Source organism: Streptomyces sp. NPDC007907 (assembly GCF_042959365.1).
In the GTDB taxonomy this organism is placed as follows: Bacteria; Actinomycetota; Actinomycetes; order Streptomycetales; family Streptomycetaceae; genus Streptomyces; species Streptomyces indiaensis.
Map to the genome: position 1 here is coordinate 395166 of NZ_JBIBKR010000007.1, position 56855 is coordinate 452020.

At 71.5% G+C, this 56855-nt stretch carries 51 protein-coding genes and 1 riboswitch (2 of these 52 cut by a window edge); of the genes, 18 read left to right on the forward strand and 33 right to left on the reverse strand.

Features of this window, described 5'->3' with window-relative positions; translation table 11 throughout:
- The 3 genes from ACFZDI_RS29065 to ACFZDI_RS29075 form a co-directional block, all read right to left on the reverse strand.
- Positions 1–964: the 5' portion of an ArsA family ATPase gene (locus ACFZDI_RS29065; RefSeq protein ID WP_234750449.1), read on the reverse strand. The gene continues 206 nt to the left of window position 1, outside the view; only the first 964 of its 1170 coding nucleotides appear in the window; the start codon lies at positions 962–964; its stop codon lies off the left edge, out of view.
- A gap of 129 nt (positions 965–1093) precedes the next feature.
- Positions 1094–1531 (reverse strand): SRPBCC family protein, encoded by a 438-nt coding sequence (locus ACFZDI_RS29070; RefSeq protein ID WP_234750448.1) that lies wholly within the window; start codon positions 1529–1531, stop codon positions 1094–1096.
- Between the two features lie 108 nt (positions 1532–1639).
- Positions 1640–2437: a metallophosphoesterase gene (locus tag ACFZDI_RS29075; RefSeq protein WP_391254338.1), complete on the reverse strand. Its 798-nt coding sequence runs from the start codon at positions 2435–2437 to the stop codon at positions 1640–1642.
- A 297-nt stretch (positions 2438–2734) separates the two neighbouring features.
- Between ACFZDI_RS29075 and ACFZDI_RS29080 the strand changes: the two genes are divergently transcribed.
- On the forward strand, positions 2735–4531 hold the full coding sequence (locus ACFZDI_RS29080; RefSeq protein WP_391254341.1) for an AMP-binding protein: 1797 nt from the start codon (positions 2735–2737) through the stop codon (positions 4529–4531).
- Positions 4532–4544: 13 nt separating this feature from the next.
- On the opposite strand, the gene ACFZDI_RS29085 is transcribed toward ACFZDI_RS29080, so the two are convergent.
- Both ACFZDI_RS29085 and ACFZDI_RS29090 read right to left on the reverse strand, forming a co-directional pair.
- Positions 4545–6131, reverse strand: coding sequence for a GMC oxidoreductase (locus tag ACFZDI_RS29085; protein WP_234750442.1), 1587 nt, complete (start codon positions 6129–6131; stop codon positions 4545–4547).
- Between the two features lie 173 nt (positions 6132–6304).
- Positions 6305–7447 (reverse strand): glycosyltransferase, encoded by a 1143-nt coding sequence (locus ACFZDI_RS29090; RefSeq protein WP_391254344.1) that lies wholly within the window; start codon positions 7445–7447, stop codon positions 6305–6307.
- A 118-nt stretch (positions 7448–7565) separates the two neighbouring features.
- On the opposite strand from ACFZDI_RS29090, the gene ACFZDI_RS29095 reads away from it, so the two are divergent.
- On the forward strand, positions 7566–8804 hold the full coding sequence (locus ACFZDI_RS29095) for a glycosyltransferase 87 family protein (protein WP_391254347.1): 1239 nt from the start codon (positions 7566–7568) through the stop codon (positions 8802–8804).
- Here ACFZDI_RS29095 and ACFZDI_RS29100 read toward each other — a convergent pair.
- A complete protein-coding gene (locus ACFZDI_RS29100) occupies positions 8765–10087 on the reverse strand; it encodes an MATE family efflux transporter (protein WP_234750438.1) in 1323 nt (440 codons plus the stop codon). The two genes, ACFZDI_RS29095 and ACFZDI_RS29100, sit on opposite strands and share 40 nt — an antisense overlap.
- A gap of 114 nt (positions 10088–10201) precedes the next feature.
- Between ACFZDI_RS29100 and ACFZDI_RS29105 the strand changes: the two genes are divergently transcribed.
- Positions 10202–10732 (forward strand): PadR family transcriptional regulator, encoded by a 531-nt coding sequence (locus ACFZDI_RS29105; RefSeq protein ID WP_234750436.1) that lies wholly within the window; start codon positions 10202–10204, stop codon positions 10730–10732.
- Positions 10733–10819: 87 nt separating this feature from the next.
- Here the strand turns inward: ACFZDI_RS29105 and ACFZDI_RS29110 are convergent, their stop codons facing one another.
- From ACFZDI_RS29110 to ACFZDI_RS29130, 5 genes are all read right to left on the reverse strand, one after another.
- On the reverse strand, positions 10820–11977 hold the full coding sequence (locus tag ACFZDI_RS29110) for a hypothetical protein (RefSeq protein ID WP_391254526.1): 1158 nt from the start codon (positions 11975–11977) through the stop codon (positions 10820–10822).
- 225 nt (positions 11978–12202) lie between these two features.
- Positions 12203–13216, reverse strand: a complete 1014-nt coding sequence (locus tag ACFZDI_RS29115) for an NlpC/P60 family protein (RefSeq protein ID WP_391254351.1) — start codon at positions 13214–13216, stop codon at positions 12203–12205.
- Positions 13217–13427: 211 nt separating this feature from the next.
- Positions 13428–14468 carry an NlpC/P60 family protein gene (locus ACFZDI_RS29120; RefSeq protein ID WP_391254354.1) on the reverse strand — a complete coding sequence of 347 codons (1041 nt, stop codon included), beginning with the start codon at positions 14466–14468 and terminating at the stop codon, positions 13428–13430.
- A 245-nt stretch (positions 14469–14713) separates the two neighbouring features.
- Positions 14714–16063, reverse strand: coding sequence for an NYN domain-containing protein (locus tag ACFZDI_RS29125; protein WP_391254357.1), 1350 nt, complete (start codon positions 16061–16063; stop codon positions 14714–14716).
- 36 nt (positions 16064–16099) lie between these two features.
- Entirely contained in the window at positions 16100–16339 is a 240-nt protein-coding gene (locus ACFZDI_RS29130; protein WP_033327390.1) for a hypothetical protein, read from the reverse strand.
- Positions 16340–16498: 159 nt separating this feature from the next.
- Here ACFZDI_RS29130 and ACFZDI_RS29135 point away from each other — a divergent pair, with 159 nt between their 5' ends.
- Together ACFZDI_RS29135 and ACFZDI_RS29140 are read left to right on the forward strand one after the other, a co-directional pair.
- Positions 16499–17251 carry a rhomboid family intramembrane serine protease gene (locus tag ACFZDI_RS29135; protein ID WP_234750428.1) on the forward strand — a complete coding sequence of 251 codons (753 nt, stop codon included), beginning with the start codon at positions 16499–16501 and terminating at the stop codon, positions 17249–17251.
- A complete protein-coding gene (locus tag ACFZDI_RS29140; protein WP_107458443.1) occupies positions 17248–17529 on the forward strand; it encodes an Lrp/AsnC family transcriptional regulator in 282 nt (93 codons plus the stop codon). The genes ACFZDI_RS29135 and ACFZDI_RS29140 overlap by 4 nt, the downstream gene beginning before the upstream one ends.
- A 25-nt stretch (positions 17530–17554) precedes the next feature.
- Here the strand turns inward: ACFZDI_RS29140 and ACFZDI_RS29145 are convergent, their stop codons facing one another.
- The 6 genes from ACFZDI_RS29145 to ACFZDI_RS29170 form a co-directional block, all read right to left on the reverse strand.
- Entirely contained in the window at positions 17555–18922 is a 1368-nt protein-coding gene (locus ACFZDI_RS29145) for an aminotransferase class V-fold PLP-dependent enzyme (protein WP_391254363.1), read from the reverse strand.
- Positions 18923–19056: 134 nt separating this feature from the next.
- A riboswitch (SAM riboswitch) is annotated at positions 19057–19173 on the reverse strand.
- An 85-nt stretch (positions 19174–19258) separates the two neighbouring features.
- Complete coding sequence (gene trpD / locus ACFZDI_RS29150; protein ID WP_361120207.1) at positions 19259–20323, reverse strand: anthranilate phosphoribosyltransferase; 1065 nt, start codon at positions 20321–20323, stop codon at positions 19259–19261.
- A gap of 136 nt (positions 20324–20459) precedes the next feature.
- A complete protein-coding gene (locus tag ACFZDI_RS29155; protein WP_234750425.1) occupies positions 20460–22082 on the reverse strand; it encodes a cytochrome bc complex cytochrome b subunit in 1623 nt (540 codons plus the stop codon).
- Positions 22079–23152, reverse strand: a complete 1074-nt coding sequence (locus tag ACFZDI_RS29160) for a Rieske 2Fe-2S domain-containing protein (protein WP_391254367.1) — start codon at positions 23150–23152, stop codon at positions 22079–22081. Before ACFZDI_RS29160 ends, ACFZDI_RS29155 begins: the two co-directional genes overlap by 4 nt.
- Positions 23149–23961 carry a c-type cytochrome gene (locus ACFZDI_RS29165; protein ID WP_234750423.1) on the reverse strand — a complete coding sequence of 271 codons (813 nt, stop codon included), beginning with the start codon at positions 23959–23961 and terminating at the stop codon, positions 23149–23151. The genes ACFZDI_RS29160 and ACFZDI_RS29165 overlap by 4 nt, the downstream gene beginning before the upstream one ends.
- Before the next feature lie 81 nt (positions 23962–24042).
- On the reverse strand, positions 24043–24663 hold the full coding sequence (locus ACFZDI_RS29170) for a heme-copper oxidase subunit III (RefSeq protein ID WP_003989683.1): 621 nt from the start codon (positions 24661–24663) through the stop codon (positions 24043–24045).
- 145 nt (positions 24664–24808) lie between these two features.
- On the opposite strand from ACFZDI_RS29170, the gene ACFZDI_RS29175 reads away from it, so the two are divergent.
- Positions 24809–25210, forward strand: a complete 402-nt coding sequence (locus ACFZDI_RS29175; RefSeq protein WP_234750422.1) for a hypothetical protein — start codon at positions 24809–24811, stop codon at positions 25208–25210.
- Positions 25211–25313: 103 nt separating this feature from the next.
- On the opposite strand, the gene ACFZDI_RS29180 is transcribed toward ACFZDI_RS29175, so the two are convergent.
- The 4 genes from ACFZDI_RS29180 to coxB form a co-directional block, all read right to left on the reverse strand.
- Positions 25314–26567, reverse strand: coding sequence for an Ig-like domain-containing protein (locus ACFZDI_RS29180; RefSeq protein WP_234750420.1), 1254 nt, complete (start codon positions 26565–26567; stop codon positions 25314–25316).
- A 132-nt stretch (positions 26568–26699) separates the two neighbouring features.
- The gene (locus tag ACFZDI_RS29185) at positions 26700–27098 is read right to left on the reverse strand and encodes a cytochrome c oxidase subunit 4 (protein WP_234750419.1); all 399 of its coding nucleotides are present in this window, start codon (positions 27096–27098) and stop codon (positions 26700–26702) included.
- Positions 27095–28831: a cytochrome c oxidase subunit I gene (ctaD, locus tag ACFZDI_RS29190; RefSeq protein ID WP_391254373.1), complete on the reverse strand. Its 1737-nt coding sequence runs from the start codon at positions 28829–28831 to the stop codon at positions 27095–27097. The genes ACFZDI_RS29185 and ctaD overlap by 4 nt, the downstream gene beginning before the upstream one ends.
- Entirely contained in the window at positions 28828–29793 is a 966-nt protein-coding gene (coxB, locus tag ACFZDI_RS29195) for a cytochrome c oxidase subunit II (protein WP_234849875.1), read from the reverse strand. The genes ctaD and coxB overlap by 4 nt, the downstream gene beginning before the upstream one ends.
- A 273-nt stretch (positions 29794–30066) precedes the next feature.
- Between coxB and ACFZDI_RS29200 the strand changes: the two genes are divergently transcribed.
- Complete coding sequence (locus ACFZDI_RS29200) at positions 30067–31446, forward strand: aminotransferase class V-fold PLP-dependent enzyme (RefSeq protein WP_391254377.1); 1380 nt, start codon at positions 30067–30069, stop codon at positions 31444–31446.
- Positions 31447–31530: 84 nt separating this feature from the next.
- Here the strand turns inward: ACFZDI_RS29200 and ACFZDI_RS29205 are convergent, their stop codons facing one another.
- Entirely contained in the window at positions 31531–32505 is a 975-nt protein-coding gene (locus ACFZDI_RS29205) for a carbohydrate kinase family protein (RefSeq protein ID WP_234849877.1), read from the reverse strand.
- A gap of 132 nt (positions 32506–32637) precedes the next feature.
- Here ACFZDI_RS29205 and ACFZDI_RS29210 point away from each other — a divergent pair, with 132 nt between their 5' ends.
- Complete coding sequence (locus ACFZDI_RS29210) at positions 32638–32844, forward strand: hypothetical protein (protein ID WP_234849878.1); 207 nt, start codon at positions 32638–32640, stop codon at positions 32842–32844.
- A gap of 146 nt (positions 32845–32990) precedes the next feature.
- A complete protein-coding gene (locus ACFZDI_RS29215) occupies positions 32991–35144 on the forward strand; it encodes a hypothetical protein (RefSeq protein ID WP_391254381.1) in 2154 nt (717 codons plus the stop codon).
- Positions 35145–35235: 91 nt separating this feature from the next.
- Here the strand turns inward: ACFZDI_RS29215 and ACFZDI_RS29220 are convergent, their stop codons facing one another.
- Entirely contained in the window at positions 35236–35592 is a 357-nt protein-coding gene (locus ACFZDI_RS29220) for an iron-sulfur cluster assembly accessory protein (protein WP_031109243.1), read from the reverse strand.
- Between the two features lie 282 nt (positions 35593–35874).
- Here ACFZDI_RS29220 and nadA point away from each other — a divergent pair, with 282 nt between their 5' ends.
- Positions 35875–37059, forward strand: coding sequence for a quinolinate synthase NadA (gene nadA / locus ACFZDI_RS29225; RefSeq protein WP_356042390.1), 1185 nt, complete (start codon positions 35875–35877; stop codon positions 37057–37059).
- A gap of 15 nt (positions 37060–37074) precedes the next feature.
- Here nadA and ACFZDI_RS29230 read toward each other — a convergent pair whose 3' ends face one another.
- The 6 genes from ACFZDI_RS29230 to ACFZDI_RS29255 all read right to left on the reverse strand — a co-directional run bounded on the left by ACFZDI_RS29230 (position 37075) and on the right by ACFZDI_RS29255 (position 45795).
- Positions 37075–39291 carry a protein kinase gene (locus ACFZDI_RS29230; RefSeq protein WP_391254385.1) on the reverse strand — a complete coding sequence of 739 codons (2217 nt, stop codon included), beginning with the start codon at positions 39289–39291 and terminating at the stop codon, positions 37075–37077.
- Between the two features lie 116 nt (positions 39292–39407).
- A complete protein-coding gene (locus tag ACFZDI_RS29235) occupies positions 39408–42527 on the reverse strand; it encodes an efflux RND transporter permease subunit (RefSeq protein WP_391254388.1) in 3120 nt (1039 codons plus the stop codon).
- Positions 42528–42687: 160 nt separating this feature from the next.
- Positions 42688–43371, reverse strand: coding sequence for a response regulator transcription factor (locus tag ACFZDI_RS29240; RefSeq protein WP_366718317.1), 684 nt, complete (start codon positions 43369–43371; stop codon positions 42688–42690).
- Positions 43368–44597, reverse strand: coding sequence for a sensor histidine kinase (locus ACFZDI_RS29245; protein ID WP_234849883.1), 1230 nt, complete (start codon positions 44595–44597; stop codon positions 43368–43370). Before ACFZDI_RS29245 ends, ACFZDI_RS29240 begins: the two co-directional genes overlap by 4 nt.
- A 110-nt stretch (positions 44598–44707) precedes the next feature.
- On the reverse strand, positions 44708–44986 hold the full coding sequence (locus ACFZDI_RS29250) for a hypothetical protein (RefSeq protein WP_234849884.1): 279 nt from the start codon (positions 44984–44986) through the stop codon (positions 44708–44710).
- Positions 44987–45009: 23 nt separating this feature from the next.
- The gene (locus tag ACFZDI_RS29255) at positions 45010–45795 is read right to left on the reverse strand and encodes a PspA/IM30 family protein (RefSeq protein ID WP_268839730.1); all 786 of its coding nucleotides are present in this window, start codon (positions 45793–45795) and stop codon (positions 45010–45012) included.
- Positions 45796–46113: 318 nt separating this feature from the next.
- Here ACFZDI_RS29255 and ACFZDI_RS29260 point away from each other — a divergent pair, with 318 nt between their 5' ends.
- Both ACFZDI_RS29260 and ACFZDI_RS29265 read left to right on the forward strand, forming a co-directional pair.
- On the forward strand, positions 46114–46713 hold the full coding sequence (locus tag ACFZDI_RS29260; RefSeq protein ID WP_234849885.1) for a DUF3043 domain-containing protein: 600 nt from the start codon (positions 46114–46116) through the stop codon (positions 46711–46713).
- 83 nt (positions 46714–46796) lie between these two features.
- Positions 46797–47498, forward strand: a complete 702-nt coding sequence (locus tag ACFZDI_RS29265; protein ID WP_234849886.1) for a bifunctional 2-polyprenyl-6-hydroxyphenol methylase/3-demethylubiquinol 3-O-methyltransferase UbiG — start codon at positions 46797–46799, stop codon at positions 47496–47498.
- A 46-nt stretch (positions 47499–47544) separates the two neighbouring features.
- On the opposite strand, the gene ACFZDI_RS29270 is transcribed toward ACFZDI_RS29265, so the two are convergent.
- Positions 47545–47757, reverse strand: coding sequence for a hypothetical protein (locus ACFZDI_RS29270; protein ID WP_234849887.1), 213 nt, complete (start codon positions 47755–47757; stop codon positions 47545–47547).
- Between the two features lie 248 nt (positions 47758–48005).
- Between ACFZDI_RS29270 and ACFZDI_RS29275 the strand changes: the two genes are divergently transcribed.
- Positions 48006–49205, forward strand: a complete 1200-nt coding sequence (locus ACFZDI_RS29275; RefSeq protein ID WP_234849888.1) for a bifunctional adenosylcobinamide kinase/adenosylcobinamide-phosphate guanylyltransferase — start codon at positions 48006–48008, stop codon at positions 49203–49205.
- Between the two features lie 240 nt (positions 49206–49445).
- Here the strand turns inward: ACFZDI_RS29275 and ACFZDI_RS29280 are convergent, their stop codons facing one another.
- Positions 49446–50519: a class I SAM-dependent methyltransferase gene (locus ACFZDI_RS29280; RefSeq protein ID WP_344368504.1), complete on the reverse strand. Its 1074-nt coding sequence runs from the start codon at positions 50517–50519 to the stop codon at positions 49446–49448.
- 194 nt (positions 50520–50713) lie between these two features.
- On the opposite strand from ACFZDI_RS29280, the gene cobT reads away from it, so the two are divergent.
- A complete protein-coding gene (gene cobT, locus ACFZDI_RS29285) occupies positions 50714–51850 on the forward strand; it encodes a nicotinate-nucleotide--dimethylbenzimidazole phosphoribosyltransferase (protein ID WP_391254397.1) in 1137 nt (378 codons plus the stop codon).
- Between the two features lie 133 nt (positions 51851–51983).
- On the forward strand, positions 51984–52682 hold the full coding sequence (locus tag ACFZDI_RS29290; RefSeq protein WP_391254400.1) for a hypothetical protein: 699 nt from the start codon (positions 51984–51986) through the stop codon (positions 52680–52682).
- Here the strand turns inward: ACFZDI_RS29290 and ACFZDI_RS29295 are convergent.
- Positions 52622–53383 (reverse strand): hypothetical protein, encoded by a 762-nt coding sequence (locus tag ACFZDI_RS29295; RefSeq protein ID WP_234850661.1) that lies wholly within the window; start codon positions 53381–53383, stop codon positions 52622–52624. The two genes, ACFZDI_RS29290 and ACFZDI_RS29295, sit on opposite strands and share 61 nt — an antisense overlap.
- 60 nt (positions 53384–53443) lie before the next feature.
- Here ACFZDI_RS29295 and ACFZDI_RS29300 point away from each other — a divergent pair, with 60 nt between their 5' ends.
- Positions 53444–54226: an adenosylcobinamide-GDP ribazoletransferase gene (locus tag ACFZDI_RS29300; protein ID WP_391254402.1), complete on the forward strand. Its 783-nt coding sequence runs from the start codon at positions 53444–53446 to the stop codon at positions 54224–54226.
- An 82-nt stretch (positions 54227–54308) separates the two neighbouring features.
- Positions 54309–54920 (forward strand): RDD family protein, encoded by a 612-nt coding sequence (locus tag ACFZDI_RS29305; protein WP_391254405.1) that lies wholly within the window; start codon positions 54309–54311, stop codon positions 54918–54920.
- On the opposite strand, the gene ACFZDI_RS29310 is transcribed toward ACFZDI_RS29305, so the two are convergent.
- Positions 54880–55659, reverse strand: coding sequence for an endo alpha-1,4 polygalactosaminidase (locus ACFZDI_RS29310; protein ID WP_391254408.1), 780 nt, complete (start codon positions 55657–55659; stop codon positions 54880–54882). The genes ACFZDI_RS29305 and ACFZDI_RS29310 overlap by 41 nt on opposite strands.
- A gap of 393 nt (positions 55660–56052) precedes the next feature.
- Here ACFZDI_RS29310 and ACFZDI_RS29315 point away from each other — a divergent pair, with 393 nt between their 5' ends.
- On the forward strand, positions 56053–56855 hold the 5' portion of the coding sequence (locus tag ACFZDI_RS29315; RefSeq protein ID WP_391254411.1) for a leucyl aminopeptidase. Its footprint extends 724 nt past the window's final position; the window shows 803 of its 1527 coding nt (coding positions 1–803); the start codon lies at positions 56053–56055; its stop codon lies off the right edge, out of view.

Below are 56855 nucleotides of genomic sequence, written 5' to 3' on the forward strand. Positions count from 1 at the left end.
CCCAGACGAGCACGCCGTCCGTGTCGAGCCGGTCGGTCACGGTCCAGTCGGCGGCGGGGGCGGGCTGCCCGGCGCCCGGCACGGCGAGGGCGGTGAGGTCGTCGGTGCCGCGCGGGTCGCGTCCGAGGTGGGCGACGGTGCGGACGTCGTGGGACTCGCGCCACTCCTCCAGGGTCTTGCGCTGCTGGGCGACCGGACCGGCGAGCCAGGTGTCGGGGGACGCCTCGGGCAGGACGCGGTTGGCGATCACCACGTCGGTGCGCAGCCCGCGCAGGGCGAGGCCGAGACGGGCGGTGCGCAGCGCGTCGCCTCCGGCCGGGCCGGGCTCGGCGACCAGGCGCACCACGGTGCCGCGGTCGGCGATGACCGCCTGGACGGCACCCAGTTCCACGTCCCAGCGGGCTGCCGTCTCGTACAGCCACTCGGCGGGCATGGGGACGCCGGCGAGGCGGCCGAGGACGGGGCGCAGGGCGCGGGCCGCCTGGCGTTCCGGCGGGAGCAGGCGGCGCAGGTAGCGGCCCAGTTCCTCGGGCAGGGCGAGGAGGGCGAGGGCCTCGGGGGCCGGGGGGAGGTCGACGACGAGGGTGTCGTACGTCTCCGACAGCGCGGCGTCGCGCAGGGCGCGCAGCAGGGCGAGTTCCCCGGCACCGGGCAGCGGTGTGAGCTCCTCGGGGTCGAGACGGGAGGCGCCGAGGAGGTCCAGAGCGGAGGAGGCACGGTCCTGGAGGGCGGCGAGGTCCCTGCGGAAGTCACCGGCGGGGTCGGGGCGCCAGGCGGTGAGACGGGGTGCTGCCTCGACCGGCTTCGGCCCGGTCGGCACCCCCAGGGCGGCACCGAGGGTGTCGGTGCGGTCGGCACCGAGGACGAGGGTGCGGCTGCCCTCGGCCGCCACGGCCAGGGCGGTCGCGGCCGCAAGGGTGGTACGGCCGCTGCCGCCGGGGCCGGTGATCAGGATGGTGCGCATGGGAAGGAACGGTAACGGAGACGCCCTCAGGGGCGCGGGGCTGTGGTGACCATGCGGCTCCGCCGCGTGGGCGCGACCAGCCACAACGCTCGTGCACCGGCTACTGCGCAGGAACCCCCACGGCCACCGTCAGGCCGATTCCACCCGCTTCTTCAGCCCCGCCAGCGCCCGGTCGATGATGACCTTCTCGGCCTTCCGCTTGATCATCCCGAGCATCGGGATCTTGACGTCCACGGTCAGCGCGTACGTGACCTCCGTACCCCCCGCCCCGGCGGGCTTGAGGATGTACGAGCCGTCGAGGGACCGCAGCATCTGGGACTTCACCAGCGTCCAGGACACCTCGTTCTCGCCGGTCCAGGTGTATCCGAGGATCTGGTCGTCCTTGATCGCGCCCGCGTCCATGACGAGGCGGACCTGCTCGGCGCGGCCCTGGGCGTCGGTCTTGAGGACCTCGGCCTCCTTCACCTCGCCCGTCCAGTCCGGGTAGCGCGCGAAGTCGGCGATGACCGCCATGACGTCGGCCGGGGCCGCCTCGATGGTGATGCTCGAGCTGGTGTGTTCCGCCATCGCCGTGGCTCCTCCAGATGCGGGCCGTTATGAGGTCGTGCGCACGAGTGTGCAGCGTGAAGGCTACCGCGCACGGGCCTGACGGATCTCACCCGACCTGGGACGTCCTCACCACTGGAGCGCCCAGGGCCGCCCGGTCCCCGCGAAGTGCCCCACGTTCACGCACTCGGTGGCCCCGATCCGCATCCTGGCCACCAGCGGCTGGTGGACGTGCCCGAAGAGGGAGTAGCGGGGCCGGGTGCGGCGGATGGCGTCCAGCAGGGCCCGGCTGCCGCGTTCGAAGCGGCGGGCGACGGTGTCGTAGACCAGTTCGGGGACCTCGGGCGGGATGTGCGTGCAGAGCACGTCGACCTCGCCCACGGCCTCGATCTTCGCCGCGTACTCCTCGTCGCTGATCTCGTACGGCGTCCGCATCGGGGTGCGCAGGCCGCCGCCGACGAAGCCGAAGACCCAACCGCCGATCTCGACGCGCTCGCCGTCGAGGACGGTTGTGCCGGGGCCCGCGTACTCGCGCCACAGGGCCGGCATGTCGACGTTGCCGTAGGTGGCGTACGTAGGGGTGGGGAACGCGGCGAACAACTCGGCGTACTGTTTGCGCACCGCTTTCTCGATCACCGTGGCGCGGTCCCCCTGGAGGCCGGCCCACAGCCCGGCCCCGAACACCCGGGCCTCCTCGAAGCGGCGGGCGGTGCGCAGCGCGACGATGCGGTCGGCGTTCTCGACACCGAACAGGTCGGGGAAGATGCCGCGCGAGTGGTCGGCGTAGTCGAGGAAGAGGACGAGGTCGCCCAGGCAGATCAGGGCGTCGGCGCCCTCCCCGGCCCTGGCCAGGTCACGCGCGTTGCCGTGGACGTCGCTGACCACGTGGACGCGCGTCCGGTGGTTTCCGGCTGGTGTGGGTGCCATGACGATCAAGCGTAGGTCGAGCGCTGCCCTTGTGAACAGTGGCGGCCCTACCTGCGGTTACTGGCAAGTCAGTTAGCGGGTGGACTACTGTGCGCAAAGGAACACCCAACTGTGTGACGCAGCGAACATCTCGACGGGACCCCCTGTCGTAGAAGCCATACCGGCGGGTAACGTCCGGCCAGTCCAGTCGTGCTGCGCATTTCAACAAGTGAATGCGCGAGCACTTCCCCGAGCCTTGGACCGCACCGTCGCAGCACACACCGTCGTGGCGCCGGCGCCCTATGAGGAGCAGCAGTCTTGCGCGAGTTCAGCCTTCCGGCTTTGTACGAGGTCCCTGCCGACGGAAATCTGACCGACATCGTCCGCAGAAACGCCGCGCAGCACCCGGACGTCGCCGTGATCGCCCGCAAGGTCGGCGGCAGCTGGCAGGACGTCACCGCCACCACGTTCCTCGCCGAGGTCCACACGGCGGCGAAGGGCCTGATCGCCGCCGGGGTGCAGCCGGGCGACCGGGTGGGTCTGATGTCCCGCACCCGGTACGAGTGGACGCTGATGGACTTCGCCATCTGGAGCGCGGGCGCGGTGACCGTGCCGGTGTACGAGACCAGTTCGGCGGAGCAGGTGCTGTGGATCCTCGGCGACTCGGGCGCGACGGCCTGTGTCGTGGAGTCGGACGCCCACACGGCCGCCGTCGAGTCGGTGCGCGACCGGCTGCCGGCGCTGAAGCACGTGTGGCAGATCGACGGCGGCGGCATCGACGAACTGGGCCGGCTCGGCCAGGACGTCACCGACGAGACGGTCGAGGAGCGCGGCTCGTTCGCCAAGGCCGACGACCCCGCCACCATCGTCTACACCTCCGGCACCACCGGCCGCCCCAAGGGCTGTGTGCTCACCCACCGCAGCTTCTTCGCGGAGTGCGGCAACATCGTGGAGCGGCTGCGTCCGCTGTTCCGCACCGGCGAGTGTTCGGTGCTGCTCTTCCTGCCGCTCGCGCACGTCTTCGGCCGGCTGGTGCAGATCGCGCCCATGATGGCGCCGATCAAGCTCGGCACGGTCCCGGACATCAAGGACCTCACCGACGAGCTGGCCGCGTTCCGTCCGACGCTGATCCTCGGTGTGCCGCGGGTCTTCGAGAAGGTCTACAACTCGGCCCGCGCCAAGGCCCAGGCCGACGGCAAGGGCAAGATCTTCGACAAGGCCGCCGACACCGCCATCGCATACAGCAAGGCGCTGGACACGCCCGCGGGCCCGTCGTTCGGCCTGCGGATCAAGCACAAGACGTTCGACAAGCTCGTCTTCAGCAAGCTCCGCGCCGTCCTGGGCGGCCGGGGCGAGTACGCCATCTCCGGCGGCGCGCCGCTGGGCGAGCGCCTCGGCCACTTCTTCCGCGGCATCGGCTTCACGGTCCTGGAGGGCTACGGCCTGACCGAGTCCTGCGCGGCGACGGCGTTCAACCCGTGGGACCGGCAGAAGATCGGCACGGTCGGCCAGCCGCTGCCCGGCTCGGTGGTGCGGATCGCCGACGACGGCGAGGTGCTGCTGCACGGCGAGCACCTGTTCAAGGAGTACTGGAACAACCCCGCCGCGACCGCCGAGGCGCTGGCCGACGGCTGGTTCCACACCGGTGACGTCGGCACCCTCGACGAGGACGGCTACCTGCGGATCACCGGGCGCAAGAAGGAGATCATCGTCACCGCGGGCGGCAAGAACGTCGCCCCGGCCGTGATCGAGGACCGCATCCGGGCGCACGCGCTGGTCGCGGAGTGCATGGTGGTGGGCGACGGGCGGCCGTTCGTGGGCGCGCTGGTCACCATCGACGAGGAGTTCCTTGGCCGTTGGTGCTCCGACCACGGCAAGCCGGCGGGTGCCACCGCGGCGTCGCTGAGCGAGGACCCGGACCTGCTGGCCGCGGTCCAGGCGGCGATCGACGACGGCAACGCCGCGGTGTCGAAGGCGGAATCGGTGCGGAAGTTCCGCATTCTGTCCTCCCAGTTCACGGAGGAGTCGGGCCACCTGACGCCGTCGCTGAAGCTGAAGCGGAACGTGGTGGCGAAGGACTACGCGCACGAGATCGAGGCGATCTACGCGAAGTGACCTCCCGGTCGCCCTAGGGCGCGGTGTCCTCGGCGAGGACCCGCGCCATCGTGCGTTCGGCGAGCGCGGTGATGGTCACGAAGGGGTTCACCCCGAGCGACCCGGGCACGAGCGAGCCGTCGGTGACGTACAGCCGGGGATATCCGCGGACCCGCCCGTAGTCGTCCGTCGCCCTGCCCAGCACGCAGCCGCCCAGCGGGTGGTACGTGAAGTCGTCGGCGAAGACCTTGCTCCTCGAACCGAACAGGTCGTAGCGGTAGATCGTCGCGTTGGCCGCGTTGATGCGGTCGAAGAGCCTCTTGGCCATGGCGACGGAGACCGCGGAGTGCGCGGCCGTCCAGCCGAGCCGCAGCCGGTCCGAGCCGGTGTCGTAGGAGAAGGACGCCCGCTCCGGGTTCCTGGTGATCGCCAGGTAGAGGCTCACCCAGTGTTCCAGGCCCGTCGGCAGCGGGGCGATCTCGGCGAACACCGGGTTGGCGGTGTTGGCCCAGTCGTCGATGCCCATGACCGGCATGGTCGACTGGTTGGCCCCGACCGTGTCCCACAGGTGGTTGGCCCGGCCGAGCATCACGTTGCCGTTGGTGCCCCAGCCGGCGCCGACCCGGGCGTCGAGGTCGGGCAGGGTGCCCGTCTCCCGGGCGCGCAGCAGCAGTTCGGTGGTGCCGATGCTGCCGCCGCCGAGGAAGAGGTACGTACAGCCGTACTCCTTGGTCGCGACGACCTTGCCGGTCTCGTCGATGCGTTCGGCGGTCAGGACGTAGGTGCCGTCCGGGGCGCGGCTGATCGCGCGCACCTTCTCCAGGGTGTGGAGGGTGACGTTGCCTGTGCCGAGCGCGGCGGCGAGGTACGTCTTGTCGAGGCTGCGCTTGCCCTGGTTGTTGCCGTAGATGACCTCGCCGCCGAGCGCCGACTTCGGGGCGGTGCCGGCCGCCTCGCGCTGCATGTGGCCGAAGTCGTAGACGCTCGGCACGAAGGTGGTCCGCAGGCCGGCCTTCTCGGCGTGCTTGCGGGAGACGCGGGTGAAGCGGTACCACTCCGTCGACTCGAACCAGGCCGGGTCGACGCTGTTGACGCCGAGGGCGGCGCGGGCGCGCGGGAAGTACGTGCCGTACATCTCGTCGGCGTCGACGGTGGGGAACTGCTCCGCGAAGTACGACCGGGACGGGGTGACCGCCATGCTCCCGTTGACCAGGGAGCCGCCGCCGACGCCCCGGCCGACGTAGACGGACATCTGGTCGAAGTGCACGCGGTCCAGGACGCCCGGGTAGCGGCCGATGTCCCGGTTGACGACGTCCAGCCAGAGGAACGTGCCGAGGGGCGCCTCGGTGCGGGTGCGGAACCACATGGAGCGGTGGTCGGGTGCGCTGGTGGTGCAGAAGACCTTGCCGTCGGGCCCCGCGGTGTTCCAGAGGCGGCCCATCTCCAGGACGAGGGTGCGGATGCCGGCCTGGGCGAGGCGGAGGGCGGCGACCGCTCCGCCGTAACCGGAGCCGACGACGATGGCGGGGGCGGAGTCGACTGCGTCGGGCTGGGCGGCTCGGGCGCTTTGGAGGCCGATGCGGGTGAAGCCGAGGGTGGCTGCGGTCTGCAGGGCTGCCATGCCGAGGATGTGACGTCTTGTCAGCTGACGCTGCATCAGTTTTACTGTCATGCGCGCAGCATCGGCGGATTTTTGCGTTCCGCCTAGTGGGGTGCGGCTTGATCCTTGTGGGCGGGTGCGGCCTGTCTGTGGCTTGTCGCGCAGTTCCCCGCGCCCCTTAGGGGGCGATTGCTCTAGAGCAAGTCTTTTAGGTGCTCCGCGAGCAGGTCCCAGCGCCACTTCTCCTCGACCCACTCCCTGCCCCGTTCCCCCATCCTGCGGCGCAGTTCCGCGTCGCCGAGGAGGGCCGTGATGCGGTCGGCTGCCTCCTCGGGGGAGCCGCCGCGCACCACCCAGCCCGTTTCGCCGTCGAGGACCGCGTCCGGGGCTCCGCCCGAGTCGCCGGCCACGACCGGGAGGCCCGTCGCGGAGGCCTCCAGGTAGACGATGCCGAGGCCCTCGACGTCGAGGCCGCCGCGGCGGGTGCGGCACGGCATCGCGAAGACGTCGCCGGCACCGTAGTGGGCGGGCAGCTCGGACCAGGGCACGGCCCCGGTGAAGCGGACCGCGGAGGCGACGCCGGTCTCGTGCGCGAGCCGTCGCAGGTCCTGCTCGTAGGGGCCGCCGCCGACGATCAGCAGGACGGTGTCGGGCTCGGCCGCCAGGATGCGGGGCATGGCCCGGATCAGCGTGTCCTGCCCCTTGCGCCGCACCAGCCGGGAGACGCACACCACCACCGGGCGGTCCGTCAGGCCGAGCCGGGCCCGGACCTCGTCACCGCCCGAGCCGGGGTGGAAGGTCTTCTCGTCCACGCCGGGCGGCAACTGCGCCATCCGGGCGGCCGCCTCGGGCGTCAGGGCGGAGGCGATGCGCGAACGGGTGTACTCGCCGAGGTAGGTGATCGTGTCCGTGGCGTCGCCGATCCGGCGCAGCAGCTGCCGGGCGGCGGGCAGCTGCGCCCAGCCGGCCTCGTGGCCGTGCGTGGTGGCGACCAGCCGCTCGGCGCCCGCCGTGCGCAGGGCCGGTGCCATCAGGCCGAGCGGGGCGGCGGCACCGAACCACACCGAGGTGCAGCCGTGCTCCCGCAGCAGCCCGACGGCCCGCCGGGTGGCGCCCGGCGTCGGCAGCAGCATGGTCGTACGGTCCCGTACGACGGTGAAGGGCTGCTCGGCGTCGAAGGCACGGGTGGCCTCGACGCCCTCCCTGCTCCGCTTCCAGGTCGAGGCGTAGACGACCAGCTGCTGCGGGTCCAGCCGCAGCGCCATGTTGTGCAGGAACGCCTGGATGCCCCCGGGGCGGGGCGGAAAGTCGTTCGTCACGATCAGGGTCTTGCGCACGCCGCCGACCCTATCCAACCGCCCTCGCCGCCGTCCCCGGCGGCAGGTGTGGCACGCTCACAGCTGACGGGCCCATCATGGCCCCATCAACACGGCATCGCGAACGGGCAGGAATCACGTGAAGACGACGGGCACGAGGCGGTCCCTGGCATGGCTGCCGGTGGTCTGGTGTCTCACGAGGCTGTTGCTGCTGCTGTTCGTCCTGAAGGTGTACGTCTTCCCGGGCCCGGACGTCACGAGCGACGTCCAGGTGATCTACCAGGGCTGGTACCACGTCCTGAGCACCGGGACCTTCCCCCTGGCCGACGTCACCTGGCAGTACCCGCCAGCCGCCGCCCTGGCGATCCTCTCCCCCGGCCTGCTGCCCTTCCTGGACTACGCGACGGCGTTCTTCGTGCTGGTCTGCGTCACCGACCTGGCCGTACTGGCCCTCATGGCCTTCGCGGGACGCCGTCCGGGCCGGTCGCTGCGCGGTGCCTGGGTGTGGGTGATCGGCGTGCCGCTGCTCGGGCCGACCGTGTACGCCCGCTACGACGTGATGGTCACGGCGGTGGCCATGGCCGCGCTGCTCGCGGGCGCCCGGCACCCGAGGACCATGGGGGCCCTGGCCGCCTTCGCCGCGCTGCTGAAGGTCTGGCCGGCGATGCTGCTGCTGGCCGCCCGGCGCCGCAGCGCCTGGGTGTCGGCCCTGGTGACCGGCATCGCCGTGACGGGCGCGTTCGCCCTGGCCATGCCCGGCGCGTTCGCCTTCCTGACCTTCCAGCGCGACCGGGGCACCGAGGTGGAGTCGCTGGGCGCGCTGGTCTTCCATGTCGCCCGGCACTTCGGCTGGCAGGGCGAGGTCAAGCTGAACTACGGCTCGATCGAGTTCCTCGGGCCGTATGTGAGCGAGGTGAGCACAGGCGCGCTGTTCCTGACGGGCGCGGCCTTCGGCTGGCTGGTGCTGTGGCGGCTGCTGGCGCGGCGCTTCGAGGAGCACACGCCGGCCGACGCGGCCTTCGTGGCGGTGCTGATGTTCACCACCACCAGCCGGGTGATCAGCCCGCAGTACATGGTGTGGCTGGTGGGTCTCGCGGCGGTGTGCCTGTACCACCCCGGCAGCCGGATGCGGCTGCCGGTCGTGCTGGTGCTGGTCGCGTGCTTCGTGACGGTGCTGGAGTTCCCGTTCTACTTCGCCGACGTGGTGGCGAGCAACGGCCTCGGCATCGCCCTGCTGTTCCTGCGCAACGGCCTGCTGGTGGCCGCCGCCCTGATCGCGGCCCGGGCCCTGTGGCGGGCGACCGTACCGTCCGTCGCACCGCCGGCCCCGGTGCCCCCTCAGCCGACCCGCGCCGACGAGACCCCCGTCTCCTCCTGAGCCGGGGCCCGCCGGAACAGCATCCCCGCCAGGACGCACTGCATCGCCGTCGCGAGCGCCAGCGCCAGGCACACCCCGGGCAGCCCGAGCCCTGTCAGTGCGTACGCGAGTGCCAGCTGGACCGCCGTTCCGAGGGCGGTGACGCGCAGGAGCACCGAGGCGCCTCCGCTGCCCTCGAAGACCCCGCCGAGCGCGATGAGGCCCGCCATGAGTACGAGGTAGGGCCCGACGCAGCGCAAGAACAGCACGCCCTCGTGCGCGACCGCGGTGCCGGCGCCGAAGGCGGCCATGATCCAGGGGGCGCAGGCGGCCAGCAGCACGGCCGCGGTGAGGCCGAGCGCCGCGGAGAGGAGCACGGCCTGCCGCCCGATCCCCCGCCGCGCGTCCCGCCCCGCCCCGCGCAGGTGGGCGGTGTGGATGGCGGCGGCTTGACGAACGGCGTAGAAGGCCATGGTCGCCACGTACAGGGCCTTGTAGGCGATCGCGTACGCGGCCACCGCCGTCACGCCGAGCCGCGCCACGATCGCGACCAGGACCAGGGCGCCCGTCTGCCGCACGGTGAAGTCGGCGGACATCGGCAGTCCGGTCGTCAGCGTCCGGCGCAGCGAGACGGCCAGTGCCTCCCCGGGTGCGGCCCGGCGCGCCGCGCGCAGCAGGGGGTCGCGCCGCAGCACAAGGAGTCCCGCGCCGAGTGCCACGCACCGGGCCAGCACCGTGGCGGCCGCGGCGCCCCGGACGCCGTGGAGGTGGATGAGGAGCGGGTCCAGGGCCAGGACCAGGCCGTTGGACAGCAGCGCGAGCCGCATCGGGGTGCGGGTGTCGCCGGCGCCCTTGAGGAGGCCGTCGACGAGCTGCTGGGCGAAGAAGACGGCCATGCCCGGCAGGGAGAGCGTGAAGTAGGCGACGGTGAGCGGGAGCGCGGCGCTGTCCGTGCCACCCAGCACCAGCCGCGCCAGCGGTTCACGGGCGAGCAAGCCGCCCGCCACCACCAGGGGTGTCACCAGCGCCCACAGCACCCATCCGCCCCGGACGGCGGCCCGCACGCCTGCGGGGTCGTGGGCGCCCCGGGCGTGGGCGACGAGCACGGTGGTGCCGGAGCCGAAGACCAGGGCGATGCCGAGCAGCACGTTCTCCGTGGTGGTCGCGACGGCCACGGCGGCCACGGCCGGACCGCCCAGCCGGGCGACCCACACGGTGTTGATGATCCCGGCGGCGACCGAGGCGAGGAGCGAGAAGTAGACGGGGCGGGCGAGCAGAACGAGCTGTCTGCGATGGACGTTCACGGTGGCGGTCCCCCTGCGGCCTGACGAACCTCGGTTCGCGCCACCCGAGGTATCTCGATTCGAGGTAGCTCGTTAAGAGGTAACATGCGGTGTCGCCCGCCCGCAAGGAGGACCATGCTGGAGCTGTCGATCCTGGGCTTCCTGGCCGAGGAGCCGCTGCACGGGTACGAGTTGAAGGAGCGCATCAAGGCGCTGACCGGGCACGTCCGGCCGGTGAGCGACGGCGCGCTCTACCCGGCGATCACCCGGCTGACCACGGCGGGACTGCTCGACCAGCACACCGAGCCCGGCGCGAGCGCTGCCCCGCGCCGGATCCTCGCCCTCACCACCAAGGGCAGGGAGGAACTGCTGGCCCGGCTGCGCGACCCCAAGCAGACGGAGATCACCGACCACGTCCGCTTCAACACGGTCCTGGCGTTCCTGCGCCACCTGCCCGACCGGTCCGAGCAGGCCGCGGTGCTGCGCCGCCGCTTGGACTTCCTCGAGACACCGACGAGCTTCTTCTACGACTCCGGCGAGCCGGTCCGCGCCGAGCAGACGGACGACCTGTTCCGCCAGGGCATGCTGCGCGTGGCCCGGGCGACGGGCGAGGCGGAACGGACCTGGCTGCGGGAGGCCGTCGAGCTGCTGGAGGGAGCGGGGTGAGGGCGCGAGCGGTGTGAGGGCGCGGGCTGCCCGACCGGTAGCACTCCCCGGGCCGATCCGGCCGGCAAGCCGAACACGAACAGCAGGTCAGCTCAGTTGGTCTCGCAGATACGTCTGCCACTCCTGTGTGAAGGCCCCCGGCGTCGTCCCCAGTTCCTTCCGCATCGCGTCCTCCACCGCCCCGGCCCGCTCGCGGTGCTCCCCGACGGCCCGGTAGAACGCGCCGAGCCGGGCCTCGCCCCAGCGGTCGGCGATCAGCCGGCAGGCCGTCCAGCCGCTCTCGTAGGAGCGGGCCAGGCGGCTCGCGTCGCCGGTGAAGCCGAAGTCCTCGTCGTCCGGGAGCGCGGTGGGGACCCGGTCCTCGCGCACGGCCCGGGCGAGCTCGGGCGCGGCCTCGGCGGGGGTGCGGCCCGCGGCGCGGTAGCCGACCCAGTCGGCGTACCCCTCGGACAACCACAGGGGTGTGGCGGCGGTGGTGCGGGCCCGGGTGGCGACATGGGTGGTCTCGTGGGTGACGACGACCTGCTCGCCCAGACCGCCGAGGAGCGCGAACGCGTCCGGGTTGACGATGATCCGGTCCGCCGGCGCCCGATCCCGTGGGCCCGTCTCACCGGTGGTGACCGCCGCGATCCCGCGGTAGGAGGAGGCGGGCGAGCCGAGCAGCCCGGCCATCCCCTCCACCGACTTCGGCACCAGCACGACGACCCGTCGGCTCCAGTCCGTGCCCCACGCGTCCGAGACGGCCGGCACCGCCCGGTCGGCCAGGTCCGCGAAGTCCCGCAGCGACTGCCCGGACTGCCCGGCGCCGAGCACGAGACTGTGGTGCCCGCGGACGAGTTGCACCGTCCCCTGGTCCCACAGCTGCTGGGCGGACTTCTTCGCGGGCCGGTCGGCGGTCACGGCCCACCGCCCGTCCGCGTCCCGGCGCAACCGCAGGGTGCGTCCTGTTGTCACCGGCGCCCGGTCGTACCCGGCGACGCGATAGCGCAGTTCGGCGTCGGCGGTGGCCGTGTCTCCGGTGCGGTGCAGCGCGGTCACCCGGTAGGACCACGCGGCCACAGGTACCGCGCGCAGCCTGGCGAAGTCCGCTGCGCTGCCCGTCCGTTCGAAGGCCCGCCCGTCACGGTCGAGGACCGCGGCGGCCCGCCGGTCGAGGAGGCGCTGGACGTCGGCCCTGGCGCTGTCGGCCGCGGGCCGCCCGCCGCACCCCGTCAGGGCGACGAGCAGCACGACGAGCGCCACCAGCGCGGACCCAGTGCCGCGGCAAGCACCGTTCGCCCCGTCGCGACGCCCGGCACACCCTCTCGCCGCGCCGGCCGAAAGCCCAAGTACGTCCAGTACGAGGCCTTCCGGCCGGCACGCCGAGAGCACGCACCTGACGCCGCTCCTTGACGGGAGAACGGCGCCTGCCCCGGCACTGGACCTTCGACCTGCCACGTTCTCGATCGTACGGGCGCCGGACCGTGCCGGTCAGACCCTGGTGACCGAGGAGACCGGCATCATCCCGACCGGGTCGTAGCGCACGGGTGCGCCGGGGTAGGGGGCGTGGATGACCTGACCGTTGCCCATGTACATCCCGACGTGGCTGGCGTCGCCCCGGTAGAGGACCAGGTCGCCGGGGCGCGCCTCGGACAGCGGGATCTGCCGGCCGGCGTACCGCTGGGCCTGCGAGGTGCGCGGCAGGGAGACCCCCGCCTGCGCGTACGACCACTGCATCAGGCCCGAACAGTCGAAGCCGGAGGGCCCGTTGGCGCCCCAGACGTAGGGCTTGCCGAGGGCGCTGCGGGCGGCGGCGACGGCGACGGACCCTCGTCCCGAGGCCGCGGTGGCGCCGAAGAGGTCGGGCATGCCCGGACGGCCGGAGCGGGAGGCACGGTCGTAGGCGTCGCGTTCGGCGGCCGGCAGGGAGTCGAGCAGGCGCCGGGCCGCGGCGAGTTTCCGCTCGACGGTCTTCTTGTGGGCGGCGACGGCCTTGCGGCTCTTCTGCAGTTCGCGGAGCTTGCCGGCGGTGTCCTCGCGGTCCTGGGCGAGCTCGCGCATGGCGTCCTGGAGTTTCCTGAGCTCACCGGCCTGGCGGGCGGTGAGTCGGTCGAGCCGGGATGCGTGGTCGAGGTAGTCGGCCGGGTCGTCGGAGAGCAGCAGGGCCAGGGACGGGTCGATGCCGCCCGAGCGGTACTGGGCACCGGCCAGCGAACCGAGCGACTCCCGCATGGTGTTGACCCGCTGCTGCTGGCGGGCGACGCGGTCCCGGGCGGTGCCGACCGCGTCGCGTAGCACGTCGGCGCGCTCGTCGGCCGCGTTGTACGCCTCGGTCGCCTTCTCGGCCTGCTCGAAGAGCCGGTCCACCGTGGCCCGGGTGTCGTCGTGCGGTGCGGCGCCGGCCGATGCCGCGCCCAGGGCGGCGGCTGCGACGGACAGGATGCTGACGGCGGCACCGGCGCCCCGGTCGAACCCGGACGGTGCAAGGCGGCGATGGGACCCCACGGGAAGCCGCTCTCCTTCCGCTGGCGGACTTGGAACGCGGCAGACAGTAGCCCCGCGGCCGGGGGCCGCCAACGACCATCCGTGGGTGTGCAGCGGTGCGCCCCGCCTCTGACGCAGGTCAATGGCGGGGCGCGGGCTCACTCGGAGCTGTGGTGATTCGCCCGAACGGCGGACACGGTGTCCCGGCCCGGCAGGGTCCGGGAGGGGGTCGTCAGACCCGGACGCCGAACATGAACGGGCCGCCGATGGTGTCCATCGACTCGTAGCGGACGACCGTGCCGGTGCGCGGGGCGTGGATGATCTGCCCGTTGCCGGCGTAGAGCCCGACGTGGTGCAGGTCGTTGAAGAAGAAGACCAGGTCCCCGACCTTGAGCTGGCTGGTCGAATAGATCTTGGTGCCGATCGTGGACTGGGCCTCGGACGTGCGCGGGATCTGGATGCCGGCGGAGGCGTAGGCCCGGGAGGTGAGGCCGGAGCAGTCGAAGGAGCTCATGCCGGTGGCGCCGTAGACGTAGGGCTTGCCGAGCTGGCTCTTGGCGAAGGCGAAGGCGGCCGCGGCGCGGCCCGAGCCGGGCGGGACGTTCACGTCGAGGGCGTCACGCTCGCTGGCCCGGCTGGCGCGGCTCTGCTCGGCGGCCAGTTCGGCCTTCTCGGCGGCGGTGAGGCTGTTGAGCAGCTTCTGCGCGGAGGAGAGCTTGCCCTGGACTTCCTTCTTCTTCTCGCCGAGTTCGGTCCGGGTGGAGGCGAGGTCCTTGAGCTTCTCGGAGGCCTCGGCGCGCTCCTGGGCGAGTTCGCGCTGCTTCTCCTGGACCTTCTTCAGCGCCTCGACCTGCTGGCTGCTCAACTGGTCGAGCGTGGAGGCCTTGTCGAGGTAGTCCTCGGGGTTCGCGGAGAGGAACAGCTGTACCGAGGGGTCGATGGAGCCGGTGCGGTACTGCGACGCGGCGGCGAGGCCCAGGCTGTCGCGGAGCTCGTTGAGCTCTTCCTGGCCGCGGGCGACGTTGTCCTGGATGGTGGAGATCTCCTTCTGGAGCTTCTCCTGCTTCTCCTTGGCGCCGTTGTACTTCTCGGTGGCCTTCTCGGCCTCCTCGTAGAGCTTGTCGACCTTGGTCTTGACCTCGTCCTTGCTCGGCTTCTCACTGGGGGCCGCGTTGGCGGCCTGCGAGCTGAAAGCGACGGCAGCGGCGGCGGCGGTGGTCAGCACGGTCACACGTGCGCGGCTCGGCTGCTTCGGACGACGGTGGGACGCCACGGGTGAAAAGCTCCTTCTGGCCCCTCCGCCGTCTCTCCCGATGAGTGATCACCCGAGCGGAGGTTCGGCCCGACCCTAGTGACCTTCCTGTGATCAGTTCAAATCCTCAGATGAAAAATTGCATCACGGTAGGCCAACTTTTCCCCTGGACTCACAGGCGGTGAGACGCACTTGACTCACCGTGGCTCACAGGTCACACCAAACCGGGCATCACGCCCGGAGGTTACTCACCGGGCGTACGTCCCCTAGGCCCGCGAAAGGCGCTTGAGCAGCATGGCGGAGGCCACCGGGCGGGCACCGGCCCGGGCCACTCCGTCGGCGACCTCGCGGTCGGTGGACGCCACGATGACGGGGCGCCCCGGCGGTTCGGCGCGCACCAGTTGACGGATGAGCTCGTCGGCCGTGACACCCGGCTTCGAGAACAGCACCCGCACGCCGCGCGGCGGGGCCAGCAGGACCGGCGCGGCGAGCTCGGCGCCGTCGAAGACGCAGGTCACCTCGGCGCCGCTCTGCGCGGCCAGTTGGGAGAGCTGCCCGAGCAGCCTCAGGCGCTGCTTCTCCAGCGGCATCTGCGGATAACCCGTCTTGGTGACGTTGTAACCGTCGACGACGAGATGGGCCTGGGGCAGCGCCAGCAACTGGTCGAGGACCTGCGGGTCGTTCTCGGACAGGGCGCGGGCGGCGATGTCCTTGGGGGTCATCCGGCCCGGCTCGACGGCGTCCACGGTCTCGGCGGGCCGCACCGACACCGGCGGCAGGGCCAGTTCGCGGCGGAGCCCCTGGGTGGCGTCCAGGAGGGTGTCGAGCAGCAGCCGCACCCGCATGTCCTCGACACTGCGGCCCTCGCGGGCGGCCCGGCGCGCGGCCTCCAGTGCGGCCTCGGTCTCGCTCAGCCGGGACTTGAGCCGCCGGGTCTCGCTCTCGGCCGCGGACACCTGGGCGTGCCCCTCGGCGCGGACGGCGTCGATCTCGCCGTGCGCCTTGCGCAGGGCGGCCTCGCCGCGCTTGACGTCGCTGAGGGCGGCGCGCAGCTTGCGGTGCAGCGTCTCGGTTTCCTTCTTGGCCGATTCCAGCTCGGCGCGCAGCCGCTCGGTCTCGGCCCGGGTGTGGTCACGGGCCCGTTCGAGCTCGGCACGCAGCCGCTCCAGTTCGGCGCGGCTCTCCTCGTCGGCACGTTCGGCGTCGGCCCGCTGGGCCTCCTCGCCGGCGGCGGCGACCAGCTTCACCCAGCCGGCCGGCCGCAGTACGTAGGCCGCGGCCGCCACATCGAGCGGGTCCGCGGCCGGGGGCGGGGAGCCTGAGTCGAGAGCGCCGGTCAGCTCCGGCTGGGTCTCTCTGAGCTTCTCCCCGATGCGCTGGCGGAACAGCGGATCGGTCTCCAGCGCGGCCGCCATCGCGTTGCCGGCGAACTTGGTCCGGCGGTTCGGAGCGAACCGGGCGTACTGCCTGAGCTGCGCGGGCAGCTCGCCGACCGTCAGCGAACCGAAGCCGTCGGAGACGATCTGCACCACTCTGCGGCGCACGCCGTCGGGCAGCGGACGGTCGAGCACCTCGGCGGCGCCGTCGCCCGGCCCCCCGCCTGTGGTCTCCACCATCCGTCACACCCCAATGCCTGTGCGGGCCCGCTCCCCTCAGGAGCCGGCGCCCGGCCTGTCCACGAGTTCCACCTGGTCCACCGCGTTACACCAGCGGCAGCGCACCGACTCGATGGTCTCACTGACCACCTCGCGCTCCTCGACCTTCGGCTCTCCGGCCAGATCGAGGTGGACGTACTCGACGACCTTCGACGAGCGGGTCACGTCGAACCTCGTGAGGTTGCCGCAGAGGGTGCAGCGCCACCGCGTCTCGGCGGTCGGCAGGGGAACCGTCATCGTGACCTGTTCTCTTTCCTTCTAGTGTCCGTGACGCGACCGGCATCCCCGGTGCGTGTGGCTCGTAACCCTACGGCCTGGCGGCTCCTCGCCGCCCGCGCGTCCACGGCGGCGAGGCGGTCTGTGCGGTTGCGTCCGGTTACGTCATGCTCTGTATTCATGATCAGCAAGTGGAGTGCGTCGCTCGTCCGGGCCGGCCGATCGGTCAGGGGGTCGTCGGCACCGGTGACGTACACCCTGATCGCCCTGTGCTGCCTGGCCTTCCTGGCCGGACCCGCCTCGGGCCTGAACCCGGCGTACGGCACGGGCGACGAGCTGCTCGCCGTGCAGCGGGCCTACTTCCGGCGCTGGGGCGTGATCCCCGAAGAGCTGCTGGACGGGTCCGCCGGGTCGGCCCTCACCCCCGCGACGGCCCTCTTCGTCCACGGCAGCTGGGTGCACCTGCTCGGCAACATGCTCTTCCTCTACGTCTTCGGGGCGATGACCGAGGAGCGGATGGGACGGGTGCAGTTCACCCTGTTCTACGTCGGCTGTGGCTATCTGGCCCTGCTGGGCTACGCCGTCGCCAACGCGGACTCCGAGCAGTCCCTGGTCGGTGCCTCAGGGGCGATCTCGGCGGTCCTCGGTGCGTTCCTGTACCTGTTTCCCCGTGCCCGGGTGACCAGTCTCCTGCCGTTCCTGTTCTTCCTGCCGGTGCGCTTCCCCGCGTGGGTCGTGCTGCCGTTCTGGGCGGCGTTGCAGTGGCTGGCTGCGGGGCGGGCCTCGGACGGGCCGGGGGTGGCCTACCTGGCCCACCTGATCGGCTTCGGTCTGGGCTTCGGCTACGCGTCGGTCCGCTACGGCCGCCCCACCGGCCCCACTAGAGTGAAGGCCGCCCCTGCTCCGGCTCCCGAGGGAGAGAACCAGCCGTGATCACCGCGATCGTCCTGATCAAGACCAGCGTGGACCGGATCCCCGAGATCGCCGAGTCGATCGCGGCGCTGGACAGCGTCAGCGAGGTCTTCTCGGTCACCGGCACCTACGACCTGATCGCGATGGTCCGGGTGCGCGAGCACGAGGACCTGGCGGAGGTCATCCCCGGCCGGATCAGCAAGATCCCCGGGGTGGAGGGGACCGACACACACGTGGCGTTCCGCACGTACTCGCAGCACGACCTGGAGGCGGCGTTCTCGATCGGCCTGGACAACTAGTCCCCGCCCCCCGGGGAGGACCGCCTCAGGCGGAGGTGTCCGGCACGCAGCGGCCGTCCTCGGTGCGGTAGTTCCACTTCGCCCCGTCCGCCACGAGCTCCTTCACCGCCCGCACGAACCGCTCCACGTGCTCGTCGGGCGTGCCCGCGCCGAAGCTGACCCGGATGGCGTTGAGCGACTTCTCCCCGGGCGCGGCGTCGGGCGCCCCGCACTCGCCCTGCGCCTGCGGGTCACTGCCGAGCAGCGTGCGCAGCAGCGGGTGGGCGCAGAACAGCCCGTCCCGTACGCCGATGCCGTACTCGGCGGACAGGGCGGCGGCGAAGTGGGAGCTGTTCCAGCCCTCGACGACGAAGGAGAGCACACCGACGCGCGGCGCGTCGTCCCCGAAGAGGGAGAGGAACCGCACCTCGGGGACGTCGGCGAGACCCTCGCGCACCGTGCGGACCAGGTGCTGCTCCCGGGCGACGAGGGTGTCGAAGCCCGCCTCGGACAGCGCCTTGCAGGCCGAGGCGACGGCGTAGGCGCCGATGACGTTGGGCGAGCCGGCCTCGTGGCGCGCGGCGCTGTCGTGCCACTCCACGTCCACTCCCCCGTCCTCGCGCCGGCTGACCTTGCGGCTGGCGCCGCCGCCCGCGAGGTACGGCTCGGCCGCGCGCAGCCAGTCGGCCCGCCCGGCCAGGACGCCGGAGCCGAAGGGCGCGTACAGCTTGTGCCCGGAGAAGGCGACCCAGTCGACGTCGAGGTCCGCGACGGACACGGGGTGGTGCGGGGCCAGCTGGGCGGCGTCGAGCACGATCCGCGCGCCGTGGGCGTGCGCAGCCGCGGCGAGCTCCCGCACGGGCCACAGCTCGCCGGTGACGTTGGAGGCGCCGGTGACGCAGACGAGGGCCGGCCCGTAGGGGTCCCGGTCGGCGAGGGCGCGCTCAAGGGTCTCGACAGCCTGCCGGGGGCTGCTCGGGGCGTCGAGGTAGGTGACCCGCGCGCTGCGCCACGGCAGCAGGGAGGCGTGGTGCTCGGTCTCGTAGACGAAGACCTGGCAGTCGGCGGGGAGCGCGGCGGCGAGGAGGTTGAGGGAGTCGGTGGTCGACCGGGTGAACACGACCTGGTCGTCCGCGCGGCAGCCGAGGAACCCGGCGACGGTCCGGCGGGCGTTCTCGAACAGGTCGGTCGACAGCTGGGACAGGTACCCGGCACCGCGGTGCACGCTGCCGTAGTACGGCGCGTACGCGGCGACGTCGTCCCAGACCCGCTGGAGCGCCGGGGCGCTGGCGGCGTAGTCGAGCGCGGCGTAGGTGACCTCACCGCCGGTCACGAGCGGCACGGTGACGTCTCGTCCCAGAACGGGCAGCGGGGCACAAACGGACTGGTCGGCGGCAAGGGTGGAGACAGACATGACGGAACTCCCGTGAAGGCAGGTGGAATCCGCCCGCGAGCGCGTACGGCTCGAGCGGGGGTGAAAGGAGAAGGGGGATGCGGAGGCGGGGCTCTGCGGCCCTATCGCATTCGCTGGTTCACGGAAGACTCCTCGTCACGCGCTTGCCGTAGACCTCGCTGCCTACGACCCGGTCCTCACCCGGGGCACCCCGCCACGGACGGAGGGTTGCCGGACAGTCGGCCGGGGCCTCATGACTGTCACTCATGACCTGCTCAGGAACGTACGCGAAAAGATCGGCGCCCCGCAAGCCGAGTCCGGATCGCGGGACGCCGGTCCCTTCACGAACGGGATCCGTTACGCGTTGCTCGCGGCCACCCAGCGCTCCAGCGTGCGCTTGGCCGCCCCCGAGTCGATCGACTCGGCCGCCTTGGCCATCCCGGCGCCGATCTGCTCGGCCAGGGGCGCGGCGGTGGGCTCCAGGGCCGCCAGGGCCGCGGCCGAGTTCAGCAGGACCGCCTCGCGGACCGGGCCCGGCTCGCCGTCCAGCAGACGCCGGGCGACCTCGGCGTTGTAGGAGGCGTCGGCGCCGCGCAGCGCCTCCACGGGGACCAGTTCGAGGCCCACGTCGCGCGGGTCGAAGGCCTCCTCGGTGACCGTGCCGTCCCGGACGATCCACACCCGGGAGGTGGCCGTGGTGGTCAGTTCGTCGAGGCCGTCGTCGCCCCGGAAGACCAGGGACGAGTTGCCGCGCTCGGCGAAGACGCCCGCGACGATCGGCGCCATGCGGGGGTCCGCCACCCCGACGGCCTGGGCGCGGACCCGGGCCGGGTTGGTGAGCGGGCCGAGGGCGTTGAACACCGTGCGGATGCCCAACTGGCCGCGGGCGGCGCCCGCGTGCCGCAGCGCCGGGTGGAACTTCACCGCGAAGCAGAAGGTGATCCCGGCCTCCTCGGCGACCTCCGCGACCCGGTGCAGCGGCAGCTCCAGGTTGACGCCGAGCTTCTCCAGCACGTCGGAGGCCCCGGACGCCGAGGACGCGGCCCGGTTGCCGTGCTTGACGACCTTCGCGCCGGTGCCGGCGACGACGATCGAGGACATCGTGGAGATGTTGACCGTCTTCGCGCCGTCGCCACCGGTGCCGACGATGTCGACCGTCGCCCCGGGCACCTCGATCACGTTGGCGTGCGCGTACATCGTGCGGACCAGGCCGTTGATCTCCTCGACGGTCTCGCCCTTGGCACGCAGAGCCACGACGAACCCGGCGATCTGCGCCTCGGTCGCCTCGCCGCGCATGATCCGGTCCATCGCCCAGGCGGTGTCGTCCGCGCTCAGGTGCCTGCCGTCCAGCAGGCCGTTCAGCAGCAGGGGCCAGGAGCGGCCCGCCGCGGTGTCGCCTCCAGCGGGGGTCACAGCGCTCATAAGCCGCTCCAGGGTCAGGCGTCCCGCACTACGGGACGAGAGTCTCAACGGGGTCCACCCTATCCAGCCCGGGGCAGGCCGAAGGGCCCCGTCCGATCGTCGGACGGGGCCCTTCTGTGGCGTGGCGAAGCAGTGATCAGTGGTGGCCGTGGCCGCTCGTGATCTCCCGGTACTCCTCGGCGGTGGGCTTCGGGATCTGGGAACCCTCGCCGTAGTAGGCGTCGCTGAGCTTGGCGCGCAGCTTCTCGGAACCCTTCACCTTGCGCTCGACACCGTTCTCGTCGACCGTCGGGCCGATCTCGGCCGGCTTGTACTGCTCGTGCGCCGTGAGCGTGTACATCTGCTCCTGGCTGAGCGGCTCGTGCACCTCGATGAACTCACCGTGCGGCAGGCGCTTGATGATGCCCGACTCGCGGCCGTGCAGCACCTTCTCCTTGTCCCGGCGCTGCAGGCCGAGGCAGATGCGCTTGGTGATGACGAAGGCGATGACCGGGCCGAGGAAGAACCCGATCCGGACGAACCAGGTCACCGAGTTGATCGACAGGTGGAAGTGCGTGGCGACGATGTCGTTGCCACCGCCGATCAGCATGATGATGTAGCCGGTGACCCAGGCGACACCGACACCCGTGCGGGTCGGGGCGTTGCGCGGCCGGTCCAGGATGTGGTGCTCGCGCTTGTCCCCGGTGACCCAGGACTCGATGAACGGGTACAGGGCGATGATCGCGAGGAAGACACCGAAGAGCACCAGCGGGATGAACACGCCCAGGACCAGCGTGTGACCCCAGATGTTGATCTCCCAGCCCGGCATGGCTCGGATCAGACCCTCGGCGAAGCCCATGTACCAGTCGGGCTGGGCACCGGTGGACACCTGGTCGGGCCGGTACGGGCCGAGGACCCAGATCGGGTTGATCGTCGCGATGCCGGCCAGGGCCGCGATGGCACCGAAGACCAGGAAGAAGAAGCCTCCGGCCTTGGCCATGTAGACCGGCAGCAGCGGCATGCCGACCACGTTCTTGTTGGTCCGGCCGGGACCCGCGAACTGGGTGTGCTTGTGGTAGAAGACCAGGATCAGGTGGCCGACCACGAGCCCGAGCATGATGCCCGGCAGCAGCAGGATGTGGATCGAGTAGAACCGGGCGACGAAGTCGGTCCCCGGGAACTCCCCGCCGAACAGGAACATCGAGATGTACGTGCCCACGATCGGCACGGACAGGATCGCGCCCTGCGTGAAGCGGACACCGGTGCCGGAGAGCAGGTCGTCCGGGAGCGAGTAGCCGGTGAAGCCGGTGAACATGCCCAGGACGAACAGCAGGAAGCCGAACAGCCAGTTGATCTCGCGCGGCTTGCGGAACGCGCCGGTGAAGAAGACGCGCATCATGTGCACGAACATGCCGGCGAGGAAGATGATCGCCGCCCAGTGGTGGATCTGCCGGATGAGCAGACCGCCGCGGACGTCGAAGCTGATGTCCAGGGTCGAGGCGAACGCCTCCGACATCAGCTGCCCCTGGAGCGGGACGTAACTGCCGTGGTACTCCACCTCGTTCATCGACGGGTGGAAGAACAGCGTCAGGTACACACCCGTGAGGATGATGATGATGAAGCTGTAGAGGCAGATCTCACCCAGCATGAAGGACCAGTGGTCCGGGAAGATCTTGCGCATGTTGGCCTTGGCCAGGGAGTAGATCCCGAGGCGGCCGTCGGCCCAGTCGGCGACCCGCTCACCCGCGGGCGCCTTGCGGCGATTCTGTGCAGTGCTCATCCGCGCTCCCAGAAAGCAGGGCCGACGGGCTCTTCGAAGTCGCCGAGCGCCTCGAGGTAGCCCTCGTCGTTCACGCCGATGCGGAGCTGCGGCAGGGCGTGACCGGCGGGACCGAAGATCACTCGGGCACCGTCGGAGAGGTCGAAGGTGGACTGGTGGCAGGGGCAGAGCACGTGGTGCGTCTGCTGCTCGTACAGGGAGATCGGGCAACCGACGTGGGTGCAGATCTTCGAGTACGCGACGATGCCCTGGTGCGACCACGCGAGCTCGCGCTTGTCCTTGATGTCCTCCGGCTGGATCCGGACGATCATCAGGGCGGCCTTGGCGATCTCGTTCTGGAAGTCGTGGTCGTGCTCCTCCAGGCCCTCGGGCTTGGCGAAGGTCAGCGAACCGACCGCGACATCGGACGGACGCAGCGGCTCGTTGGTGTTCATGTTGACGAGCAGCTTGCCCTTGGACCACAGCGTGTGGCGGAGCTTGGTGCCGGGCAGCGGACCGAGGTCACGCAGCAGCACGACGCCGGAGAGCGGCACCAGCGTGAGCGCGCCGAGCATCGTGTTGCGGATCAGCTTGCGGCGGCCGAGCGCGGACTCCTTGGCACCCTGCTTGAAGTCGGCGAAGACCTTCTCGCGGACCTCGGGCGGCGCCTCGATCGGGTGCCGCTCGTCGGCGACCTCCACGTCGGACATCAGGGTGCGCGCCCAGTGGACGGCGCCCGCGCCGATGCAGAACAGCGCGATGCCGAGCGACAGGCCCAGCGCGAAGTTCAGCGCGCTGATGTGGCCCAGCGGGAAGATGAAGACCGCCTTGTCGACCGGGATCGCCACGAAGGAGGCGATGAAGGCGACGGTGGCCAGCATCGACACCGTGAACAGCAGGGCGACCGCACGCTCGGACCGCTTGGCGGCCCGCTCGTCGATGTCCTGGACCCGGTGCTCGTGGGGCGGCAGGCCCGGGTCCGCGAACGGGTTCTTGTCGTCCGCGACGCTCACCACGCCGTGCCCGTGCTCGTCATGGCCTGCGGACTGCGCGGCAGGCAGGTTCTCTTCTGGAATGTCTTGGCTACTCATGACTTCTTGGCCTTTGCGGTCCGGGCGGCGACCCACACGGCGACGGCGATCAGACCGCCGAGACCGAAGATCCAGCCGAACAGGCCCTCACTGACCGGCCCGAGGCCACCCAGTTCGAGGCCACCGGGGCTCTCGGTCTTTTCGCTGTTGACCGCGTCGAGGTACGCGATGATGTCCTTCTTGTTCTTCTCCGACAGCGTGGTGTCGGGGAAGGACGGCATGTTCTGCGGGCCGGTCTGCATGGCCTCGTAGATGTGCTTCGGGGAGACGCCCTCGAGGGTCGGCGCGTACTTGCCGTGCGTCAGCGCGCCGCCCTTGCCGGTGAAGTTGTGGCACTGCGCGCAGTTGGTGCGGAACAGCTCACCGCCCTTGGCGATGTCGGCGCCCTCGGGGCCGTACTGCTCCTCCGTCGGGACGGACGGACCGGCACCCAGCGAGGCGATGAACGCCGCGAGCTGGTCGATCTCGGCCTGCGAGTAGATGTTCTTCTTCGCCGGGACCTGGGGGCCCTGGGAGGTGGCGGCCGGCATCCGGCCGGTGCCCACCTGGAAGTCGACGGCCGCGGCGCCCACGCCCACCAGGCTGGGGCCGTCGGAGGTGCCCTGACCGCCGGTGCCGTGGCAACTGGCGCAGCCGACCGAGTAGAGCTTCTTGCCCTCCTCGATGGTGAGGGACTGGGCGGTTTCGTCGGCCTGCGCCTTGTCCGCGGGTGCGAACACGGCGTACAGCCCCCCGGTGCATGCCAGCGCGAGGAGTAGGACGACGAGCGCCGCCAACGGGTGGCGTCGTCGTGCGGAGAGCTTTTTCACGGATTACCCCGGTGTCAGGATCTTCTGCGTCGATGCTTCTGGGATGCGCGCTTCGTCGAGCACGCGCGGATGCGGGCCCTGCTACTTGATCATGTAGATCGTGGCGAAGAGTCCGATCCAGACGACATCGACGAAGTGCCAGTAGTAGGACACGACGATCGCGGCCGTCGCCTGCTCGTGGGTGAACCTACTGGCCGCGTAGGTCCGGCCCAGGACCAGCAGGAAGGCGATGAGACCGCCCGTCACGTGCAGGCCGTGGAAGCCGGTGGTCAGGTAGAACACCGAGCCGTACGGGTCGGAGGACAGGGACAGGCCCGCGTCCTTGACCAGCTCCGTGTACTCGAAGACCTGACCGCCGATGAAGATCGCACCCATCACGAAGGTGACGATGAACCACATCCGCAGCTTCTTCACGTCACCGCGCTCGGCGGCGAAGACGCCGAGCTGGCAGGTGAGCGAGGAGAGCACCAGGATGGTGGTGTTCGTCGCCGAGAACGGGAAGTTGAGATGGGCAGCCATCTCCTTCCAGTGATCGGGACCCGTCACCGATCGCAGGGTGAAGTACATCGCGAAGAGGGCCGCGAAGAACATCAGCTCGGAACTCAGCCAGATGATCGTTCCGACGCTGGTGAGGTTCGGCCGATTGACCGACGGGTGCGCGTGCCCGGTTTCTACTGTCGTTGCTGTCGCCACGACCGACATTATGTCGGTCGCTTATCCCGCCCTCACTCCGGGGGGTGCCGTTCGGAGTGTCTTCACCGGTCGTACCGGTGTTGACGTGGTGTTCAAGGGAGTAGCATCCGGCCCAACGGGCCTGTCCTTACGACGTTGACGTCACGGAGGAACAATGCAGCCGACCGCCACGGTGCTGGTCTACAGCGACGACTCCAACACCCGAGAGCAGGTGCGGCTCGCCACGGGCCGGAGGCCGGCCCCGGACGTCCCCCTGGTGGAGTTCGTGGAGTGCGCGACCCCCGCCGCGGTACTGACGGAGCTGGACCGGGGTGGGGTCGACGTCTGCGTGCTGGACGGCGAGGCCGTGCCGATGGGGGGCATGGGCGTCTGCCGGCAGATCAAGGACGAGGTGTTCGAGTGCCCGCCGGTGCTGCTGCTGATCGGCCGGCCTCAGGACGCGTGGCTGGCGACGTGGAGCCGGGCGGAGGCGGCGGTGACGCTGCCGGTGGAGCCGGTGGAGTTCGCCTCCGCGCTGGCTTCTCTGTTGCGGGACAAGGCGGCTTTGAACGCCTGAGGGGCTTCGCGCCTTGTCGTTCGGCGACTGCGGGCGCGTGGGGGTTGTTCGCGCCCACGCGGCGGAGCCGCATACCCGGTACGGCCCCGCGCCCCCGAGGCGTCTAGACGCTCTGGGGCCTCAGGCGGGCCCTGTCGGCCTCGGTCGGGCCGTCCGGGGTGCCGCCCAGGAGGGCGCTGCCGGTGCGCCACTTCGCCCAGTCGAGGTTCCAGTCGCCGTAGCCGTTGCCGAACGGGGCCATCATGTCTCCGCCGGAGTTGACGACCTTGACGATGTCGCCCTCGCGGACGGTGTCGTAGAACCAGGCGGCGTTCTCGGTGCTCATGCCGGTGCAGCCGTGGCTGACGTTGGCGTAGCCCTGGGAGCCGACCGACCAGGGGGCGGCGTGGACGTACTCGCCGCTGTTGGTGACCCGGACCGAGTGGTGCACGACCAGGTCGTAGAAGTCCGAGGAGCCGATGCTGGCGCTGGTCATGCGGACGGTGCCCTCCTTGGCGAGGACGACCTTGACGCCGTTGCGGGTGTCGTAGCCGGGCTTGCCCGTGGTGACGGGTATCTGCCGGATGACCTCGTCGTTCTTGTAGACGGTCATCTGGTGGGCGGCGGCGTCCGTGACGGCTATGAGCTTGTCCGCGGTGGTGAAGGTCAGCGGCTTGGCCTTGCCGCCCCACATCCGGTCGCCGATCTTGATGCCCTGCAGATTGCTGCGGACCTGGACGGTGGCCTGGGCGGGCCAGTAGTCCTTCGGGCGGTAGTGCAGCTTCTTGTCGTCCACCCAGTGCCAGGCGCCGTCGGTGGCGGGTGTGGAGGAGACCTTGAGGGCACGCTCCACGACGGCCCGCTGGGCCTTGTCCTTGACGGGCTGGCTCAGCTCGGCGGTGACGGGCTGGCCGACGCCGTAGGTGCCCGTCTTGGGGCCGAAGGTCACGTCCAGGCGCTTTTGGGTGGTGGGCTTGCCGGTGTCGAAGGTGACGACCTTGCGGCCGGGCGCCCCGTCCTCGTCCTCGGTGCTCACGCGGACCGTGTAGCTGGCGTTGGCGGCGAGCGGGGAGGTGCTGTGCCAGCGGCTGCCGTCGGCGGCGAGTTCGCCCGCCACGTAGCGTCCTGAGGCGTCGTGGGCCGTGACGTCCGTGATGCGCCCGTCGGAGTCCTCGACGACTTCCAGGGGCTTGTCCGGGTCGGCCTTCTGGTGGCCCCCGTCGGGGGCGTTGAAGGAGATCTGGTCGGCCGCGTCGTAGGGGCGGGCGGCCAGTGGGTTGCCGTCGGAGCCGCAGGCGGTGACGCCCGCGCTGAGGGCTATCAACAGCAGCGTGCAGCTGACGACGGTGCGGGGGCGGGAGATCACTGTGTGGCTCATGAGCTCACGCTAGGAACCGGCGTCAACGGCGGCACGCCGAATGACTCGTACGAGTGACACGCATTACGGCATGAGGAAGGGGCCCGGACGCTCCTCTCGGAGTGTCCGGGCCCCTTCGGCGCTCGGCGCTGGTTACTGGGTGCGGTTCTCACCGCGGTAGTACTCGAACACCCAGCCCCAGATGCCGATCAGGATGATCGGCAGCGAGAAGTACATCAGCCACCAGCCGATGGCGACCGACAGGAAGGCCAGGGCGCCGCCGATGGCCAGGGAGAACGGCTGCCAGCTGTGCGGGCTGAAGAACCCGACCTCGCCGGCGTCGTCCGCGACGTCCGCCTCCTTGTCGTCCTGCGCACCGACGTCGACCCGCTTGGCCGTGAAGCCGAGGTAGAAGCCGATCATGATGCACAGGCCGAAGGCCAGGAAGAGGGCCGTGGTACCGGCCGGCTCCTTCGACCACACGCCATAGACCACAGCCATGGCGAGGACGAAGACGCTCAGCCACATGAACATCTTGCCCTGGATCTTCACTTGCCGGCCTCCTTGCCACCAGCGATGGCCTTCTCGCCGTGACCGACGTTCTCGAGCTGGTCGAGAGCGGCGATCTCCGGGTGGTGCAGGTCGAACGCCGGGGATTCACTGCGGATCCGCGGCATGGTGATGAAGTTGTGCCGCGGCGGCGGGCAGGAGGTCGCCCACTCCAGGGAGCGGCCGTAGCCCCACGGGTCGTCGACGCCGACCGGCTTGCCGTACTTGGCCGTCTTCCACACGTTGTAGAAGAACGGCAGGATCGACATGCCGAGCAGGAACGAGCTGATCGTCGAGATCGTGTTCAGCGCGGTGAAGCCGTCGGCCGCCAGGTAGTCGGCGTAACGACGCGGCATGCCCTCGGCGCCCAGCCAGTGCTGCACCAGGAACGTGCCGTGGAAGCCGATGAACAGCGTCCAGAAGGTGATCTTGCCGAGACGCTCGTCCAGCATCTTGCCGGTCCACTTCGGCCACCAGAAGTGGAAGCCGGAGAACATCGCGAACACCACGGTGCCGAAGACGACGTAGTGGAAGTGGGCCACCACGAAGTACGAGTCGGAGACGTGGAAGTCCATCGGCGGCGAGGCCAGGATGACACCGGTCAGACCACCGAAGGTGAAGGTGATCAGGAAGCCGGTCGCCCAGAGCATCGGCGTCTCGAAGGACAGCGAGCCCTTCCACATCGTGCCGATCCAGTTGAAGAACTTCACACCGGTCGGGACGGCGATGAGGAACGTCATGAAGGAGAAGAACGGCAGCAGCACACCGCCGGTGACGTACATGTGGTGCGCCCACACCGTCACGGACAGACCCGCGATCGCGATGGTCGCGCCGATCAGACCCGTGTAACCGAACATCGGCTTACGGGAGAAGACCGGGATGACCTCGGAAATGATGCCGAAGAACGGCAGGGCGATGATGTACACCTCTGGATGGCCGAAGAACCAGAAGAGGTGTTGCCACAACAAGGCGCCGCCGTTGGCGGAGTCGAAGATGTGGGCGCCGAACTTGCGGTCCGCCTCCAGCGCGAACAGGGCCGCGGCCAGGACCGGGAAGGCGAGCAGGACCAGCACACCGGTCAGCAGCACGTTCCAGGTGAAGATCGGCATGCGGAACATCGTCATGCCCGGGGCGCGCATGCAGATGATCGTGGTGATGAAGTTGACCGAGCCGAGGATGGTGCCGAAGCCGGAGAAGGCCAGACCCATGATCCACATGTCGGCGCCGATGCCCGGGCTGCGGACCGCGTCCGACAGCGGGCTGTAGGCGAACCAGCCGAAGTCGGCCGCGCCCTGCGGGGTGAGGAAGCCACCGACCGCGATGAGCGAGCCGAACAGGTACAGCCAGTAGGCGAACATGTTCAGCCGCGGGAACGCCACGTCGGGCGCGCCGATCTGCAGCGGCATGATCCAGTTCGCGAAACCGGCGAACAGCGGCGTCGCGAACATCAGCAGCATGATCGTGCCGTGCATCGTGAACGCCTGGTTGAACTGCTCGTTCGACATGATCTGCAGACCAGGCCGGGCGAGCTCGGCGCGCATGACCAGCGCCATGACGCCGCCGATGACGAAGAACGCGAACGACGTCGCCAGGTACAGCGTGCCGATCGTCTTGTGGTCCGTCGTCGTCAGCCACTTGACCACGACACTGCCGCGGTTCTGGCGCCTGACCGGCAGCTCGTCCTGGTAGTGGGACCCTGCTGCCGCGGCACCCTGGGGTTCGTTGAGGATGCTCACAGGTTGTTCGTCTCCCGGTTCTTCTCGTGGCTCGTCTGCGCGATGCCGGCAGGAACGTAACCGTTCTGCTGCTTGTCCACGAGGTCCTTGAGGTGCTGCTCGTAACGCTCCGGGGAGACGACCTTCACGTTGAACAGCATCCGAGAGTGGTCGACGCCGCAGAGCTCGGCGCACTTGCCCAGGAAGGTGCCCTCCTTGTTGGGGGTCACCTCGAAGGCGTTGGTGTGGCCCGGGATGACGTCCTGCTTCATGAGGAACGGCACCACCCAGAAGGAGTGGATGACGTCACGCGAGGTGAGGACGAAGCGGACCGTCTTGCCCTTGGGCAGCCACAGGGTCGGGCCCGGGTTGCCCGTCTGCGGGTTCCGCGTGCCGGGGGTGCCGCAGTCGTAGACGCCGCCGGCGTTGGCCGGGAAGTCCTTCTTGAAGCGGTCCGGGATCGCGTTCAGGTCCTTCGAGGTCTTCGCGTCCCCGGTGGAACCGGCGACCGGCTCGATGTAGTTGAAGCACCAGCTCCACTGGAAGCCGACCACGTTGACCGTGACGTCGGGCTTCTTCTTGAGGCTGAGCAGCTCGGACTCGTCACGGGCGGTGAAGTAGAACAGCACCGAGACGATGATGAGCGGAACCACGGTGTACAGCGCCTCGATGGGCATGTTGTACCGGGTCTGCGGAGGAACCTCGACCTTGGTGCGGCTGCGCCGGTGGAAGAAAGCACTCCACAGGATCAGACCCCACACCAGCACGCCGACGGCGAGCGCAGCCGCCCAGGAACCCTGCCACAGGGAGAGGATCCGGGGAGCCTCTTCCGTGGTCGGGGTGGGCATACCAAGGCGGGGGAAGTCTTCCCAGTTGTACGAGCAACCGGTGGCTGTCGCCAAGACCAGGCCCGCGGTCAGTGCCTGCAGCAGCTTCCGCCGCATCGGGCGCCGCGGCGAGCGGTCGGAGCCGTTGGGACTCACGTAGCGCCTTCCCGAGAGTCTCGCCCGCGCGGTCGGCTGCGGCCTGGCCTTCTCGCTGGTCGGTCGCCGCCCTGCGTCGGGCAGGGGTTTGGATGTTTATGCGGACCAAACCCTAGCCGACGCCCTCCGGGGGTTCTCGGGGAGGGGTGCCCAACGCGCCGCGGGTTACGCCGGGCGCCCACCAGGGCGGGAGATCTGCACATCGGCGACCGCGGGTCGTGGTGGTCGAGCGCGCAGTTCCCCGCGCCCCTTCGGGGCGCTTAGCGTTGAGGTGTGCCCTACTTCGACGCTGCTTCCGGTGCTCCTCTTCATCCCGTCGCCCGGCAGGCTCTGCTGGCCTCGTTCGACGAAGGGTGGGCGGATCCTGCGCGGTTGTACAGGGAGGGGCGCCGGGCCCGGATGCTGCTCGACGCGGCGCGGGAGGCCGCCGCAGAGGCGGTGGGGTGCCGTCCGGACGAGCTGATCTTCACCTCGTCCGGAACCCGTGCCGTGCACACGGGGATTGCCGGGGCGCTGGCCGGCCGGAGGCGGAGCGGGCGTCACCTGATCGTGTCGGCGGTCGAACACTCCTCTGTACTGCATTCGGCGGAGGCGCACGAGGCCGACGGCGGGTCCGTCACGCAGGTGGCCGTCGACCGGGGCGGGGCGGTGGACCCGGCAGCCTACGGCGACGCCCTGCGCGCGGACACGGCGCTGGCGTGTCTGCAGTCGGCCAACCACGAGGTGGGCACGGAGCAGCCGGTCGCCGCGGTGGCGGAGCTGTGCCGGGAGTCCGGGGTGCCGTTGCTGGTGGATGCGGCGCAGTCCCTGGCGTGGGGGCCGGTGGCGGGGGACTGGTCGCTGCTCACGGCCAGTGCGCACAAGTGGGGTGGCCCGTCCGGGGTGGGGCTGCTCGCGGTGCGCAAGGGGGTGCGGTTCGCGGCACAAGGGCCGGTGGACGAGAGGGAGTCGGGGCGGGCGCCCGGTTTCGAGAACATCCCGGCGATCGTGGCGGCGGCCGCGTCGCTCAGGGCCGTACGGGCCGAGGCGGCCGAGGAGGCGGTGCGCCTGCGGGAGCTGACGGACCGGATCCGGGCGCGGGTGCCGCGGCTGGTGACCGACGCGGAGGTCGTCGGTGATCCGGTGCACCGGCTGCCCGGGGTCGTCACCTTCTCCTGCCTCTACGTCGACGGCGAGGCCCTGCTGCACGAGCTGGACCGCGAGGGTTTCTCGGTCTCGTCCGGATCGTCCTGCACGAGCAGCACGCTGACGCCGAGCCACGTGCTGCGGGCGATGGGTGTCCTGAGCGAGGGAAATGTGCGGGTCTCGCTGCCGCTCGGCGCGGCCGAGGAGGAGGTGGAGAGGTTCCTGGAGGTGCTGCCCCGGGCGGTGGCGGCGGTGCGGGAGAAGCTGGGGGCGCCGGCCTCGGAGACGGTGGTGCGGGAGGCCGACGTGCTCATCGTGGACTCCCTGGGCAAGAGGTGCCCGATCCCGGTCATCGAACTCGCCAAGGTCATCGGTGACGTCCCCGTGGGCGGCCTGCTCCGGGTCCTGTCGGACGACGAGGCCGCCCGCCTGGACATCCCCGCGTGGTGCGAGATGCGGGGCCAAGAGTACGTGGGCGAGGAGCCGGCGGACCGAGGGGCCGCTTACCTGGTCCGCCGGGTGAGCTGAGTCACTCAGGGGCGCGGGGCTGTGTCGGCTTGCGGCTGCCGCCGCGGGGCGCGAACAGCCCCCACGCGCCCCGCGGACGGCAGATCAGCCCAGATGCGCCCGAACCTCTTGTGCGGCCTCGTCCCCGTAGGCCTTGGTGAACCGCTCCATGAAGTGCCCGCGCCGCAGCTGGTACTCCTGCGTCCCCACCGTCTCGATGACGAGGGTCGCCAGCATGCAGCCGACCTGCGCGGCACGCTCCAGGGAGACGCCCCACGCCAGGCCGGAGAGGAAGCCCGCGCGGAAGGCGTCGCCGACGCCCGTCGGGTCGGCCTTGCGCTCCTCGTCGGGCGTGCCGACCTCGATCGGGTCCTCGCCGACCCGCTCGATGCGCACGCCGCGCGCGCCGAGGGTGGTCACCCGGTGACCGACGCGCGACAGGATCTCCGCGTCGCTCCAGCCGGTCTTGGTCTCGATGAGGCCCTTCTCGTACTCGTTGGAGAAGAGGTACGTCGCTCCGTCCAGCAGGATGCGGATCTCCTCGCCGTCCATCCGGGCGATCTGCTGGGAGAAGTCGGCGGCGAACGGGATGTTCCGCGAGCGGCACTCCTCCGTGTGGCGGAGCATCGCCTCCGGGTCGTCGGCGCCGATGGAGACCAGGTCGAGGCCGCCCACGCGGTCGGCGACGGTCTTCAGCTCGATGAGGCGGGCCTCGCTCATGGCGCCCGTGTAGAAGGAGCCGATCTGGTTGTGGTCGGCGTCGGTGGTGCACACGAAGCGGGCGGTGTGCAGCGTGTCGGAGATGCGGACGGACTCCGTGTCCACACCGTGCCGGTCGAGCCAGGCCCGGTACTCGTCGAAGTCCGCGCCCGCGGCGCCGACCAGGATCGGGCGGGTGCCGAGCTGGCCCATGCCGAACGCGATGTTCGCGGCGACGCCGCCGCGGCGGACGTCGAGCTTGTCGACCAGGAACGACAGCGAGACCGTGTGCAGCTGGTCCGCTACGAACTGGTCGGCGAAGCGGCCGGGGAAGGTCATGAGGTGGTCGGTGGCGATGGAGCCGGTGACTGCGATGCGCACGGCGTGGATTCTCCTGAGGGAGGCGGACCTTGTCGGTTCACGCTATCGGGTGGGCGGGACGGCTCTGAAGGCATCGAAACTACCCGATAGTAGATCTTTCTCGGTGAGCTCGACCGTGCGTACGGTGCCGCTATGACGAACCTCAAGGTCCATGCGCCCGTTCCGGTCGATCTCGAGGGCGATCTGGCGTCGCTGCCGGGTGACGGGGCGCGGATGGCTCCGCACTGGGCGGTCCCCCGGATCGTCTCGCGGCCGGTCTCCCCGGCCCTCATCCACGGCGTGTCCGTACCCCTCGCATCGGCGCGGCTGCTCGACGCCATGTCCGACTACGGGGACTGAACGGCGCACACGCGGGAACCGTGTGCTCCCCCGCTGCGTCCCATCGCTGTCCCCCGTAAAGGGGAGGCGGGATACGACCCACCAGCGGTCCGGGTATGACCGGGCCGGGTCCCATGGGACAGCTGTGCAGCCGAAGGAGCGATGCGGTGAACACCGAGCGACCCGACAAAGACGACGACGTCAGGGAAGCGGCCGACGCCTCCGCGGATGCCGCTCCGCAGACCGAGGCGCACGGCACGACGAAGGCCGGGGCATCGGCCGAGCCCGGCGCATCGGAGGAGGCCGGCGCGTCTGCGGAGCCCGGCGCATCGGAGGAGGCCGGCGCGCCTACGGAGCCCGGCGCATCGGAGGAGGCCGGCGCGTCTGCGGAGCCCGGCGCGTCGGAGGGTGTCGGGGCGTCGGCGGAGAACGGGGAGCCGTCCGAGAACCAGGAGCCCTCGGAGTCCGACGAGACCGGCACTGGCGTGACCGGCGAGGCTGCTGATGCCGCCGTGGACGGCGAGACACCGGCCGCCGAGGCGGAGTCGGCCGAGACCGATGAGCCGGGGGCGGCTGCCCCGGCCGTCGCTGAGCCCGGCGCGCCGGGAGAGGATCCGGAGACGGGGGCGACGGGAGGGCTGGAGGACGCCGAGCCGACCGGGGCCCGGACCGATGGAGCCGAGTCGTCCCCGGATCGCGAGGCCGTCGCCGAGGGCACGGACGTCGAGGAGGCCCGCTCCGCCTCGACAGCGGCCGCACCTGATTCCACCCCTGCGCCCACTCACGAAGCCGCCGCGGACCACACCGAAGCGCGGGCGGCCCGCCCCCGTGCCACGCCCGCGCCGGTCCGCGAAGTGCCCCGTGACGAGGAGGACCTGGTCCGTCACGGCGGCGGGCGGTCGCGTACGCCCGCGATCATCGCCTCCGTCGCCACCGCCGTGCTGCTGATCGGCGGGGGCGGGGCCTGGCTCGCCTCCAACGCCTCCAGTGGGTCGGGCGGCGGTGCGACCTCCGGTGCGCCCGGCGGGGACGACACTCCCCCGCCGCTCGCCCTCGACGGCTACTCGGAGTCCACGGCCGGCGGCGGCAACGGCATCGCGCCCGGCGAGCCCAACCCCTACGGCGCCACCTACCGGCTCGGCGGCCCCCTGCCCGACGGACCCGCCAAGGCCCCGGTGTACCGGGCGCAGGGCGAGGTCGGCACGGCGGACGTGGCCCGGCTGGCGAAGGCTCTCGGCGTCGAGGGCACCCCGGTGGCACAGGGCGAGGTCTGGAGGATCGGGGGCCAGGACGGGTCGGGGCCGAGTCTCCAAGTCGACCGGCAGGCCCCGGGTTCCTGGACGTTCAGCCGGTACGCGCCGGGGACCGACGACTGCAAGGGCACCGACACCTGCGGCGGCGCCCCGCAGCCCGGTGACACGCCGGTGAGCGAGGACGTGGCCGAGAAGGCCGCCGCGCCGGTGCTGAAGGCGGTGGGTCAGGACGACGCGAAGGTCGACGCGAGCCAGGTCATGGGGGCCCAGCGGGTGGTCAACGCCGCTCCCGTGGTCGGCGGACTGCCCACGCACGGCTGGCCGACCGGCATCACGGTCGGCGCGGACGGCGAGGTCGTCGGCGGCACCGGTCAGCTGAGCACGCCGGTGAAGGGCGACACGTACCCCGTGGTCACCGCCGAGAAGGCGCTGGAGCTGATGAACGGGCAGCCGAAGAAGGACCACCGGATGGGCATCGGCGGCTGCGCCAGCCCCGTGCCGCTGAAGGACCGGCTGGAGCAGCCCTGCGGCCAGCCGGCGAGCGGCTCCCCCCAGCAGGACACGGTGACCGTGGAGGGCGCGGTGTTCGGGCTGGCCGCGCACGTCGTGGACGGCCGGCAGGCACTGGTGCCGTCCTGGCTGTTCGAGGTGTCCGCGCCGGGCGCGAAGGACCCGTTCACGGTGACGTACCCGGCGGTGGAGCCGAGGTACCTGGTCACGCCCGAGCCGAGCGCACCGAGTGACCGGCCCTCGTCGGCGCCGGGCCCGCGCGAGGTGAAGGTGGACGGTTACCGGGCCGAGGGCGCGGAGCTGACGGTGTCCTTCACCGGCGGCGTGTGCGCCGACTACGACGTGAAGGCGAGCGAGAAGGGCGACGAGGTGACGGTCACCGTGACGTCGACGCCGTGGCCGGACAAGGTCTGCATCATGATCGCCAAGCAGTTCCAGAAGACCGTGCAGCTGGACGAGCCGCTCGGCGACCGGGCGGTCGTCGACGCGGACGGCAAGGCGGTCCCGCTGGCGAAGGACGGCGCGCGGCTGCCGGCTCCTCCGACGCGGGAGCGGTAGGCCCGGGCGCACAGCGCGAAGGCGGCGGCCCCGTCGGAGGGGGCCGCCGCCTTCGTCGTGTCCACGGCCGCCCGGTGGCGGCTCGGCGGGCTCAGCTGAAGGAGTCGCCGCAGGCGCAGGAGCCCGTCGCGTTCGGGTTGTCGATCGTGAAGCCCTGCTTCTCGATGGTGTCCACGAAGTCGATCGTGGCACCGCCGAGGTACGGGGCGCTCATGCGGTCGGTGACGACCTTCACACCGCCGAAGTCCTTCTCGACGTCGCCGTCGAGGGCGCGCTCGTCGAAGAAGAGCTGGTAGCGCAGGCCGGAGCAGCCGCCGGGCTGGACGGCGACGCGCAGCGCGAGGTCCTCGCGGCCCTCCTGGTCGAGCAGCGCCTTGACCTTGGACGCGGCGGCGTCGGTCAGGATGATGCCGTCGGTGACGGTGCTGGTCTCGTCCGATACGGACATCTACATCTCTCCCGGGTTGTACGGAGACTGCTTGCCGACGGTTGCAACCGGCGGGGCCGCGGATTCATTCCGGGCCGGGCGCTCGATCTCGGCTCCTTTTCATGCTCGCACACGCGCCGGGAACCGGAAAACGGCTCTTTCCGGGTCTTCCCGGGAATGAACGCGGGCTCACCGGGATTCACGTCACACAGACGCTATGGCCATCGTCAAAGTGACGTGAAGCGGTTATGATAGATAGCGTCAAATCGACGAAAAGTCGCAGAAACAGAAAGGGTGCGTGTCGTGACCACCGCCCAGACCCAGGAGCTCGACGTCCAGCCGACGCCCCTCGCCCTGCTGCTCCTCGGCCGTGAGGCCGACCCGAAGAGCGAGCGCGGTGTGGAGTGTCCCGGCGACCTGCCCTCGCCGTCCGACCCGGACCTGGTGGAGCGCGCCCGCAAGGCGAAGGAGAAGCTCGGGGACAAGGTCTTCGTGCTCGGCCACCACTACCAGCGTGACGAGGTCATCCAGTTCGCCGACGTGACGGGTGACTCGTTCAAGCTCGCCCGGGACGCGGCCGCCCGCCCGGAGGCCGAGTACATCGTGTTCTGCGGCGTCCACTTCATGGCGGAGTCGGCGGACATCCTGACGTCCGACGACCAGAAGGTCGTCCTGCCCGACCTCGCCGCCGGCTGCTCGATGGCCGACATGGCGACGGCCGAGCAGGTCGCCGAGTGCTGGGACGTGCTGACCGAGGCCGGCATAGCCGAGCAGGTCGTGCCCGTCTCGTACATGAACTCCTCGGCCGACATCAAGGCGTTCACCGGCAAGCACGGCGGCACGATCTGCACCTCCTCCAACGCCAAGCGGGCCCTGGACTGGGCCTTCGAGCAGGGTGAGAAGGTCCTCTTCCTGCCGGACCAGCACCTCGGCCGCAACACCGCGGTCCGCGACATGGGCATGTCCCTGGAGGACTGCGTCGTCTACAACCCGCACAAGCCGAACGGCGGCCTGACCGCCGACGAGCTGCGCGCGGCCAAGATGATCCTGTGGCGCGGCCACTGCTCGGTGCACGGCCGCTTCAGCCTGGACTCGGTCAACGACGTGCGCGAGCGCATCCCCGGCGTGAACGTCCTGGTCCACCCCGAGTGCAAGCACGAGGTCGTGGCCGCGGCCGACTACGTCGGCTCGACGGAGTACATCATCAAGGCCCTGGAGGCCGCCCCGGCCGGCTCCAAGTGGGCCATCGGCACCGAGCTGAACCTGGTCCGCCGTCTGGCGAACCGTTTCGCGCCCGAGGGCAAGGAGATCGTCTTCCTCGACAAGACGGTCTGCTTCTGCTCCACCATGAACCGCATCGACCTCCCCCACCTGGTCTGGGCCCTGGAGTCCCTGGCCGAGGGCAACCTCGTCAACCGCATCGAGGTGGACAAGGAGACCGAGGCGTTCGCGAAGCTGGCACTGGAGCGGATGCTGGCGCTGCCGTAGCCGTCCCGCCCCACGTCACCCCGAGCGCGGTTTCCGCTCGGGGTGCGCGGGGTCGAGGCTGAAGACCGTGCCGTCGGGGGTGGAGGCGACCAGGGCACCGTCGAGGGCTACCACCTCGGTGGCACCCCAGTCGGTGTCGTCGCGCCCGGCCCGTGGCGGCGTCTCCCAGAGCAGGGTGCCCTTCTTCGCGTCGAGCGCCCCGACCCGCCCGCTGGCACTGCTCAGGTACACGGCCCGGGCCCGCGGGTCGTACGTCGCCTCGCTCGGCCGCTCCAGGCTGGTCGGGGTCCGCCACAGCGGCCGGCCCGTCTCGGCGGAGACGGCGCTGACCTGTCCGTTCGACGCGGCGAACCACAGGGTGCCGTCCGCCAGCGACACCTGTCCCCCGTACTCCCCGGACAGTTTCGTGGTGTGGTGGGCACCGGTGCGGGGATCCACCGTCCGGATCGCCGCGTACGGTGCGTCCTGGCCCACGAGCAGGTTTCCGTCCTCGTCCTCCCTGGTGTCCAGGAACAGGAGCAGGCCGTCGAGAGCTCCGAGGAGGCCGGACTTCGCCGGGACGGTCAGCCGCCGGTCCCGGCCGTCGGCTCGGCCGGCTTCGACGACCAGGGAGGGGCCTCCCGCCTCCGGGACGCATTGGAGGTACAGCCGCTCGCCCAGTCCCGTGGCCCCGCAGTAGTGACGGGCGGGCAGCCGCTGCGTCCAGCGCTCGGCTCCGCCGCGGGGCGAGCGGGCGGTCACGGACGTGCCGTCGCCCTCCGGGAGCACGACGAGGCCGCCGTGCAGCACCGGATCGATCCGCTCCGCGTTCACCGCGCGCTGCCACAGCGACTCACCGGTGCCGGTGTCGAAGGCGAAGATCCGGTTCGGCCCCTCGCCCTGCGGTTCCTGCTGCACCACCACCGTGTCGTCGATGACGCCGAGGATCTGGAACCTGGCGAAGTCGTCGCCGGTGACGGACGCCGCCGGACCGGTGCGCCAGACGGTCGCCCCCGTCCTGCCGTCCAGCCGTACGGGCAGGATCCCGTCGCCCGCGCAGTACACGGCGCGCTCGTAGACGCGGCACTGGGGCCCGCCCCGCGTCGTTCCGCCCTCCTGCCGGCCGGGCGTCGTGCGTACTCCGCGCCCGGCCGTCTCGTACACCGTTGTCTGCCAGGGCCTCCATCCGGCCGGCGGCGCCGCCCATCGGGACGGGGACGGTTCCGGCCTGTCGCCGCTCAGCGCCCAGCCGGGGCCCAGGGTCAGATAGGCCGTCAGGCCCAGGACGACCGCAACCGCCGCGCCCGTCACGACCGGCAGCCGCCGAACACGTCGGCGGAGCCGTCCGGCCCGCGGCGGGGCCGCGGTCACGGGGCGGACGGGCTCGACGGCCGTGAGCCCGTCCGCGCGGAGGGGCATCGTGGCCGGTTCGCTGTCCACCGGCTCGGGCAGGACGGCCGCCAGCTCCCGGGCCAGCTCGTCGAGTCCGGGCCGGTTCTCCGGCTCCTTGGACAAGCAGCGCTCCAGCAGGGCGCGCAGCGGCCCGCCGGCGTCCTCCAGCACGGGTTCGTGGTGCACCACCCGGTACGCCGTCAGATAGGGGCTGTCCGCGTCGAAGGGGCCACGCCCGGTCACGGCGTACACCAGCAGGGATCCGAGCGAGAAGACGTCCGACGCCGGGCCGACCGCGCGGGCGTCGACGAGCTGTTCGGGGGACATGAAAGGCGGTGTGCCGATCATCTGGCCGGTCTCGGTGAGCGTCTGGTGGTTCTCCGCCGCTCGGGAGATGCCGAAGTCGATGACGCGCGGGCCGTCCTCGGCCAGCAGGACGTTGGCCGGCTTGAGGTCCCGGTGCACCACCCCGGCCCGGTGGATGTCGCGCAGCGCCTCGACCAGACCCAGGGCCAGTCGGCGCAGCTCGGAGTCGGTGAGGGCGCCCCGGTCACGGACCCGGTGCGCCAGGGAGGACCCGGCTACGTACTGGGTGGCCATCCAGGGCCGCGCCGCATCGGGGTCGGCGTCCAGGACCGGCGCGGTGAAAGCACCGCTGACCTTGCGTACGGCCGCGATCTCCTGCCGGAACCGGCTGCGGAAGACCGGGTCCTCGGCGTACTGGGCGTGCACCACCTTCAGGGCCACGACACGGCCCGACCGCGCCCTGCCCCGGTAGACCACGCCCATGCCCCCGGCCCCCAGCCGGTCGAGCAGGCGGTAGCCGCCGACCGACTTCGGGTCGTCCCTGTGCAGCGGCACGCCCGAAACCCCTTCCCCCGTAGTGGCGTTCGCGATCCACAGGATACGGAACCGCACAACGCAACGGCCGGGCACCGGCCCTGGAGGGCCGGTGCCCGGCCACCGGGGTCAGGCCGTCACACGTTCGCGGGCTCCGGCTCCACCGTGTCCGTCCGCTGGGCCGAGAGGCCCTTCTTCGCCGCGCGCTTCTTCGCCCGGCGCTCCTTGCGGAGTTCGACCATCGCGTAGAGCGTCGGGACGAGCAGCAGGGTGAGCAGCGTCGACGTCACCAGGCCGCCGATCACGACCACGGCCAGCGGCTGGGCGATGAAGCCGCCCTCGCCGGTGATGCCGAGGGCCATCGGCAGCAGGGCGAAGATCGTCGCCAGGGCGGTCATGAGGATCGGGCGCAGCCGGTGCCGGCCGCCCTCGATCACGGCCTCGACGACGCCGTGACCCTGCTTGCGGTACTGGTTGATCAGGTCGATCAGCACGATCGCGTTCGTCACCACGATGCCGATCAGCATCAGCATGCCGATCATCGCCGGGACGCCCATCGGGGTGCCGGTGGCGATCAGCAGGCCGATCGCGCCGGTGGCGGCGAACGGGATGGAGACCAGCAGGATCAGCGGCTGGACCAGGGACTTGAAGGTGCCGACCAGCAGCATGAAGACGATCGCGATCGCCGCGAGCATCGCCAGGCCCAGGTTGGCGAACGCCTCGTCCTGGTCCTCGGAGACACCGCCGATCGACGCCGTGGCGCCGTCCGGGAGCTTCAGCGCGTCGATCTTCGACTGGAGCTGAGCGCTGACCGCGCCGGTGTTGTCGCCGGTCGGCTTCGCGGTGATGGTGGCCGCGCGCCGGCCGTCGATGCGGGTCATGGAGACCGGCCCGTCGACCTCCTTCACCGTGGCGATGTCGCCGAGCTTCACCGCGCCGCTCAGGCGCAGGTCCTGAAGCTGCTTCAGGGTGGTGGCGGGCTTCGCCGAGCGGATGACGACGTCGCGCTCGGTGTCGTCCAGGACCGCCTTGGCCACGGTGTTGCCGCGGACGGCCTGGGCGACGACCGCGCCGAGGGTCTGGTCGTCGAAACCGGCCGCGGCCGCCTTGTCGTCGGCCTTGACGGAGATGCGCGGCACGCTGGTCGCCAGGTCGCTGGAGACGTCCGTGACGTCGTCGAGGGAGGCGACCGTCTTGCGGACCTCCTCGGACGCCGTGCGCAGGACGTCGGCGTCGGCGGCCTTCACGACCACGCTGAGGTCCTGGCTGCCGAAGCCGTCACCGGCGGCGACCGTGGTCGTGCCGATGCCCTTCAGACCGGCCAGACCCTTCTCGATGCTGTCCTGGACGTCCTCGTAGGAGGCGGAGTCGTCCAGCATCACCTGGTACGAGGCCTGGTTGGTGTCGGTGCCGCCGCCGAAGGCCGCCATGAAGCCGGACGAGCCGACGGTGACCTGGTAGTCCTTCACGCCCTCGGTGTCGGCGAGCAGTTGCTCGACCTTCTTCGCCTGGGCGTTCGTCGCGGCCAGGCTGGTGCCGGGCTTCAGCTCCTGCTTGACGGTGAGGACCTCCTGCTCGCCCTGGTCGAAGAAGTTCGTCTTCAGCAGTGGCGCCATGCCGAACGTGCCGACCAGGACGACGATCGCGAGGGCCACGCTCGTGAGGCGGCGGCGGGTCGCGAAGCGCAGGACGGGGACGTAGAGGCGCTGGAGGCGGCTCCTGGCCTCCTTCTCCTCCGCGATCCGGCGCGCCTCGTCCGCGTCCTCGGGGGTGCCCTTCGGGGGACGCAGGAACCAGTACGACAGGACCGGCACGACCGTCAGGGAGACGAGGAGCGACGCCAGCAGGGCGGCCGTGACGGTGAGGCTGAACGAGCCGAACAGCTCGCCCACCATGCCGCCGACCAGGCCGATCGGCAGGAACACCGCGACCGTGGTGAGCGTCGAGGACGTCACCGCTCCGGCGACCTCGCGCACGGCGCTGAGGATCGCCGAGTGGCGCTCCTCGCCGTAGCCGAGGTGGCGCTTGATGTTCTCCAGGACCACGATCGAGTCGTCGACGACCCGGCCGATGGCGATGGTCAGGGCACCCAGAGTGAGGACGTTGAGCGACAGGTCGCGCGTCCACAGCACGATCAGGGCGAGCACCACGGACAGCGGGATGGACACCGCGGTCACGAGGGTGGAGCGGATCGAGGCCAGGAAGACCAGGATCACCAGGACGGCGAAGAGCAGTCCGAGCGCGCCCTCGGTGGTCAGGCCCTCGATGGACTTGGACACGGCCGGGCCCTGGTCGCTGACGACCGTGAGGGTCGCGCCGGAGCCGAGGTCCCTGCGCAGGTCCGGGAGCTTGTCCTGGACGGCGTCGGAGATGGCGACCGCGCTGCCGTCGCGGTCCATGGTGACGGCGACGGAGAGGCTGGGCTTGCCGTCGGTGCGGGTGATGGAGTCGGCCGTGGCCTCCTGCTGCTTCACCGTGGCGACGTCGCCGAGGCGGGCAGGCTTGCCCTTGCCGGGCTCGCCCTTGACCATCAGGTCGCGGATCTGCTCCACCGAGGTGAAGCCGCCGCCGACCTGGACGGTGCGGTTGGCGCCGCCCTCGTCGAAGGAGCCCGCCGGGACGGTCGCGCCGCCCGCCTTCAGGGCCTCGCCGAGGGACTGGGCGGTCAGGCCGGCCTTCGCCAGCTTCGCGTCGTCGGGCGTGACGGTGACCTGGACGTCGCGCACACCGTCGACGGTGACCTGGCCGACGCCGTCGATGCTCTTCAGGTCCGGCACGACCGTCTTGTCGAGCTGGTCGGCCAGGGCCTGCTGGTCGCGGCCGGAGGTGACGGCGAGGACGACGGTCGGGATGTCGTCCGTGGAGCCGGCGACGACCTGCGGGTCGACGTCGTCCGGGAGCTGCGCGCGGGCCCGGTTGACGGCCTGCTGGACGTCGGCGACCAACTGCTTGGTGTCGTTGCCGTAGTCGAAGGACGCCATGATCACGGCGTTGCCCTCGCCGGCGGTGGAGGTGACGCCGCTGATGCCGTCGACGGCTTCGAGGGTGTCCTCGATGGGTTCGACGACCTGCTTCTCGACCACGTCCGGGGACGCGCCCTGGTAAGGCGCCAGCACCGACACCATGGGCAGTTCGATGGTGGGCAGCAGCTGCTGCTTGAGCTGGGGTATCGCGATCGCCCCGAAGACGAGCGCGATGATCGACATCAGCCCTGTCAGGGCCCGTTGCGCGAGGCTGAATCTCGACAGCCAGGACATGGGTGAGGGTCTCTCTTCTGTTTAACGGCAGAAGCGGCTGCGGACGCGCAGATGAGCGCCCGCCCCTACACCCTGAGCCATGGAAAAGGGGGGTTCCGTAGGCCCCAGGTCCAAACTCTTATGCGGCGCATACTCCGTCCGCAGTACGCCCGGGTGGAGCTCACTCCACCCTTGGACGGACCAGGCCGGACTCGTACGCGGTGACCACGAGCTGGGCGCGGTCCCGGGCGCCCAGCTTGGCCATGGCCCGGTTGACGTGCGTCTTCACCGTCAGCGGGCTGACTTCGAGGCGCTCGGCGATCTCGTCGTTGGAGTGTCCGCCGGCGACCTGGACCAGCACCTCGCGCTCGCGGACGGTGAGCGAGTCGAGCCGTTCGCCGCGGGCCGGGTCGCGGTCGCCGTCGGCCGGGTCCTGCGTGGCGAGGAACCGGGCGATCAGGCCCGTGGTGGCCGCCGGGGAGAGCAGCGCCTGGCCGCCCGCGGCGATGCGGATGGCGTTCAGCAGTTCCTCGGGTTCGGAGCCCTTGCCGAGGAAGCCGGAGGCGCCCGCGCGCAGCGACTGCACGACGTAGTCGTCGACCTCGAAGGTCGTCAGGATGACCACCCGGACGTCGGCGAGGTCGGGGTCGGCGCTGATCATGCGGGTCGCGGCGAGACCGTCCGTGCCGGGCATGCGGATGTCCATGAGCACGACGTCGGCGTGCTGCTCCTTCGTCAGCCGGACCGCTTCCGCGCCGTCGGAGGCCTCGCCGACCACCTCCATGTCGGGCTCGGAGTCGACGAGCACGCGAAAGGCGCTGCGCAGCAGCGCCTGGTCGTCGGCGAGCAGGACACGGATGGTCATGCGGGGTCCTCCCCGGTCGGTGTGCGGTTCTTCGACGGCAGGATGGCATGAACGCGGAAACCGCCGCCGTAGCGGGGACCGGTGGTGAGGGTGCCGCGCAGGGCGGTGACGCGTTCGCGCATGCCGAGCAGTCCGTGGCCGCCGCCGTCCCGGTTCGCCTGCTCGTCCTCCTGTTCGCCGCTGCCGTCGTCGAGCACCGTGATCTCGATGTTCGGTCCGACACGGACGACGCTGACCTCCGCCTTGGCCTGCGGCCCGGCGTGCTTCTGCACGTTGGTGAGGGCCTCCTGGATGATCCGGTAGGCGGCCAGGTCGACCGCCGCGGGCAGGGTGGTGTCCTGGTCGGCGCGGGCGACCTCGATGTGCAGGCCGGCGTTGCGGAAGGTGCCGGTGAGTTCGTCGAGGCGGTCCAGGCCCGGGGCGGGTTCGGTGGGGGCCTCGGGGTCGCCGGACTGCCGGAGCAGGCCGACGGTGGCGCGGAGCTCGTTGAGCGCGGAGCGGCTGGCCTCGCGGACGTGCCCGAGGGCCTCCTTGGCCTGGTCGGGGCGCTTGTCCATGACGTGGGCGGCGACCCCGGCCTGGACGTTGACCAGGGCGATGTGGTGGGCGACGACGTCGTGCAGGTCCCGGGCGATGCGCAGGCGTTCCTCGGCGACGCGGCGGCGGGCCTCCTCCTCGCGGGTGCGTTCCGCCTTCTCGGCGCGCTCCCGGATCGCCTGGACGAAGGCACGGCGGCTGCGGACGGCGTCGCCGGCGGTGGCGCCGATGCCGGTCCAGGCGAAGATGCCGAGGTTCTCCTGGGCGTACCAGGGCAGGGGGCCCGCGGCCATGGCGGCGCCGGTCAGCACGGTCATGGTGAGCAGGCCGATGCGCCAGGTGGTGGGGCGGTCGGTGGTGGAGGCGACGGTGTAGAGCGCGATGACGGCGGACATCGCGACGGGGGTGCGGGGGTCGCCCGTGACGGACTCGATGACGGAGAGGGTGCCGGTGACGGCGAGGACCGTCATGGGGGCGCGGCGGCGGAAGACCAGGGCCGCGGCGCCGAAGGTCATGAGGAGGAGGCTGAGCGGGTCGGGGGTGCGCAGGGCCCAGCTGACGCTGTCGCGGTGCCGGGGTTCCACGAACGAGCCGGCGACCATGCAGACGAGGACGGCGGTGGCGAGGACGGCGTCCATGGCCAGGGGATGCGCTTTGGCCTGGCATCTGGCCCGCGCGAGGGTGCTCACGGTTGTTTACCGTAGCCGGGCCGGCTGTGGCTGTGTGGTGCTCGCCGTGAGGGCTGGGGGTGGGGCGAGTGCGCAACCCGGCGCTGCGGGGTGCCGCACGCGGTCACGCACTACCCCGGGATCAGGCCGTCGTCGCTCAGGAGCTCCCGGACTTCCTCCAGCGTCGCGTCCGGGGAGGGCAGGATCAGTTCCGACGGTTCCAGGGAGTCGTCCGGGAGGGGGGCGCCCAGGTCGCGGACCCTGGTCAGGAGGGCCTGGAGGGTGCGGCGGAAGCCGGGGCCGTCGCCGTTCTCCATCTCGGCCAGGAGTTCGTCGTCCAGCTTGTTCAGCTCGGCGAGGTGGCCGTCGGCCAGGCTCACCTGGCCCTCCCCCATGATCCGTACGATCATGTCGCCCTCCTAGGCGTGGACCCCTACTGCTTGTCGAAGCGCGGTGTGTCCTGCGGCTGCTGCTGGGACTGCTGCCCGTTCGAGCCGCCCTCGATGGCCTGCTGCCCGCTGCTGGAGCCGCCGGCCAGCTCGGCCTTCATGCGCTGCAGTTCCAGCTCTACATCCGTACCACCGGAGAGCCGGTCCAGCTCGGCCTGGATGTCGTCCTTGTGCATGCCGGAGGGGTCGTCGAGGGCGCCGGAGGCGAGCAGCTCGTCGATGGCGCCGGCCCGGGCCTGGAGCTGGGCCGTCTTGTCCTCGGCGCGCTGGATGGCCAGGCCGACGTCGCCCATCTCCTCGGAGATGCCGGAGAAGGCCTCGCCGATCCGGGTCTGCGCCTGCGCGGCCGTGTACGTCGCCTTGATGGTCTCCTTCTTCGTACGGAAGGCGTCGACCTTGGCCTGGAGCCGCTGGGCCGCCAGGGTGAGCTTCTCCTCCTCGCCCTGGAGCGTCGCGTGCTGGGTCTCCAGGTCGGTCACCTGCTGCTGGAGCGCGGCCCGGCGGGACAGCGCCTCGCGGGCCAGGTCCTCACGGCCCAGCGCGAGCGCCTTGCGGCCCTGGTCCTCCAGCTTGCCGGACTGCGACTGGAGCTGGTTCAGCTGCAGTTCCAGGCGCTTGCGGGAGGTCGCCACGTCGGCGACGCCACGGCGGACCTTCTGCAGCAGCTCCAGCTGCTTCTGGTACGAGTAATCAAGGGTCTCGCGCGGGTCCTCGGCCCGGTCAAGGGCCTTGTTCGCCTTCGCGCGGAAGATCATCCCCATACGCTTCATGACACCGCTCATGGGCTTCGCGCGCCCCCTTCTGACCGACTCCGGTTCCAGCTCCAGCGACAGAACCCACAGTACGGGCCCTGCATCCATTACCGCACTGTTCGGGGACGGATGCGCTCATCCCCAAGGACGACTGCGTGCGCTCCCGCTCCGGCGTAGGGAGTAGGTGGTCCCCGGGGTCACCGGAGCCGTACACCCCGGGGGTCCGTCCGGAGGCGTACGCGACGTCCCCTCTGTCCCCTTACTGACGACTGGTGTTGCCGGATCGTTCCCCACGGGACTGGGGTCCATGCCCGGAAGCCCTTACCCTTGGGTTTTGTGTTCCGTAGCCGTGCCAAGGATGAGAAGGCCCAGGACGCCGACAAGGCGCCGGTGACCGACTCCAGTCAGCCCCGTCACCCCGAGGCCCCCAAGGGCCGCCCCACGCCCAAGCGCAGTGCGGCCCAGTCGCAGCGCCGCAGCGTGGCCAACACGTCGACGACGCGCAAGGAGGCCGCCAAGCGACAGCGCGAGGAGCGCCGTACCGCGATGGAGCGGCAGCGCCAGGCGCTCGCGAGCGGCGACGAGCGGTATCTGCCCGCGCGTGACAAGGGGCCGGTCCGCCGGTTCGCGCGCGACTTCGTCGACTCCCGGTTCAACATCGCGGAGTTCTTCCTGCCGATGGCCGTGGTCATCCTCGTGCTGAGCATGGTGCGGGTGCCGGCGCTGCAGAACATCGCGCTGCTGCTGTGGCTCGTGGTGATCGTGCTGATCGTGCTCGACTCGTTCGTGACGTCGTTCCGCCTGAAGAAGCAGCTGAACGAGCGCTTCGCGGGTGAGAACAAGCGCGGCGCCGTCGCCTACGCCCTGATGCGCTCGCTTCAGATGCGTCGGCTCCGGCTGCCGAAGCCGCAGGTCAAGCGTGGAGAGCGGCCCTGACCACGACGCCGTTCTCCGGGGGTGCGGCGGATGCCTGGCTGGACAAGCTGGGCGGGCTGCGCGATGTCGTCCGGCAGGAGCTGGTGGCCCGCCAGCTGGACGAGCAGATAGTCGGCCGGTTCCCGGTCGGCAGGCGCCTGCGGGTGCTGGACGTGGGGATGGGCCAGGGCACGCAGGCGCTGCGGCTGGCCCGGGCCGGGCACCAGGTGACCGGTCTGGAGCAGGACGCGACGATGGTCGCCGTGGCCCGGGAGTCCCTCGCCGGGGAACCGGAGGGCATCCGGGAGCGGATGCGGATCATCGAGGGCGACGGTCGCGACACCGGCGTGCACTTCCTGCCGGGCAGTTTCGACGTGGTGCTGTGCCACGGCGTCCTGATGTACGTCGAGGAGCCCGACCCGCTGCTGGCGGGGCTCGCCCGGATGCTCGCGCCCGGCGGGCTGCTGTCCCTGCTGGTGCGCAACGGGGACGCGCTGGCGATCCGGCCGGGCCTGTCCGGCGACTGGTCCGGGGCGCTGGCGGCTTTCGACACCGTCTCCTACCGCAACCGGCTGGGGCTCGACGTACGGGCCGACCGGCTGAAGGACCTGACGTCGACGCTCGCGGGGATCGGGGCGCCGCTGCACGCCTGGTACGGGGTGCGGGTGTTCACCGACACGGCGGCGGACGGCGCGGAGGTGCCGGACGACGTGGAGACGCTGCTCGCGGTGGAGGAGAAGGCCGGGCGGACGGATCCCTACCGCGGGGTGGCGGCGCTGCTGCACCTGTGCGGCGTGCGCGGCTGACACCCCGGAAGGCGGTGGGCGAGGGCCGTGGCCCCCGCCCACGGGCTCACGCCTCGGCCGCGTGCAGGCTCATCGGCCCGTAGATCTCCGTGGCGTCCTCGAACAGCCGCACCTGATCGGCACCGCCCTCCTGGAGGGTCTTCCAGTGCTCCCCGATCCAGGACTCGGCGTCCCCCTGGGTGGGGAAGTCCTCCGGCGGCACCGAGGGCTGGACCTCCGTACCGTCGGTCTTCTCGAACCGCCACGTCCATGCCGCCATGTACGCCTCCCATGTGTGTGAGCACACTGCACAGCGAAAAGCCGGATCTTGGTCCGGCTCCACCTCAGAGCGTAAGCGCTCCGCCGGGTCGCGCGTGATAGGCCCTGCGGAGTGCGGGTGATCGGGCGGGTGCGGGCCGTCGTGGGCCGGTCGCGCCCGCGCGGCGGAGCCGCATATCGACACGGCCCGCGCCCCTGGAGGGGCGTCTCGATCACGCATGTCCCAGGCTCACGCGTCAGAATCGGGGCGTGGAACTTACTCTGCTCGGCACCGGTGCCCCGGCGGGTCTCCCCCGCCCCGACTGTCCCTGCGCTGCCTGTGCGGCCGCTCTCGGACCGGATGCTCGGGCGGCCACCGCGTTGCTGCTGGACGGGGTGCTGCTGCTCGATCTCACGCCGGGTGCGGCGTTCGCCGCGGCACGGGCGGGCCGTTCCCTGACCGGTGTCCGGCAGGTGCTGCTGTCGCATCCGCACGACGGGCCGGCGGTCGAGGTGCCCGCGGGGCTGCCGCAGCCCGGACGGGTGCCGGACGGGCGGGAGTTGACGCTGCTGACGGGGCACCGGGTGCGGGCGGTGGCGCTGGACGCGCCGGGCACGGGGTATGCGGTGACCGGGCCGGAGGGGCAGCGGCTGCTGTATCTGCCGCCGGGCGGGGCGCCGGCGGGACTGGCGGAGCCGGCCGAGTCGTACGACATGATCCTCGCGGATGTCGTGGGGCGGCCGGACGCGCTGGCCAGGCTGCGGGCGGTGGGGGCGGTCGGCCCGACCACCGACGTGGTCGCCGTCCACCTGGACCACGATCTGCCGCCCGGCCGGGAGCTCGGGCGGCGCCTCGCGGCCGCCGGGGCGCGGGCCGTGCCGGACGGGGTGACGCTGGTGGTGGGCGCGTACGAGGACGTGCCGGACGTGCCGCGGCGGACCCTGGTGCTGGGCGGGGCGCGGTCGGGCAAGTCGGTGGAGGCCGAGCGGAGGCTGGAGGCCTTTCCGGACGTGCTGTACGTGGCGACGGGCGGGTCGCGCAACGGGGACACGGAGTGGTCCTCGCGGGTGGCGGCCCACCGGGAGCGGCGGCCGGGGTCGTGGCAGACGGTCGAGACCTGCGACCTGGTGCCGCTGCTGGAGGCCGAGGGGCCGCCCCTGCTCATCGACTGCCTGTCCCTGTGGCTGACCGACGCGATGGACTCGGCCGGGGCGTGGGACGACGCGGTGTGGGCGGAGCGCGGGGAGAAGGCGCTGCGGGAGCGGGTGCGGGAGCTGACGGAGGCGGTGCGGGCCACCCGGCGGACCGTGGTCGCCGTGTCGAACGAGGTGGGGTCGGGGATCGTCCCGTCGACGGCATCGGGGCGGCGCTACCGGGACGAACTCGGCCGGCTGAACGCGGGCTTCGCGGACGAGTGCGAGCACGTGCTGCTGGTGGTGGCGGGACAGGCGCTGGTATTGCGGGGCTGAGCGTGGCGACGGTGCTACTGCGGGGGCTGAGCGGGCCGACGCTGGTACTGCAGGACTGAGCGGGCCGACGCAGGCACTGCGGGGGCTGCCCATGCCGACGCTGGCACTGCGGGGGCTGAGCGGGGCGGCGCAGGTACTGCGAGGCCGGGCCGGCGTGCGGCTCGAGCTGCGGCTGAGCTCCGTGCCGGCCGGCCGGCCGCAGGCCCGCGGCTCACCTGGTTCTGCCCCTCTCCGGCCCCCTCACTCCGCCCCTCCACGCTCCTCGGCCCGCGGTGCCGTGCGGGCGATCACCCGGTACGTGTTCGCGAAGCGGGTGCGGCGGGTCACGGGGGCGATGAGGTGGTCGGCCAGGGCCGCCGCGGCGACCAGGGGGACGCCCGCGCGGAGCAGGGCCGTGCGGGTGTGCCGGTGGACCGGGGGCGGGGGGATCGCCCGCCAGGGGGTGTCCGGGGCGGGCAGGGCGTGGGAGAGGGCCAGGGACGTGGCACCCGCGAGGTCGTGGGGGACGTGGACCGGGCGGTGGTCGAGCGTGAGGATCGTGCAGCCGGCCGACTCCAGTTCCGCGCGGACGTTCTGCGGGGGCAGCAGGTGGAGGTGGCGCGGCTGGTCGTAGGGGAGCCACCAGCGGCCCAGCAGGGCGGCGAAGACGCTGCGGGGGCTCAGGGTCTCGATGAGCAGGTGGCCGCCCGGGCGCAGGACGGAGAGGGCGGCCCGGAGTTCCGCCCGGGGATCGGGTGTGCCCTCCAGGTGGTGGAGCATGCTGACCACGTCGTAGCGGGCGCGCAGCGGGCCGGCGATCCGCGGGTCCGTCAGGCGGCCGACGTGGGCCTCCTCGACGCGGTCGGCGGTGCGGGCGTGGACCACGCGGGGGGTGGGGTCCAGGCCGTCGAAGGCGGTGTAGGGGAAGAACTCCCGGGCCGTGGCGGGGAAGCGGGCGTGGCCCGTCCCGACGTCGAGCCAGCTCTCCGGCTCGCCGCAGCGCAGCATCGCGCGGGCGGCCGAGCGGTGGCGGCGGGGGCTGCTGCGCAGGGCGAGGAGGCCGTCGCTCGCCGGGTCCCTGGGCGCGGCGCGCTCGGTCCGGTGGTACAGGGCGAGGCCCTCCACCGTCAGGCGCGGGTTCTGAAAGGTGTGGCCGCAGTCCCGGCAGGCGTCGACGGTGAAGCTGCCCGGCTTGTACTGCCGCAGGTCACGGGTGCGCAGCCGGTTGCGCAGCGAGGTGGAGCCGCACCAGGGGCAGTCCTCCCGGCGCGGTTCGTGGACCCGGGTGGTCGCCGGGGGGACCGGGGGTGCTGAAGGGGCGGGGTGTGCGGGCATGGGCGGCTCCCGGGCGCGACGGCGTACCGCAAGGACGTGGGGCGGGGACGCGGGCGAACCACCTACGGCCATCCGCCGACAATCCGCTGCAAACCGGAACGTATGGGATGCCGATCCCGGGTGCAACGACGTCGCCCTGACGGAGTGGTGATGTGGCGCCGTGCTGTTCGAGCGGGGCCGGTACTGTTCGGCGAATGAGCTCGCTTAATCTCGACGACTTCACCGATCTGATCGAGCGTCCGGACGGCGGGATCCGCCGGGACGCCGAGGCGCGCCGGGAGCGACAGATCGTGCCGCCCGGGTCGCTGGGCCGCCTCGACGAACTGGGTGAGTGGCTGGCGGCGGCGCAGTCCGCCGTGCCGGTCCGGCCGGTCGAACGGCCGCGGGTGGTGCTCTTCGCCGGTGACCACGGCGTGGCCGGGCTGGGCGTCTCGGCCCGTGCGGCGGGCAGCGCCGGGGAGTTGGTGCGCGAGGTGCTGGAGGGCGGCCGGCCCGTGTCGGTGCTGGCCCGGCGGCTGGGCGTGCCGGTGCGGATCGTGGACATGGCACTGGACTGCGATCCCGAGGCCTTCCCGGCGGACGTCGTACGGCACCGGGTGCGGCGCGGCAGCGGGCGGATCGACATCGAGGACGCGCTCACCCTCGATGAGACGGAGGCGGCGTTCCGGGCCGGGGTCGCCGTGGCCGACGAGGAGGCCGACTCGGGCACCGATCTGGTGGTGCTCGGCGATGTCAGCGTCGGCGGGACCACGGTGGCGGGCGTGCTGGTCGCGGCGCTGTGCGGGGTGGACGCGTCGGTCGTCACCGGGCGCGGCGGGCTGGCGATCGACGATCTGGCGTGGATGCGCAAGTGCGCGGCGATCCGCGACGCGCTGCGCCGGGCACGGCCGGTGCTCGGGGACCAGCTGCAGCTGCTGGCCACGGTCGGCGGGGCCGACTTCGCCGCGATGACGGGCTTCCTGCTGCAGAGCGCGGTGCGCAAGCTGCCGGTGGTGCTCGACGGCGTCGTGACCGCGGCGTGCGCGCTGGTCGGGCAGCGGATCGCGTTCCGCGCACCGGACTGGTGGCTGGCCGCGCACGACAGCGGGGAGCCGGGGCAGGCCAAGGCGCTGGACCGGATGGCGCTGGAGCCGCTGCTCAGCCACGGGGTGACCGTCGGAGAGGGCACGGGGGGTCTGCTGGCACTGCCGCTGGTGCAGGCGGCGGCCGCGCTGGCGGCGGAGCTGCCCGAGAAGCCGAAGGAGTCCGAGGAGGCGCCCCAGGCCGAGGAGGCGCAGGGGTCCCAGGAGCCGGGCGCGCCGGAGGCCCCGGGGGCGCCCGCCGAGCGGTAACGGCCCGAGATCCAGGTCACGCCCGCCTGGCTCAACCTCGTCCCGTTCCGGTCGGTCCTGGAACGTGGTGTCGGTTTGACTGAGTCGCAGACACCCTCCGACCAGGCTTCGCACGGACGAGGACGACCGCCGCATGACCACGCTCGCCCGCTGGGCCCGCGCCGAATGGGGTGCCCTGTACGCGGCGGTGCGCGGGCCGCTGACCGAGAGGCGGTGGCGGGCCGCGCCGATGGCGGTGGCGGCCGTGTGCCTCACGGCGGTGCTGCACGTCGTGCACAACCAGTCGTGGGGCTATCAGGCCGTGCAGGACGTCGGCGGAGTACGGGCCGCGGACCCGCTGTGGGTGGCGCTGCTGCGGACGCCGCTGTCGCTGTTCGTGCCCGCGCTGGACCTGCCGGTGTGGGGCGCGCTCGTACAGATCCTGCTGGTGTTCGGCATCGCCGAGCTGTGTCTGGGCCGGTGGCGGACCCTGGCCCTCGCCTATGTCGCGACGCTCGCGGGCACGTTGTACGCGCGCCTGGGCATCTGGCTCGGCCCGGACTCCCCGCTCGGCCTGCCCGCCTCGGACGCCCGGGTCGTGGACACCGGGCCGTCCGCGGCGGTGGTGGGCCTCGCCGTCTTCATGGGGTGGCGCTACCGCGCCCATGTCACGGCGTCGGTGGTGATCGGGGCGATGGTGGCCGAGGTCGTGCTCAAGGAGAACCTCGCGGGCAAGGAGCACCTGGCGGCGATCGCGGCGGTGCTGGTGGTGTGCGTGGCCGGCGAGTTGCGTCAGCGGCGTTCGAGGGACCGGGCCGGCTCGGGGTCGGGCGCGCCGCCGAGCCAGTCGTGAAAGGCTCGCGAGGGGGCTGCCCAGCGGCGGTCGTGGTGGTAGGAGCGCAGGGCGGATCTGGCCCGGGCACGGGGCCGGTTGCGGTAGAACCGTTTGGCCCACGGGGAGGTGGGCCGGGCCAGCCGTACGGCCGCGATCAGGGCGATGAAGGGGATGATCACGCCGACGACCGCGAGCCGGACCTTGCCCTTGAACAGGGCGATGAGGGCGAACGCGAAGTTCACGAGAATGTTCACGAGGACGACGGCGCGGTTCTGCTGCTGGTCGTCGTTGAGGTCGTTGACGCCGAGCGGCGAGAAGCCGATCAGGAGCAGGCCGACGAGTGAGGCGGTGAGGACGACCATCTCCACGCTCTTGCGGCCGTCCGGGGTCCAGTAGACGTCGGCGAGGTGCAGGACCAGAGCGAACTCGTCGAGGACCAGGCCCGCGCCGATGCCGAACAACACCGCGGCCAGGCACGACCCGAAGCCGTGCTGGCCGCCCGCCACCGCGCCGAAGCCGCCGACGATCGTCAGGATGACCCCGGGGACCACGTGGTGGACGTGGACGCCGCCGCTGCTGACGTTGCCGAAGGGGCCCTTGCCCGCCCGGATGAGACGGGTGATGAGCCGGGTGATGAGGAAGGTCGTCACGAACGCGATGAGGGCGAGAAGTAGTGGCAGCTTGCCGGGTTCGATGATGTTCCGCTCCAGCCATCCCATATGTGAACTTTATCCACGGCTGCCGTTCCCGCTCTCCTGACCGGCCGGTAGCCTGCGCCGGTGACCGGAACCTCGCCCCTCGACGGCCTCCGCTTCGCCTTCGGCACCCTCACGGTGATCCCCGTCCGCGTGACCCGGTGGGACCGTCGGGCCGCTCGCGACGGCATGCTGTGCGCTCCGCTGGCCGGTCTCGCGGTCGGCGTCGGCGCCGCCGGGCTCGGGCTGGTACTGCTGTTCCTCGGTGCGGGCGCCCCGCTCGCCGCCGTGGCGAGTGTCGCCGTGCCGGCCGCGCTCACCCGGGGGCTGCACCTCGACGGGCTCGCGGACACCGCCGACGGGCTGGGCAGCGGCAAGCCCGCCGAGGACGCGCTGCGCATCATGAAGCAGTCGGACATCGGGCCGTTCGGGGTGATCACCCTGGTCCTCGCCCTGCTCGCGCAGGTCGCCGCGCTCGCCCAGGCCTACGACGCCTCCTGGGCCCGGGGCGCGTGCGCCGCGGCCGTCTCGGCGACCTGCGCGAGGCTGGCCCTGACCCTGGCGGCCCGGACCGGGGTGCCGGCGGCCCGGCCGGAGGGCCTCGGGGCGGCGGTCGCGGGCGTGGTGCCGGTGCGGGGGGCGGTGATCGCCGCCGTGGCGGTCACGGGAGCGGCGGCAGCGGCCGGCGCCGTCCTCGGGCCGTACGACGTGATCCGGACGGTGCTCGCGGTGGTCATCGCCCTGGTGGCCGCGGAGGCGCTGCTGCGTCACTGCACGCGCCGCTTCGGCGGGGTCACGGGGGACGTGTTCGGCGGTCTGGCGGAGACGGCGGCCACCACGGCGCTGGTCGTTCTGTCACTGGGCTGAAACGATCTCCCCGTCCCCCTCCTGAACGGGCCGGCCAGCGGCTAGCTTCCTGCTCCGACACATCTGTGATCGGGGGACGTTCATGCCGAAACTGCGCCGCGCCGCGGCCTGGTTCGTCGATTTCGCACTGGTGCTGGCGCTGGCCTCGGCGCTCGCCGTGCTCACCTTCCACCGGGTCTCCGCGCTCGTCACCGACGTGCCCGAACTGGCCACCCGAGGGGGTTTCGACCTGCTGACCTCACGCGGCGACGTGCTGGCCGCCTCGCAGGACCTCGGGCTGACGCTGTGGGACAAGTCGGTGCTCTACGTCGAGCAGGCCTTCGGTCTGCTGGTGCTGACGGTGTTCCTCTACCAGTGGGCGTGCCTGGCTCTGGCCGGGCGCTCCGTCGGCAAGGCCCTGGTGGGGCTGAAGGTCACGACGGACTCCCCGCGCCGGGTCAGGGCGGCGCGCCGGGCCGCGGTCACCACCGCCGCGGACGTCGCCGTGTACGCCGTGGCCTGCGTGCTGCTGGTCGAGGGGCAGGTCGTGATGTCGGTGCTGGTGTGGGCGGTCGCGGTGGTGCTGTTCCTGCTGAACGCGCTGCCGGTCCTCTCCCCCGCCCGCCGCTCCCTCGCCGACCGGGTCGCGGGCACCGCGGTCACCGGCATCGGGCTCAGCAGGCCCGTCGCCACGCCCCCAGTTCGTACTTCTTGAGCAGCGAACTGAGCTTCAGGCGGCGCGAGTCGGCGCAGAAGCGGCCGGTGGGGAGCTCGTACTCGACGTGGAAGACGGCCTTGCCCGCCGCGACGAACGGCTTCAGGGCCGTGCACTCGCCGTACTGGGCGCACTGTTCGTTGACCGCGAAGTCGAAGTCGCCGACCAGTTCCGGGATCTGGTCCAGGTCGTTCTTGAGGCCGACGGCCAGGCCGCGGTCGTGGGCGAGCCGGGCGACGAGGCGGTTGTAGCGCAGTTGGTCGGTGGCCGTGAGCGGGAAGCCGGTGTCGTTGCGGTAGCCGTCCATGTTGTCGGGCTCCACCGCGTCGAAGCCCTTGTCGCGGCACATGTCGATGCGGGCCGCCATGAGCGGTTCCAGGACGTCGGTGCGGCGGATGTCGAGCCAGCGCTCGCCCTTCCAGCCGTTGCCGCGCCCGAGCACGGCCTTCGGGAACCTCCCCGCGTCCGGGCGGAACTCCTCCCAGGCGCCCGTGGAGAGATAGCAGATGACCTTGCGGTCCTCGTCGTGGAGCCGGGCGACGGTGTCCTCGGAGTGGTCGAAGCCGTCGATGTCGTAGACCGGCACGTCGACGGAGGTGTCCAGGCGCCCGCTGAGCTGCCACTGCCAGGCGGTGCCGGGGCGGGGCTGCCAGCGGTGGCCCGGCTTGTCGTCGGGCGCCCGGGAACATCCCGCGAGCAGCAGGACGAGCAGGGCGACGAGCGGGAACGGGCGTCTCACGGGGCCTTCTCCGTGGTGTCTGTGGGGCGCGGGGCGTACGGCAGTGTGCCCCAGGGATGATCTCCGGTCCGGGCACCGCGCAGTGCACCGCCGCGCCCCGCGCCCGGGCCTGGCCCCCGGGGCGGTCGGTGGCGCTCACCGGGTCGCGACGAGTGTGACCCGCTTCACCGGTGTGGGGGACCGAGAACTGGCCACTACGCCACGGACAGGTGAACGCCCGCAGGAATGAGCGAACGGGGCCGCGCGCGTAGTCTCGTCGTCGAGTGTTCGCCGCACCGGGGAAGGCCCCGTGAGACCCGCCCTCGGAGGTCCGCATAGGGTCGGCTGTCGGGCCCGGTCGACCCACACCGTTCGACCACAGCAACTTCACATCGGAAGCGAGATTTCACCACCGTGACTGCTCTCACTCTCAGCACCGCCGCGGCGCCCGGTCTGCGGGCCGACGCGATCGTGATCGGTGTCGCCAAGGGTGCCAAGGGGCCGGTCGTCGCACCGGGCGCCGAGGCCGTGGACAAGGCGTACGACGGCCGGCTCGCCGGCGTCCTGGAGACGCTCGGCGCCTCCGGCGGCGAGGGCGAGGTGACGAAGCTGCCGGCGCCGTCCGGCTTCAAGACACCGCTCGTCCTGGCGGTCGGCTTGGGCGCGGTGCCCGAGAAGGACGCCGAGTACGGTACCGAGATCCTGCGCAAGGCCGCCGGTGTCGCCGCCCGCGCCCTGGCCGGGTCGAAGAAGGCCGCCTTCGCGCTGCCGCTGGCCGAGGCCGCCGACGCCGGCGCGATCGGGGAGGGCGCGCTGCTCGGCGCGTACTCCTTCGACGCCTACAAGGACAACGGCAAGGACCCCAAGGCGAAGAACGGCAAGGCGCCCCTCGCCGAGGTCGTCCTGCTCGGCGGCAGGCCCCGCGACAAGGCGTACAAGGCCGCGGTCGAGCGTGCCGTCGCCGTGTCCGAGGAGCTCAACCGCTCCCGCGACCTGGTCAACACCCCGCCGAACGACCTCAACCCCGAGTCGTTCGCCGCGATCGCCCAGGCCGCGGCCAAGGAACACGGCATCAAGATCCAGGTGCTCGACGAGAAGGCCCTGACCAAGGGCGGCTACGGCGGCATCCTCGGCGTCGGCTCCGGCTCCGCGGCCACCCCGCGCCTGGTCAAGCTGTCGTACACCTCCTCCAAGGCGAAGAAGCACCTCGCCTTCGT

Excerpts from the sequence above, each read along its gene's own strand:
- ACFZDI_RS29255 (WP_268839730.1), bottom strand. The coding sequence starts at position 45,795 with ATGAAGCGTATGGGGATGATCTTCCGCGCGAAGGCGAACAAGGCCCTT.
- ACFZDI_RS29155 (WP_234750425.1), bottom strand. The coding sequence starts at position 22,082 with ATGAGCACTGCACAGAATCGCCGCAAGGCGCCCGCGGGTGAGCGGGTC.
- ACFZDI_RS29130 (WP_033327390.1), bottom strand. The coding sequence starts at position 16,339 with ATGACGGTTCCCCTGCCGACCGCCGAGACGCGGTGGCGCTGCACCCTC.
- ACFZDI_RS29160 (WP_391254367.1), bottom strand. The coding sequence starts at position 23,152 with ATGAGTAGCCAAGACATTCCAGAAGAGAACCTGCCTGCCGCGCAGTCC.
- ACFZDI_RS29295 (WP_234850661.1), bottom strand. The coding sequence starts at position 53,383 with ATGGGATGGCTGGAGCGGAACATCATCGAACCCGGCAAGCTGCCACTA.
- ACFZDI_RS29220 (WP_031109243.1), bottom strand. The coding sequence starts at position 35,592 with ATGTCCGTATCGGACGAGACCAGCACCGTCACCGACGGCATCATCCTG.
- ACFZDI_RS29270 (WP_234849887.1), bottom strand. The coding sequence starts at position 47,757 with ATGGCGGCATGGACGTGGCGGTTCGAGAAGACCGACGGTACGGAGGTC.
- ACFZDI_RS29280 (WP_344368504.1), bottom strand. The coding sequence starts at position 50,519 with ATGCCCGCACACCCCGCCCCTTCAGCACCCCCGGTCCCCCCGGCGACC.
- ACFZDI_RS29250 (WP_234849884.1), bottom strand. The coding sequence starts at position 44,986 with ATGATCGTACGGATCATGGGGGAGGGCCAGGTGAGCCTGGCCGACGGC.
- ACFZDI_RS29070 (WP_234750448.1), bottom strand. The coding sequence starts at position 1,531 with ATGGCGGAACACACCAGCTCGAGCATCACCATCGAGGCGGCCCCGGCC.
- ACFZDI_RS29210 (WP_234849878.1), top strand. The coding sequence starts at position 32,638 with ATGACGAACCTCAAGGTCCATGCGCCCGTTCCGGTCGATCTCGAGGGC.
- ACFZDI_RS29240 (WP_366718317.1), bottom strand. The coding sequence starts at position 43,371 with ATGACCATCCGTGTCCTGCTCGCCGACGACCAGGCGCTGCTGCGCAGC.
- ACFZDI_RS29175 (WP_234750422.1), top strand. The coding sequence starts at position 24,809 with ATGCAGCCGACCGCCACGGTGCTGGTCTACAGCGACGACTCCAACACC.
- ACFZDI_RS29290 (WP_391254400.1), top strand. The coding sequence starts at position 51,984 with ATGACCACGCTCGCCCGCTGGGCCCGCGCCGAATGGGGTGCCCTGTAC.
- ACFZDI_RS29125 (WP_391254357.1), bottom strand. The coding sequence starts at position 16,063 with ATGGTGGAGACCACAGGCGGGGGGCCGGGCGACGGCGCCGCCGAGGTG.
- ACFZDI_RS29235 (WP_391254388.1), bottom strand. The coding sequence starts at position 42,527 with ATGTCCTGGCTGTCGAGATTCAGCCTCGCGCAACGGGCCCTGACAGGG.
- ACFZDI_RS29170 (WP_003989683.1), bottom strand. The coding sequence starts at position 24,663 with ATGTCGGTCGTGGCGACAGCAACGACAGTAGAAACCGGGCACGCGCAC.
- ACFZDI_RS29075 (WP_391254338.1), bottom strand. The coding sequence starts at position 2,437 with ATGGCACCCACACCAGCCGGAAACCACCGGACGCGCGTCCACGTGGTC.
- ACFZDI_RS29085 (WP_234750442.1), bottom strand. The coding sequence starts at position 6,131 with ATGGCAGCCCTGCAGACCGCAGCCACCCTCGGCTTCACCCGCATCGGC.
- ACFZDI_RS29145 (WP_391254363.1), bottom strand. The coding sequence starts at position 18,922 with ATGTCTGTCTCCACCCTTGCCGCCGACCAGTCCGTTTGTGCCCCGCTG.
- ACFZDI_RS29105 (WP_234750436.1), top strand. The coding sequence starts at position 10,202 with ATGCTGGAGCTGTCGATCCTGGGCTTCCTGGCCGAGGAGCCGCTGCAC.
- ACFZDI_RS29305 (WP_391254405.1), top strand. The coding sequence starts at position 54,309 with ATGCCGAAACTGCGCCGCGCCGCGGCCTGGTTCGTCGATTTCGCACTG.
- ACFZDI_RS29180 (WP_234750420.1), bottom strand. The coding sequence starts at position 26,567 with ATGAGCCACACAGTGATCTCCCGCCCCCGCACCGTCGTCAGCTGCACG.
- cobT (WP_391254397.1), top strand. The coding sequence starts at position 50,714 with ATGAGCTCGCTTAATCTCGACGACTTCACCGATCTGATCGAGCGTCCG.
- trpD (WP_361120207.1), bottom strand. The coding sequence starts at position 20,323 with ATGAGCGCTGTGACCCCCGCTGGAGGCGACACCGCGGCGGGCCGCTCC.
- ACFZDI_RS29135 (WP_234750428.1), top strand. The coding sequence starts at position 16,499 with ATGATCAGCAAGTGGAGTGCGTCGCTCGTCCGGGCCGGCCGATCGGTC.